This window comes from Pararobbsia alpina, from assembly GCF_902859895.1.
Classification (GTDB): domain Bacteria; phylum Pseudomonadota; class Gammaproteobacteria; order Burkholderiales; family Burkholderiaceae; genus Pararobbsia; species Pararobbsia alpina.
Genome location: NZ_CADIKM010000008.1, coordinates 1 through 57,671 on the forward strand (window position 1 = coordinate 1; position 57,671 = coordinate 57,671).

Below are 57,671 nucleotides of genomic sequence, written 5' to 3' on the forward strand. Positions count from 1 at the left end.
CACGAGGCCTGAATACAATGATGCGTTCGAAGGACCCCCGACGGCGCGTGCTTCTGATGCCGAGACTTCGACATAACGGACGCGCTTCGGACGATGCATCAGTCTCGTCCCCGACGCATAGCCTTCGCCTTCCCTGAATTCGGTGGCCCGCTCGGTGGGCGACATCATCTCGCCATCATCATCATTCGACTGAAGACGATTCAGTTCACTGTCAGGCGTTGCGTCGACCTGCATGCCGACGCTCGTCCGTTCGTGAAAGCCCGGACTATCGATGATGGGCATGGCTGGACGGCCAGGCACGAGGCGCGGGTCCGACGTGCGTGCGAACCGCGTAGATTCGTTGCCGAACTGGCTGCGGATGCCCTGAGGTCTGTCGAAACCGGGAGTCACCAGGAGCGGTATGCCGGCCCACAGCACGCCCGACCCTGATGTGCCGGGCTCATGCATGTGAGCGGTCTCGAGCACCAGCAGCACGCCGCGTCCATAGCCGTCGATATCGTGCTTGGGCCGCTGCACGATCACGATCGCCATGCTCCCGGTCTGCACGAGCATGACGACCGCCAGCGACGTCAGTGCGAGACGAATGAACAGTGTATCGAACCGGCGCTTCATGCTACTTCGGGCACGGCGTCGAGCTCCGAGAATTCGCGTGCGTCCGGCACGAAAATATAGCCTTTGTTTCGCACGGTCTGCACATAGCGGGGGTTGGACGGATCGCTCTCGATCACGCGGCGCAGACGCCAGGCGGACACATCGAGCGACCGGTCACGGAACGCGTAGTCGTCGCCATGCAGCAAGTCGTGCAGGCGCGCACGCGACAGCACGGTCAGCGGGTGAGCGCTGAAGATCTTGAGCAATGCATATTCACCCTCGCGGAGTTCCATGCGCGTGCCGTTCCGCACGAGCGTGCGCGTCGTGAAGTCCAGCACGAAGGGGCCGAAACTGAAGGTCTCGCGCTGCTCCGGCGCCGCGCTCGGCACGCGACCGCGGCGTCGCAGGACCGCGTGGATGCGGGCGAGGAGCTCGCGTGAGTCGCAGGGTTTGGTCAGGTAGTCGTCGGCGCCGTATTCGAGTCCGGCGACGCGGTCCGTTACGCCGACGCGGCCCGACAGGAAGATGACGGGTAGGTCGTCGCCGGCGTCGCGCAGGGACTTGAGGGCCTGCAGACCGTCGCAATTCGGCATCATGATGTCGAGCAGGATCAGCGAAGGCCGCTCGAGTGTCAGGCGCCGGCGCAGGCCGGAGCCGTCGTGCAGTACCGAGACATCCATCCCGTGAGTTTGCAGGAGGCGGCGCAACAGATCACGCACCACGGGATCGTCGTCGACGACAAGAACGTGAGGTTTCATGCGGGCATTCTAAAACTGCTGCCCGTCAGTCAGGCCTGCAAATCCGGCCCGAACGCCTGTTTTTGCCTTACCGAGTCTTACCGCCTGGTTGATTTGCGGATCCGGCCCAGTCAGTTCAAGGTGCCGGGAGGCCGCGGAACGCCTGGATCACACGTCACGGTGTCACAGTGTTCGACTTTACGACGTCCCGGCCGAGCACTGACAGCATTTGTGGACCACGAATGCGATCGAGTCGACGTTCGCGACCGTGCGAGTCCTCTGGTGGCGCACGGTCGCGGACGGCTACGCGATCCAGCGTGAATGGGCAAGCAGCAAACTCGCGGACGGACGCAAGGCGACCGTACACAAGATGGGATTAGATCTGTGCGAGCCGCGCCTCATCGTGGTCGAGCAAATCAAGGCGAAGCGGGTCGGGATAATCGACGATCGCACGGCGTTCGGGCAGGGTCTTGCCGACGCCTTCGAGAAAGGCGTAAAGGAAGCAAATGGCAACATCGTCGACCGTGAGTTCACGAACGACAAAGCCGTGGATTTTCGCTCGATCTTGACCACATTAAAGAGCAAGAACGTTGACGTGATCTTCTTTGGCGGTCTGGATGAGCAAGGTGCGATGCTCGTCAAACAGATGCGCTCGCTCGCTATGCGGACGCAGCTCTTTGGCGCGGGGGCACTCAAGAGCAACACGTTCCTGCAGATCGCCGGACCCGCCGGCGAAGGCACGCAGGACCTGGAGCCGGGTCCGGCGCTCGACAAGTTGCCAGCGGCTCAGAATTTCGGCAAGCGGTACAAGGCCGGGGCAGGGCGTAAGCATCGTGGCGATCGAGAAAACGCGACCTCCGGGCCGAAGATCGTCTGAAGCGCGCTATATCTCGCGAGCGCGTTCGTTGCCGGGTAGGGGGCTTTGGGCTCGCGTTGACCGAATCCGGTTACATAACGGTTACACGGAACCCAGAAAACAAAAAGCCCGACCTTGTGAGTCGGGCTAAGTGCTTGATTCTGTTTGGTGCCGGAAAGAGGAATCGAACCCCCGACCTTCGCATTACGAATGCGCTGCTCTACCGTCTGAGCTATTCCGGCACGGCGAAGAAGCGAGATTATAGCCAGGCCTTTTCGAGAATGGAAGCCCCCTCGCGCGTTCGTTTTTGCATTTTCTACGGTTGTCCTGAAGCAGGGGCCTGTGAGGCAAAGCCTGAGCGAGGATCGGAATAGTCGCTCGGAGGCATGCCCTCCCGTACCTGGAGTTCCTGTTCCGCCTGCTGTATCCAGTAAACGCTGCCCGAACGGGTCTCGCGGCATGGCCGCCCTATTGCGGCCATGCTCCTTGCCTTGCCGCCGGGTGCTCCCGGCGGCCTCTTCATCTCCATGATCGAGATCAAAAAATCGAGACAAAAACAATGACACTGTTTGCAAGAAAAACCATTGCTGCACTGCAGGCGGAAGCCGAAGCAGACCACAAGCAGGGGAGTGCTGAGACGCTGCGCACGCTGAAGCGTTCTCTGTCCGGCATGGATCTCACTCTCCTCGGAATAGGTTGCATCATCGGGGCGGGGATTTTTGTTCTCACAGGCCATGCGGCGGCAGCGAATGCCGGCCCCGCAGTCGTTCTTTCGTTCGTGCTGGGCGCGATCGTCTGTGCATTCGCGGGGCTCTGCTATGCGGAAATGGCTTCGACCGTCCCTGTGTCCGGTAGCGCCTATACCTACGCCTACGCGACCATGGGCGAATTCATCGCCTGGCTGATCGGCTGGGACCTGATCCTCGAGTATTGCCTGGGGGCGACCTCCGTGGCGATCGGGTGGTCGGGCTATGTGGTGAGCTTTCTGCATGGCTTCGGCATCGAAGTGCCGAACGCTCTGTCGACGGCGCCGTTCGCCTTCGACACCGTCTCGCGCTGGACTCAGACGGGCGCGATCCTCAATATCCCGGCGATGCTGATCGTCGCGGTCATCACGATCCTGCTCGTGATCGGCATCCGGGAGTCGGCTCGCGTGAACAGCGTCATGGTGGTCATCAAGGTCGTGATCGTTATCGCGTTCGTCGCCGCGGGCTTCTCCTACGTCGACGGGGCAAACTGGGTGACGAGCGGCAATCCGCAAGGGGCCTTTGTCCCGCCGTCTCAAGGCGAGGACGGGGTGTTCGGCTGGAGCGGTGTGGTGCGCGGTGCGGCAGTCGTGTTCTTCGCCTATGTCGGTTTCGATTCGGTCTCGACCGTCGCGCAGGAAACCGTCAACCCGAAGCGCAATGTGCCGATCGGCCTGTTGGGTTCGCTCATCATCTGCACGGTGCTTTATGTGCTGGTTTCGTATGTCCTGACCGGTATCGTTCCCTACGACAAGTTGAATGTTTCGGATCCGATCGCGGTCGGTGTCGATATGATCGGCATGCCGTGGCTGTCGTCGATCGTCAAGCTCGGCGCGATTTTCGGGCTGACTTCCGTGATCCTCGTGTTGTTGCTGAGCCAGCCGCGAATTTTCTACACGATGTCGAAGGACGGCCTGCTGCCGCCATTCGCCGCAAAGATCCATCCGCGTTTTCGCACGCCGTACATCACGACGATCGTCACCGGCACGATTGTCATGCTGCTTGCCGGTTTGCTGCCGATTGGTCTGGTCGGCGAACTGGTCAGCATCGGGACGCTGTTTGCCTTCGCGGTCGTCAGCGTGGGTGTCGTCGTATTGCGAATTACCCAGCCCGGTCTGCATCGTCCGTTCAGGACTCCCGCAGTCTTTGTCGTCGGACCGCTCGGGGCGCTGGCCGCGATTTTTCTGATGGCAGGTCTGCCTGCCGACACATGGATCCGGCTGGGGGTCTGGATGGTGATCGGTGTGGTGATCTACTTTGCCTACGGGATCCGGCACAGCAAGTTGCTACGCGACCGCGCGAAGCAAAACTTCTGACAGGGCCCGCCTGATTTTGATCTGATCCGACGGCAATGCCGAATACGATGCTCGGCGCCCGATGTATGCGCGGCAGAAAATCGCCGCGCTATACTTTCCACAATGAAAACGTTGCGGACATTCCTCGTCTTGTTGCTGTGTGCGATGCTGCCCCTGAGCGGGTTGGCAGCCAGCGGCGTGACGGGACAATGTCCGATGCATGCGACGGTGATGGACGACGTCGTCTCTGCATCGACTGACATGGCTGGCTGCGAGTCCATGACGTCCCTGCCGAACTCGGAAGGCAAGTCGAAGATATCGCTGTGCAAGGTCACCGCCCAGTGTCAGATGGGCAGCCTCTACCACCCCGTATCGACGCCGTCGGTCGCCCGCCCCGCCGGATCGTTCTCCCCCATCCGCTTCCACTACGCAGAGTCGCTCTCCATCCGCGCGCCGGATGGACTCTGGCGACCCCCGCGCACTCTCTAACACCGTTGTTGATCCGGTTCGCCGCGTCCGCGCGGCGATGTCGTCCTGTTTCAGGACGCGAGTCCGTATGACCTTCGCACGTCCATACAGGACTCGACCACTCGGGGTTAGATTATGCTTTCCATCATTGCCACGCCGGTGCTCCGGTGTGGCCGGGTACGCTCTCGTGTCCTTTTCGTCGCGCTCGTGTTGGCCCACGGCGCGGCGCACGCACAGCAAATTGTTGTCACGCTGGATGGCGCGCTGCAGTCGGCGGCGGACCACAACACGGCGATCCAGGCCGCCCAGGCATCCGTAAGCGCCCGTTCCGAAGCCGCCATCCGGGCCGGGCAACTCCCCAACCCGACGCTCGCCGCAGGCATCGACAACCTGCCCATCAACGGACCCCAGAGTTTCACGATCGGCCAGAACATCCTCACGATGCGCCGCGTCGGCATCGGGCAGGAATGGGTCTCGTCCGACAAGCGCCAGCTTCGCTCGGATCTGGCCAATCAAAGGGTCGATCGCGAACGCTCGAGCTATCTCGAAGAAGTCGCCAACGTCCGGCAACAGACCGCGATGGCATGGCTGAACGCGGCCTATGCCAAGCAGGCGGTGTCGTTGCAGGTGTCGCTGGTGGACCACATGAGGCATGAGCTGACGGCGACGCAGGCGTCCTATCGCGGTGCCCGGGCGACGGCATCCGACGTTGCCCAGGCGCAGCTCATGCTCGCGCAAACGCAGGACGACCTGCTGAAGGCCCGTCAGGTCTTCCAGACCGCACTCATCGGCCTCTCGCGCTGGACGGCCAGCACCGCGACCGACGTCGCGGGCGATCCTCCCACACCGGAATCCGTCGTCGCCTCGCTTGCGCCCGACCAGCTCCGCATGGTCCAGCCGGTACTCGTCGCCGCCTCGGCCGACGTCCGCGTCGCGGATGCCGACACCGCGGTCGCAAGCAGCGACCGCAGCTCGAACTGGAGCTGGAACCTCTCGTATCTGCAAGGCGGCAACCATTCGAGCTTCGTGTCGGTCGGGGTCAGCATTCCGCTGCCGATCAACCGGAAGAATCTCGAAGACCGCGATGTTTCGGAGAAGGCCGAACTCGCCACCAAGGCGCGCCTGATTTACGAAGACACGCAACGGCAGGTCGAGGCCGATATCGAGGCATTGTCGGCCACGCTCGCGAGCGGGCGTGAGCGCATCGCCAACCTGCAACAGACGTTGCTCCCCGCGGCGGACCAGCGTGTAGGTCTCGCGACCGCTGCCTACCAGGCAGCAACCGGTTCTCTGGCCGACACCTTTGCAGCCAAGCGTGCCCAACTCGACGCCGAGCTCAAGGTACTCAGTCTTCAACGAGACGTATCGCTGACCTGGGCGCAACTGGAATACCAGGTTGTACCGCCCACGCTGTCTGCCAGTCGGTAAGGAGAGAAACATGAACCAGAAACTGCTCGTGCGCGCCGTTGCCGCGGTGTTTGCCGCTGCCGTGCTGCTCGGCGCCACCTATATGGCCGGCACCCGTCATCCCATGGCCGACGCTCCCGAGGCGAGTGGGGCGGACGCTTCCGAGACGACGGCCACGGCCGCGTCTGAAAACCGGGTCGACGCGAAGACCGGCCGCAAGGTCCTCTATTGGCACGATCCGATGGTGCCGAACCAACACTTTGACAAGCCCGGCAAGTCGCCTTTCATGGATATGCAGCTCGAGCCCGTCTTCGCCGACGAAGGCGGCGCGAGTGGCATCAAGGTCGACTCCAGCCTCCAACAAAATCTTGGCATCCGATATGCGACGGTGCGCAGGCAAGACACGGCCGAAGGTTTCGACGCCATTGGCACCACGCAATTCGACGAGTCGATGGCCGATGTCGTCCAGTCGCGGGTGACCGGCTACATCGATCGTCTCTACGCGAATGCGCCGATGCAACGCATCGCCCGGGGTGCCCCGATCGCCTCGCTGTTCGTACCGGACTGGCTTGCACCCCAGGAGGAATATCTGGCGCTCAAGCGGGGTGGCATGGATGACGGCCTGCTCGCCGCATCGCGCGTACGCATGCGGGCCCTGTCGATTCCCGATGGACTGATCGCGAGTCTCGACCGGACCGGTAAGGTGCAGACGCACTTGACGCTGTTCGCCCGGGAGGCCGGGGTCGTGACGGAACTCAACGTGCGCGATGGCGCGATGGTGTCGCCGGGGCAGACGCTTGCGAAGGTCGGGGGCCTCTCGAAGCTCTGGCTGATCGTGGAAATCCCAGAGTCGCTCGCGTTGCAGGTGCGGCCCGGCATGACAGTCGACGCGACCTTCGCAGGCGATGCGTCGCAGCACTTCAGTGGACACATTCGCGAAATCCTGCCGGGCATCAGTACGGGTACCCGCACGCTGCAGGCCCGCCTCGAAATCGACAATTCCGCGTTGAAGCTCACGCCGGGGATGCTGATGCGTGTGCGTGTCAGTGGGTCCAAGCCGGTGTCGCGCCTGCTGGTGCCGTCCGAAGCCGTCATCACGACCGGCAAGCGCTCGATCGTCATCGTCAGGAATAGCGACGGTGGACTGCAGCCGGTCCAGATCACCGTCGCCAACGACAGGGGGGACGACACTGAAGTGGTGAGCGGCCTGACCGAAGGACAGCAGGTCGTTGCATCGGGCCAGTTCCTGATCGACTCCGAAGCAAGCTTGAAATCCGTGTTACCGAAACTCGAAGGAAGCGCGAAATGATTGCCCGCCTCATTAGATGGTCGATCCACAACCGGTTCCTCGTGCTGCTGGCGACCGTGCTCATCGCCGCGTGGGGCTTTCATTCGCTGATCCAGACGCCACTCGACGCGCTGCCGGACCTGTCGGACACGCAGGTCATCATCAAGGCCTCGTATCCCGGCAAGGCACCGCAAGTCGTCGAAGACCAGGTGACGTACCCGCTCACGACGACCTTGCTCGGCGTTCCGGGTGCAACGACGATTCGCGCGTATTCGTCGTTCGGGGATGCGTTCGTCTACGTTCTCTTCGATGACAGGACAGACCCGTACTGGGCTCGATCGCGCGTGCTCGAATACCTGAACCAGGTGCAAAGTCGTCTGCCCGCCGGCGCGACTGTCTCGCTCGGCCCCGACGCGACGGGTGTCGGCTGGGTCTACGAATACGCACTGGTCGATCGCACAGGCAAACACGACCTCGGGCAGCTCCGGGCCCTGAACGACTGGTTTCTGAAGTTCGAGCTCAAAGCAGTACCGGACGTTTCGGAAGTCGCCGGTATCGGCGGCATGGTGCAGCAGTATCAGGTCGTACTCGACCCGGACAAACTGCGGGCTTACGGCATCACGCAGGCTACCGTCGCCGACGCCATCGGCAAGGCCAATCAGGAATCGGGCGGTTCAGTCGTCGAACTCGCCGAGTCCGAGTACATGGTCAGATCGTCGGGGTATCTGCATTCGCTCGACGATTTCCGCAACATCGTACTGCGCACGAACGACACCGGGACCCCCGTGTTGCTCGGCGACGTCGCGCGTATCCAGATCGGCCCGGAAATGCGGCGTGGCATCGCCGAGTTGAACGGCGAGGGTGAAGTGGCGGGGGGCGTCGTCGTCATGCGTTCAGGAAAGAATGCGCTGACCACCATCGACGCTGTCAAGGCGAAGCTAGCCGAGCTGAAGAAGTCGCTCCCGCCGGGGGTCGAAGTCGTGACGACCTACGATCGCTCGCAGCTCATCGAGCGTGCAGTCGACAACCTCAAGGACAAGCTCCTTGAAGAGTTCATCATCGTCGGCCTCGTCTGTGCGCTGTTCCTGTTCCATCTGCGTAGCGCGTTCGTCGCCATCCTGTCGCTGCCACTCGGCGTGCTGGCTGCGTTCATCGTGATGCGCTATCAGGGCGTCAACGCGAACCTGATGTCGTTGGGTGGTATCGCGATCGCCATCGGCGCGATGATCGACGCAGCTATCGTGATGATCGAGAACGCTCACAAGCACCTCGAAGCGTACGACCACAAGCACCCCGATAGTCCAATCACGAATGCCCAGCGATGGGAACTGGTTGCACAGTCCGCGGCCGAGGTCGGGCCAGCCCTGTTTTTTTCGCTCCTGATCATCACGTTGTCGTTCATTCCCGTGTTCTCGCTCGAAGGCCAGGAAGGGAAGCTGTTTGCCCCACTGGCATTCACGAAGACCTACACGATTGCTGCGGCCGCGGGTCTGTCGGTGACACTCGTGCCGGTGTTGATGGGTTATCTGATCCGGGGCCGGATTCCACATGAGCATGCCAATCCGCTCAATCGCGTGCTGATCCGCTTGTACCGTCCTTTGCTCGAAGCGACGTTACGCCAGCCGTGGGTGGCAATCGGACTGGCTGTCGTCGCGCTTGCCCTCACGCTGGTTCCCGTGTCACGGCTCGGGGGGGAATTCATGCCGCCGCTCGACGAAGGAGATCTGCTCTATATGCCGACCGCGCTACCCGGCATCTCGGCAGACAAGGCCGCCGAGCTGTTGCAGCAGACGGATCGTCTCATCAGGACTGTTCCGGAGGTGCAAACCGTGTTCGGCAAATCGGGCCGTGCCGACACCGCGACCGACCCCGCACCGTTCGAGATGTTCGAGACCACCATTCAGTTCAAGCCTCGCAGTGAATGGCGCCCGGGGATGACGCCCGAGAAGCTGATCGAAGAGCTCGACGCGCGAGTCAAAATCCCCGGCTTGTCGAATGTCTGGGTGCCACCGATTCGCAATCGGCTCGATATGCTGTCGACCGGCATCAAGACGCCCGTGGGTGTGAAGATATCCGGCGCCAACCTCGGGCAGATCGACAAGCTCGCCACGCAGGTCGAGTCCGTGTTGAAGAACGTTCCAGGCGTCACGTCGGCACTCGCCGAACGCCTGAACGGCGGTCACTACATCGACGTCGATATCGACCGGTTGGCCGCGGCCCGTTACGGTCTGTCCGTGACCGACATCCAGTCGGTTGTCTCATCAGCGGTCGGTGGCGACAAGGTGGGCGAGGTGATCGCGGGTCGTGAGCGTTTCCCCATCAATATCCGCTATCCGCGGGAGACCCGAGACTCGGTCGAGAAGCTGCGCCAGTTGCCTATCGTCACCGACCGGGGCGCGCAGATCACCCTGGGCGACGTCGCCTCGCTCAAGATCTCCGATGGTCCACCCATGATCCGTAGTGAGAACGCGCGATTGTCGGGCTATGTCTATGTCGACATTCGCGACACGGATCTGCAATCGGCCGTGAAGGCGATGCAGGCGGCGGTTGCACGGGAGGTCGTGCTGCCGTCCGGTTATTCGATCGCGTGGTCGGGCCAGTTCGAGTATCTCGAGCGCGCGGCCGCCAAGCTGCGGATGGTGATTCCGGTGACGCTCGTCGTGATCTTCGTTCTGCTCTTCCTGACGTTCAACTCCGCAGCCGATGCGCTGCTGCTGATGACGACAGTGCCCTTCGCGCTGGTCGGCGGCTTCTGGCTGATCTGGATACTCGGACACGCGGTATCCGTCGCGACTGCGGTGGGCTTCATCGCATTGTCGGGTGTGGCAGCCGAATTTGGCGTCGTGATGCTGCTCTATCTGAAGGATGCGCTCAAGCGTCGGCTCGAGGAAGGTGAGCCATTGACCGAGGCGATGCTCGTGGACGCCATCCGCGAAGGCGCTGTCCTGCGCGTCAGACCCAAGACAATGACGGTCGCGGTCGTGCTCGCGGGCCTCATCCCCATCATGCTGGGTCACGGCGCCGGTTCCGAAGTCATGCAGCGCATCGCCGCGCCGATGGTCGGCGGCATGGTGACGGCACCGCTGTTGTCGATGTTCGTGATTCCGGCGGCATGGCTGCTGCTGCAGCGCAGGCACATTGCTCGCGGCCGGCGTGTGCGCGATGACGATGGCCTGCAAGACCAAAGGCGCGTGGGTGATCAAGCAGCTGAGGGAAGGCGAGAAGTGCAAAGCCCGCGTTGAAAACTCGATGGGACGCTAACGTTGTGCGGCGGATCAAACAATCGTCACCTATCGGGATGGTGTGTTCGTCCCATCCGTCGCACTACCTTGGCCTTCGTAGCGCAGCTTCCTGCACAAACGACACGCCTTCCCGGATATTTCCGAAAATCGCCCCGGCAAGCCCGCTTGAATGCCCCGGTCGAATGGTATAGAACTGACGATGCGGTCATCCAAAAGCTCAACATGACTCGTCGCACGCGGGAGTGCTGCCAATCGCGCATCGAGGCTGACCCAGTGGGGTTTGCGCGTGAAGCCCGAATTTCAGTCTTCCGATGAACCGCGAGGAGATCGAGTGGATCACGCGCAACCTCTTCGTGGGCAACAAGCTTTGCTTCGGTGACATGAAGGACCTTGCGGGCAAGGGCTTCGAGCTGCGCAACATCAAGTCGCCGATCGTCCTGTTCGCCTCGATGGGCGACAACATCACGCGCCCCAGCAAGCGTTGCCCGGCAAGGCGACACGCGATCAGCACACTGAGGCGCTCGCGCGCTGATCGCGGTTGCTGTCACGCCGTGTCACCGATCCGAGGAACACCGCCGTGGAACGTGAACACGCGAAGTACCAGAAGCTCATCGAGTTTTGCAGGTCGCTCGATCCCGTGCCTACCGCGATCGTGCATCCGTGCGACCAAAGCTCGCTCGAGGGCGCGATCCAGGCAGCGCAGAATGGACTGATCGCGCCGATCCTCGTCGGGCCACGCGCGCGCATCGAAGCGGTGGCGGCTCAGTACGCAATCGACCTCGCGGATTATCCGATCGTCGATACACCCTATAGCCAGGCGGCGGCAGCCGCTGCCGTCCAGCTTGTCCGGGAGGGCAAGGCGGAGGCGCTGATGAAAGGCAGTCTGCATACCGACGAGCTGATGGGCGCAGTCGTGCGTCGCGAATCAGGGCTGCGCACGGCGAGGCGCGTCAGCCACTGCTTCGTGATGGACGTCCCAGGATACGAGAGTGCCCTCATCATCACCGATGCCGCCGTCAACATCGCGCCGACGCTCGAGGAGAAAGCCGACATCCTGCAGAACGCGATCGATCTCGGACACGCGCTGAACTTCCCGGAGGTGCGCGTCGCGATTCTCTCGGCGATGGAGACGGTCAATCCGAAGGTGCCCTCCACCGTGGAAGCCGCCGCGCTCTGCAAGATGGTGGACCGTCGTCAGGTGACCGGCGCGCTGGTCGACGGGCCGCTTGCGCTCGACAACGCCATCGATCTCGAAGCGGCGAGGATCAAGCAAATCGATTCGCCGGTCGCGGGACGTGCAAACGTGCTGCTCGTGCCCGACCTGGAAGCCGGGAACATGCTGGCGAAGAGCCTGTCGTTCCTCGCCGGCGCGGATGCCGCCGGCATCGTCCTGGGCGCGCGCGTGCCGATCATCCTGACGAGCCGCGCCGACTCGCTGATGACGCGGCTCGCGTCCTGCGCCGTGGCGGCGCTCGTCGCGAAGGCGCGCCGTGAGAGCGGCAAGGCGCTGGGGTGAAGCCATGGCAGACGTCATTCTGGTACTCAACGCGGGATCGTCGAGCATCAAGTTCCGCGTGTTCGCGGCGAAGGGCGCCGCGCCCGAGCTCGTCATGCGAGGGCAGGCGGAGGGACTGCACACTGCCCCCGCGTTCGCCGCGTTCGACGGCACTGGCGAGTGCATCGGCGAGCGGACCTGGGAGAAGGGAAATGCGATCGGGCATGAAGGCGCGATCGAATGCATCGGGGATTTTTTGCGCGGTCATCACGAAGGCTATGAGCTGGTTGCCGTCGGGCATCGAGTCGTTCATGGCGGCGAGGCGTTCACCGGGCCTGTGCTCGCGACGTCCGGGGTGCTCGCGAAGCTCGACGAACTCGTTCCGCTCGCGCCCTTGCATCAGCCGCACAATCTGGCGCCCGTGCGCATCGTCGCCAGGCGCCGTCCGGAGTTGCCGCAGATCATGTGCTTCGATACGGCGTTTCACCGGGCGCAGCCGGAAGTGGCGCAAGCCTTCGCGCTGCCGGAGAAGATCACCTCGCACGGCGTGCGGCGCTACGGCTTTCATGGCTTGTCCTACGAATATATCGCGAGCGTGCTGCCCCGCTTCGCGCCCGGCGTCGCACAGGGGCGGGCGGTCGTTGCGCATCTCGGCAACGGCGCGAGCATGTGCGCGATCGAGGCGGGCAAGAGCGTCGCGAGCACGATGGGGTTCACCGCGGTCGACGGCCTGCCGATGGGCACGCGCTGCGGCAGCCTCGATCCCGGCGTGATTCTCTATCTGATGGATCAGCTGGGTATGGATGCGCGCGCGATCGAGAATCTGCTCTACAAGGAGTCGGGCCTGCTCGGCGTATCGGCCCTGTCGAGCGACATGCGCGAGTTGCTCGCGAGCGCCGATCCGCGCGCCCGCTTCGCGGTGGAGCTTTTCGTCTACCGGATCGGACGGGAGCTTGGCTCGCTCGCGGCGGGGCTCGGCGGCATCGATGCGCTCGTGTTCACCGCCGGCATCGGCGAGCACGCACCGGCGATTCGCGAACGCGTGTGCAAAGGCGCGGCGTGGCTCGGCATCGAGCTGGATACGGAAGCGAACCTGCGGGACGGGCCGTGCATCAGCACGGCATCGAGCAAGGTATCGGCCTGGGTGATCCCGACCGACGAAGAACTCATGATCGCGCGCCACACGCGGGCGACGATCGTCTGAATCGAAAGCGCGTCGAAGCTGTGTTGATCACGGCCTAGCGTCAACGTGGTGTCGCCGCACGAAGAGTGAACGGCGGCAGGAGAGCGACATGGGCATCCTGAGCTGGCTTGCGCGAGGCAAGCACGTGAGGGCCGCCCGTAACCGTTGGGCAACGCTGACGATAGGCGAGCCCATGATTTTGAACAAGGAGTTGCCATGAATGTAATCAGGAAGCGTACGATTTGCGCCCTCGTGCTGATGGCGCTGGCGCTCGACTCGCTCGCGCAAGGCAAGCCCATCGCCTATCCGGCCAAAGGCCAAAGCGCGCAGCAACAGCAAAGGGACGATGGGGAGTGCTACAGCTGGGCGAAAAGCAGCACGGGCATTGACCCCGCCGCCGTGGCTTCGGCGGCTCCGCCCCCTTCCACAGGGCCGGCGGTGGGCGGCGGAGAACGGGTGGGAGGCGCCGCGCGGGGAGCCGCGGGCGGTGCCGTGATCGGAGCAATCGCCGGGGACGCCGGCAAGGGCGCAGCCATTGGCGCGGTCACGGGCACGATGGTCGGCGGCCACCGCGCCCGGCAGAACCGGCGCGCGCAGGACGCCAACGCACAGGCTCAGACTCAGGGCGCCATCGACACGTACTACCGAGCCTACGGGGCATGCATGGAAGGGCGCGGTTATACGATCCGGTAGCTGCTTCGAGGCGCACCGGGCAATGGCGCGAAGCCGGGCGTGTCAGGGGCAGGCACACGGCATCTGGTGAACAGCTGTAACAAGAGGAAGTGGTGGTCGAAGAGAACGGACGTGCGTTGAATGCGACGAGTCCCGTCGCACGATTGCGGGAGAGACGTGATGCACAGCCGTTTCGCATGCGAGCCCGGCGTGGATCAGTCCGCGCTCACCGCTGTTGCGTCCATTCCTGCTCATCGAGAGGTACTGTCATGGATGCAGTGAGGACGTTGCTCGAAACCCAGCCGCTGCTCACGCTCTTTGTGACGGTCGCCCTGGGCTATGTCGTCGGCGAGATGAGCATCAAGGGGGTGTCCCTCGGCTCGGGCGCGGTGCTCTTCGTCGGACTGGCGATCGGCGGCTTCGCGCCCAAGTCCGCGCCGCCGGCCCTGCTCGGCACGCTAGGGCTGCTCCTCTTTCTCTACAACATCGGCATCCAGTACGGCGACCAGTTCTTCAAGGGCCTGACGAGCGCCAACGGCCTCAAGGCCAACATTGCCGCCGCGTTCGGAGTCATTGTCGCCGGCTTTGTGTCGGTCGCGCTCGTGCCGCTCTTCGGCGTCAAGCTCGACGAATCGCTCGGCATGTTCGCCGGGTCCGGCACCAGCACGGCAAGCCTGCAGGCCGCGATGGCCGCCATGAAAGGCGACGGCGCCACGGTGGGCTACAGCGTCGCCTATCCGTTCGGCGTGGCCGGGCCGATCCTTTTCCTGTATGTCCTTAGCGTGGTGCTGAAACCGCACATCGAGCGGCCACCGCCCAAGCTCATCGAAACGGCCGAGATCGCGTTGAGAAACCCGGCGTTCATCGGCGCGCGATTCTCCGACCTGGTGGCGCGCATGCCGGCCGGGCTCGCGATTGCCGCCGTGCGCCGCGAGCACCACAACCGCACGCTTACGGACGATCTGATCCTGCAGGCCGACGACGTCCTGCTCGCGACCGCCACGGACCCGGCCGTGTTGCGCGAAGCCACGTCGCTTTTCGGAGAGTTGCAGCCGGGCCGCATCACGAGTCACCGCGAGGATCTCGACTATGCTCGGGTGTTCGCTTCGAGCCGGCTCGTGGTCGGGCACATGCTGCGCGACATCCGCTTCCCGGAGGGCGTCGCCTGTACGATCGCGCATGTGCGCCGGGGCGACGCCGACCTGATGCCGAAACAGGACCTCATCCTCGAATTCGGCGACCGCGTCGGCTTGCTCGCGAACCGCGCCAACATGAAGTCGCTACGCGCGCTTTTCGGCGACTCCATCAAGGGAACTGCCGAACTGAGTTTCATCTCGATCGGTGTCGGCGCGGCCCTCGGGCTTCTGGCCGGCGCGGTTCCGCTGCCCATTCCCGGCGTCGGCAAGCTCACCCTCGGGCTAGCCGCGCTGCTGCTCGTCGCCCTCGTCCTCGGCCGGGTGCGCCGCGTCGGACCGTTCGCCTGGACGATGCCGCTTACAGCGAATCTGGTCCTGCGCAATTTCGGCTTGACCATCTTCCTCGCCCAGGTGGGCATTGCCTCGGGGCCGAAGTTCTTCGCCACCATCGGCGTGGCGGGCGTGTCTTTCCTGGTCTACGGCGTGGCGATTGCGCTCGCGCTGCTCCTCGTCACGACGATCTTGTGCCTGTGGGTCTTCAGGCTGCCATTCGACATGACGGTGGGCGTGATCAGCGGAGCGACGGGCAATCCGGCAATCCTGGCCTTTGCCAATCGCGTCGCACCGACCGATCTCCCGGATCTCGGCTATGCAATGATCTTCCCTTCGATGACCGTCGTGAAGATCCTGTTCGTGCAGATCGCCGCCGTCTTGGCCAGCGGATAGCACGGCACGCATACATCGGATTCCTGAACCCCGGCCTGCTTCGGAGGCACACGATGGAAATCGCCGTCTTCAGCGCGAAGCCCTACGATCGCGACTATCTCGATGCCGCGAATGCGGCCCACGGCCATCGCCTCAAGTACTTCGAGGTCCCGCTCGATGGCGAAACCGTCGGCCTTGCGGCGGGCCACGGCGCCGTGTGCATCTTCGTCAACGACAATGCGGATGCGGCGGTTCTCGAAGCGCTCGGGCACGGCGGCACGAAGCTTGTCGCGCTGCGCTGCACGGGGTTCAACAACGTGGACCTGAATGCTGCGCGCGATCTCGGCATCAAGGTGGTACGGGTGGTCGACTACTCGCCCAATTCGGTCGCCGAGCATGCGGTCGCTTTGCTGATGGCAATCAACCGCAAGATCCACCGGGCCTACAACCGCACGCGGGACTTCAATTTTTCGCTCGACGGCCTGATGGGCTTCGACCTGTGCGGAAAGACGGTTGCCGTGATCGGCACGGGCAAGATCGGACGGGTCTTTGGCAAGATCATGCTGGGATTCGGCTGCGACGTGATCGGCTACGACACGTTTCCTTCGCCGCAATTCGAAGCGATGGGCGCGCGCTATGCGATGCCGGGAGAGATCAGCGTGAGCGCCGACGTCATCTCGCTGCATTGTCCGCTCACGCCCGACACCTATCACATCATCGATGCCGACGCGCTATCGCGCGCCAAGCGGGGGGCGTTGCTGATCAACACGAGCCGCGGCGGGCTCATCGACACGGAAGCGGTCATCAACGCGCTCAGGAGCGGCCAGTTGGGCGGCCTCGCGATCGACGTGTATGAGCAGGAGGCGGGCGTATTCTTCCGTGACCTGTCCGGCACCATCATCACCGACGATATGCTGCAGCGGCTCGTCACGTTCCCAAACGTGATCCTGACCGGGCACCAGGCATTTCTCACACGCGAGGCCGTGACCACCATCTGCGAGACGACTCTGCAAAGCGTGACGGACTTCGAATCGGGCAAGCCGCTTGCGAACGAAATCAACGCTGGTTGAGGGCGTGGAGGGCCCGGCGAAAAAAAAGCACCGGCGATTGCTCGCAAGTGCTTGATCTTTCTTCCCATGCGGGAAGATGTGTCTTGGGTAGGCCGTGCCGGACTCGAACCCTGCGATCAACGGATTGAAAGTCCGGGTGAATCGAGGTTAACCGCCCCGTCGAAGCGCATCGTCATCCGGCCCGGCGTGAAAAGCCCCGATGGCAGTCAGCCGTGGACCCGGACGACGAGTCGCCTCCCGGGGCGCAACATTACGAGTCAATGTGCACGGACACGCCAGTGGGCATATAGGCAGGCGTCGCTTTGTGGCCATCGACCGTGATCGTCGTGAACTGCTTCATCACGCCGTTGCCGTCGATGAGGTCGATGGTGTCGCCGACCTTGGGAGCGTAGCCGTTTACGAATTTCACATGCAGCGTGCCGCCGGCAATGGTCAGCTGGTCACCCACGCGCAGCTGGCCAGCGCCGGTACCGTCGATGTCGAGTTCAAGCGTCGTACCGGCGAGTTGCGTGTACTTGCCGACGATGGTCACGGGCGACGACGCGGCAATGATGACCCCGCCTGCCCCCACATACACATCGCCTGCGCCGAACGCCTTCGGGGAATCCGCTTCAAGCACGCCGCCGCTCACTTGAGCGCCACCCGACCAGGTATTGTTTCCGGCGAGCTTCAAGGTGCCGCTGCCCTGCAGCGTCAACTTGCCCGTGCCGGAAATGTCGTTGCGCCACAAATCCGAGGCGCTGAAGCTGCCCTGGGACGCATCCATCGAAACGGTGACCTTGCCGTAGAACGCGCCGTATCCGTCTGCAGCCGCAAACATGTTCAGGCGACCCCACCCTTCCGCATCGTCCATCACCGGATATCCGGAAGGAAGCTCGGTGGTCTTCAGGACAACGCGGCGCTGATTAGCATTCAGATACGGGAAGCGCGTCTCCAGCAATACCTCCGCGCCCTTCGGCACGACGGGAGGCGCATCGGTTGACTCGATCGGGGCAAAGCCGAACGTCATGCGGCGAATGAAGTCCGCCTTGTTCGTCGCGTAGTCGGCGAAGCGGTCCGTTGCCGCCGTGCCTGAGTGGGCGAAAGCGGCGAACGTCGCCGGAGTCGTGTTCGTCAGTTGCATCAGGCCCGCGTGCGCCTGGGCAAATGCCGCGCTCTTGAGCGTGGCATTGTTCGGGTCGGAGAGATTCGCGGCAGCCGCTGCAAGCGCGAACATCCGACCGCTAATGACATCGAGCGGGGAGTGCATACCGGCAAAAATGCGGTTCTCGCCGAGTTCGAGTCCGCGGCTTGCCATCTCCTGGTACCGCTCCGGCAGCACGTAGGCCATCGTCATGGAATCGCGCATGGCTTCGGCCTCGTGACCACTGATATAGCCACCATCGGTCGCGGGCGCCGTGCTCTCTGCTGGCACGAGCGTCGGATCGACCACGACACTGGTGCTCCAGCGATACGGGCGCGCGTATTTGTAGAAGCGCTTGGCCGGTTCGGTGGACGCGTTGTTGCCCATCGCAGTCAGCAGGTCAACCACCTGGCCAAAACTGGTGTTGCCGCTGCTCGTGCCGACACCGACATTGTTGCCCGTGTCGTTGTACAGGATGGTCGTCGCGTCGGCCGGAATTGACGTGATAGTCGTGGTCTGCTGTGATGCGGTGCGCCATGCACTGGTAAGCGGCCCCATGCCGTCTGCCACGCTATAGCCCTTGCCGCGCCGGTCGTCGTAATAGGCTGCATCGGCCTGTGCCTGCGTGCGGGTCGTCGTCTCATTGACCACGAACTGGATGTTGGCCGTGTGCACGGCACTGTTCAGAACCGCTCCGCCCGGTGTGCCGTCGTTCGGCAGGCCCGTCCACGTCGACTGCACGACAGCCGGAAAGGAGCCGTTGGCCGGGGCGGGGGCGCCCGCGTCGACAATCTCGGTCAGCGGTTGCCAGATGTCGAGGAATCTCGACACGACACGCACCCCCGCATTCGTGCTCAGCGTCGCAAATCGTGCATCCCCTCTCTGGTTGCTTGCAATGTTGTCGACGAATGCAGGCACGTCAGGGATCGCCGCGGCATCGACGAAGGCGGGGTCGGTGGGGGGGCGGAGGAATCGACGACGTCGCCGTGGAGGGATCATTGCTGCCGCCGCATGCGGCTAGCGCTGCAACGCTCGAAAGTACGGCAACGCGAACTGGAAAAGGGATGCGAAAACCGGCCATAACACGTCTCTTTTATGAGATTGAAAGCGACGGATTATGAATATGAAAAATGACAGTAATGTTGATGCCTCAACCACCGACGCTTCGCTATGCGAGAAACGTGACAGAGGGCAACGGCGCCACCAGAAACGAAAAAGGGCTTAGCCGAAGCTAAGCCCTTGAATCCTTTGGTAGGCCGTGCGGGACTCGAACCTGCGACCAACGGATTAAAAGTCCGCTGCTCTACCAACTGAGCTAACGACCCAAAAGAGTCGAGTATTATAAAAACTGCTTGGGGTTACGTCAACCCAGGATCGCAGCCCTCACAAAACTCGCCACATCCCGAAAACGAGGACCACACGGTGGCCCTCATCCACGGTCGCACAAATCGCTAACCTTCACACGCGAAGAACACCGCAAGGTTCAACGAACCTGACTCAGCTTGCCCTGGGCAGTCTGAGCCGCTTCAGTGTTCGCATACTGCGCGATGATCTGCTGCAACGTCTTGCGTGCCGCGGCTTTCTGGCCCTGTTCAATCTGGTTCTGGGCAATCGCGAGCAACGCCTCCGGAGCCCGGGGATGGGTCGGATAGTTGTTCACGACGCCTTGCAGCACCGTAGTCGAGGCCTTGTAGTCGCGTTGCGCATACAGGCAGTTACCGAGCCAGTACTGTGCGGTCGGTTGATACGGACTCTGCGGAAACTTCTGCACAAAGTCACGGAACGACGACGTCGCGTTCTTGAAGTCACCATTCTTGAACTGCTGAAGCGCGGCGTTGAACGCGTCCGATTCGCCCGGCTGCACCGTCCCTTGCAAGCCATCCACCGTCGCCTGCTGCGGTTCGAGTTTCTGCAAGCGCGAGTTCAGATCGGTGTAGTAATCCTTCTGCGCCTTCTGCAGCGTGGCGACCTGGTTGGCGAGGTCCTCGTTCTGCCCGCGCAGCGTGGCAACCTGTTGCTGCAACGTTGCCAACTGATTGGACTGGTCGAGGATCGTGCGCTGCGCCGCCGAGATCTGACCGGTTTGCTGATCAGTCTTGGCGCGCAGGTCGAGAATCGCCTGGCGGGCTTCGTTATCGTCGAATACACCTGCATGGACCGGCACTGCCGCCAGGGTCAGGCCAGCCGCGCAGGCGGCTGCGGATGCCCGCAGCCAGCTCATACGAAACAGCATTGGGCATCCTTCCGTTTATTGGTAAACCAGATCGGCGCGGCGGTTCTGCGCCCATGCGGCTTCATCATGACCGTCGGCCTGCGGCTTTTCCTTGCCGAGGCTCACAGCTTCCATTTGCGAATCGGGAACGCCGAGCAGCGACAGTGCCTTGCGAACCGCTTCAGCACGCTTCTGACCCAGCGCCAGATTGTATTCGCTCGTGCCACGTTCGTCGGTATTGCCCTGGATCAGCACGTGACGCTGCGGATGCGACTTCAGGTACTGGGCATGTTGACCCAGCAGTTGCTGATAGTCGTCCTTGACCGAATAGCTGTCGAAATCGAAATAGATGCTGCGCTTGGCGAGCGGGCTGTTCGGATCGTTGAGCGGATCGACGTTCACTTGCTGAACGTCGCTCGGGCTCGGTTGGGTGCTGACCGCGCCGGTCTTGGCATTGGCGTTTTCGTCGAGCTTGACGCCCTGGTGGCAAGCCGCGAGCAGGCCGACGAGGGCCGTGACGAGGATCAGACGAAGTTTGGAAATCATTTTGGAACTCTCCTTGTGTTATTGCGTAAAGCCGTACGACATATACGACATTGCGTGCGGGGCTACATTCCTGCTGCCCCCGTGCTGCGAAAAAAGCTTTCAGGCCGCTGTCGGCGCGGGTGCGCCGACATCGGGCCTACTGCATAAACGGTCCCCACGACGGATGGCTGACATCGCCACCACGAACCGACAAAATTTGATGTGTCGTACCGTCCACCGAAACGGCGGCAAGCACCGCGCGGCCGCCCGATTGCGTCGCATAAAGAATGTACTGGCCATTCGCGGCAAAGCTCGGAGATTCGTCGTGCGTCGTATCCGTCAGTGCAGTCGCATCTCCGCTCGAGAGGTCCTGGACGTAAAGTTTGAAGCCGCCCCCGACGCGCGAGATATAGGCGAGATACTTGCCGTCCTGACTGATTTGCGGGCTTGTATTGTAAGAGCCATGGAAGGTTACGCGCTGAGCCCCCCCGGCCGACTCGCCCTGTGCAGACATCTTGTAGATCTGCGGCTGGCCGCCCCGGTCGCTCGTGAAATAGATCGACTGGCCGTCCGGCGAGAAGTCGGGCTCGGTATCGATGCCGCCCGTCTGCGTGAGGCGGCGCAGACCCGAACCGTCGGAGTTGACGACGTAGATCTGCGTGTTGCCGGTCAAGGTCAGGGCGACGGCCAGGTGGCGGCCGTCCGGCGACCATGCCGGCGCGCTGTTGTTGCCCTTCTGGTCGGAGATCATCACGCGCTTGCCGGTCGGCAGGTCATGCACGTAGACGATCGGCTTTTTCTTCTCGAATGAGACGTAGGCGACCTTGGTGCCGTCCGGTGACCACGACGGCGAAATGATCGGCTCGGGGCTCGACAGCGCGATGTGCTCGTTCTGGCCGTCCGAGTCGGAAATCTTCAGTTGGTAGCGATTGCCCACGCGCTGGACGTACGACAGGCGCGTCGCGAACGCGCCGCGCACGCCTAGCAGCTTCTGATAGATATAGTCGGAGATCTTGTGCGCGGTCATCCGCAGATTGTTCTGCGAACTGGTCAAAGCAAGGCCACCAAGGCTTTCCTGCTTGACCGTGTCGTAGAGGCGGAAGCGCACGTCGTAGTCGCCATTGGCGAGTTTCGTGACGCTGCCACCGACAAACGCTTGGGCGCCCTTGGCTTTCCAGCCGGCGAGATCGACCGAATCGGTCTCGCTGACCGGATTCGAGCCCGCATCAATGCTGGAGAAGCGCCCGCTGTTCTGAAGGTCGGCGCGCACGATGGCGCTAATTTGCTGAGGTGCCGTGCCTTCATTCGTGAAAGGCGCGATCGCAATCGGATACAGATTGGAGCCGACACCGGTGATGTCGACTGTCAGGTCCGCCTGGGCGGACCCCGATGCGGCTGCAAAAGCCGCAAAACTTGTCAGGAGGATGGCCCGTAAGCCCAGAAATTTAATCACTCGTTTGAATACACTCATGCTCTTTTCGTAAAAGGCGAGAAAAAAAGGGGGCGCGCCTGACGCTTCAGAGCTAGACAGAACTACCGGCTTAACGTTCCACCGATGATATCTGACAAGCCTGGCGCGCCATTCCGACTGATCCGGCGAACCACCCGGTCGACCTGACATTCAGCGGCCCGTTGTATAAGAAAGAACCATGCCAGTTTTGCTCCGATGCCCCCTTTGTTGCTGACGCTTGTCGCGACGGGCCACCCTCTCGCGGAGGGCAGTCGTCGTGACGTGCGATTCTTCTCATCAACCCGCCATTCCGATATCCTTCGGCCGGAAGCGGATCTGGAAGCTGCGCGGCGCCTTGCCATCGACATCGCGCGGCATCGGGTCGGAAGCCTGCACGGCGCGCAGCACAGCATCGTCCCACGCTTGATTGCCGCTCGACGAGCTGAGCCGTGCTGACAAGATCGTGCCGTCCGGCGCGCACGAAACCGACACCACCGCCGCCGGATTGCCATCAACCGCGCCCGAGAAGGTGATGTTCGGCTTCACGCGCTGGCGAACCTTGTCTGCATAGCCCGGCGAGCCGTTGCCACCGCCGCCCGTCGCGCTGCCCGTCGTACCCGCGCCCGTACCGGTCGTCTCGCCCGAGCCCGCCGCCCCTTGCAGTGCGGCCAGCCGTGCGTGACGAGCCTGATCGGCCGCGGCCTTCGCCTTGGCGTCGGCTTCCTGCTTGGCCTTGGCGGCTTTCTGCTGATCCGTTTTCGCCTGATCGGCCTTTTGCTGGTCAGCTCTCTGCTGCGCGGCAAGCTGTTGCTGTTGCTGCTGCTCGAGCTGCTGCTTGCGCTTGTCGGCTTCGAGCTGTGCCTGCTTCAACGCTGCGGCTTGCGCGGCCTTGTCGGCCGCGTCGCGTGCCGCCTTTTGTTTGGCGAGCGCGGCTTGCTGGTCGGCGAGTTCCTTCTGGCGTGCAACCTCCTGCTGCTGCAGTTTCAGTTGGGCCTGTCTCTGTTGTTCGGCGAGGAGCGCGGCTTCCTTCTGCTGCTGTTCGATCTGCTTGCGTTTGGCCTGCTGCAGGGCGATGTCGGCATCCTCCGGCGGCGGTGGCGGCGGCGCGGGTTGCACCGGCGCTGGCGCGACCGGCACGGGCGGGGTCGGGGCAAGGACGCTCGTGTCGGTCCACAACTCGGCTTCCGAACCGGTCGGCGAGCTGTTCTTCCAATGGATGCCGAAGAACAGGAAAGCCGCGAGCAGCGCATGCATCACGACGGCCAGAGCAAGCGCACGCCACGTGCCGCGCTCGCGCGGTGGCCGGGCCGGGTAGGTAGCGCGCTTCATCATTTCGCCTTGACGAGCAGGCCCACGCGCTTGACCCCAAGCGACTTGAGATCAGACATCACGTTCATCACGGTGTCGTACTGGACTGTCTTGTCGGCCGCGATGACCACCGGTTGGTCGGGGTTGCTCTGGGTGCGCAGGCCGACGAAGTTCTTGAGATCGGCCTCCGTCATCTGCTGTTCGTGCGAACCGTTATCGTCCTTGTAGCGCACCGAGACCACGCCGCCTGCCTTGATGTTGACGACCAGCGGCGGCGTTTGCTGCTCCTGCGCGCTGCCGCCGACGCTCGGCAGGTTGATCACCGACGGCGCGACCAGCGGTGCCGTGACCATGAAGATCACGAGCAGCACGAGCATCACGTCGATATAGGGCACCACGTTGATGTCGGACATCGCGCGGCGGCGACGACTGCTGCGCATGCCCGAATGAGTACCTCCAGCCATCGAACGCTCCTAGTGAGATTGGCGTTGCAGAATGTTCGTGAACTCTTCGACGAAGGTCTCGAAGCGGCTCGCCAGACGGTCGATATCGTGTGAATACCGGTTGTAGGCGACCACGGCCGGGATCGCGGCGAACAGGCCGATCGCGGTGGCGGTTAGGGCTTCCGCGATGCCCGGTGCGACGCTCGCGAGCGTGGCCTGCTGGACATTGGAGAGGCCCGTAAACGCATTCATGATCCCCCAGACCGTGCCGAACAGGCCGATGTACGGGCTGACCGAACCGACCGAAGCGAGGAAGGCCAGATTGCTTTCGAGCACGTCGAGCTCGCGCTGGAACGCGGCGCGCATCGCCCGGCGTGCGCCGTCGAGGACCAGGCCGGGATCGCTCAGGCGTTTTTCCTTGGCCTTCAGGAACTCGCGCATGCCGGACTCGAAGATGCGTTCGAGCGCCCCGATCGAGTGACGGCTGTTCGCGGCGCTCTGATACAGGGTCTGCAGGTCGCCGCCCGACCAGAAGTCGCGTTCGAAACGCTCGGTCTGCGAGGTTGCGCGCCGGATTGCAAACCACTTACGGAAAATATACGTCCATGAAAGGAGCGACAGCAGCAGCAGGAGCGCCATGACCGCCTGTGCAAGCAGGCTGGCGTTCAGCACGAGGGAAATGATCGACAGGTCTTGTGCGTTGTTCATAAAGGTTTGCAGGGTTTCGCCCGCATGAGCCGGGAGCCGGCCGAGCGTCAAGTGAATGTCGATACCACGGCCCGCAGTACATGTCGGGCCGGGTGGCAGCTATCTATCTAACAGGGTTTCGGTCGTCAGGGTCAAAAAAACCGAAATTGGCACGAGTCACGCGGAGCCGGAATCCAGGCGGTGGTGGGTCCTTGCGAAAAAGGACAAGTCTTAGTATCGCTGCTGCGCAATGAGTTCATCGTCCTGACTTCATGGGTCATCTTTGATCGTCATCATCCATTGCTAATCCTGACGAGCCGCGACCAACGGGCCGCGACTCGGCTCCCCGTCCGGGGGATCGTCATCCGGCGGACCCATACTCGGCCCCACATTCAACGCCGCAAACGTATCAGATGGAATCGCGGCGGGCTTCATTGTCGTGCGATCGACACAGCCTACCCGGATCGTCCCGCCCGCGAGCAGCTTTCCTTCACACCATGCCTGCTGCTCGAAATCGACCGAGGCGCGACCGATGCGGCCCACGCGGGTCGTAATCTCGAGCCAGTCGTCGAGCCGTGCCGGGGCGTGATAGTCGAGCGCGGTTCCCCGCACGACGAACATCGTGCCGCTCGCCTCGGTGAGCGCACGCTGGCTCACGCCGCACGCGCGCAGCCATTCCGTGCGTGCTCGCTCAAAGTATTTGAGGTAGTTCGCATAGAAGACGATGCCGCCCATGTCGGTGTCTTCGAAATAAACGCGGATCCTCCAGACGAAAGCGTCCGGCCGCGCGGCGGATTGGGCAATCGAGTTCATCCGTGCATTTTACCGAAAACATCGACCGGTTCGTGCCGGATGGCCATCCGGCCATGTTCCAAACGGTTGGCGGCCCCTGCGCAAGGGGGCTGCGGGCGCCCGAGATTGCCTATTGACGCGTCATCCAATACACTACCGCCGAAACCCTGTGTGACTGGCGATAGCGACTTTTTTCAAGTCCGAGGTGGGCCACCACCGTGAAGCGCAGGGGTGTTTTCAGCCGTTCGCCTGGGCAGCCATGACTCGATGCGTGTGCGAAACTTTGCATTCCGCGCCGGTTCGCTCGGTTGTCCGCAGGCTATCCCGCCTTCGTACTGCCTTTCCGAGCCGTTCGCGACACCCACGCGAGCCAGGCCGAACCCCCATTGTCAACGGAATTGCCATGTTTGATAACGCCAAGCACACGATCGCCAACGTCGACCCCGAACTGTGGGCCGTGATCCAGCAGGAAGATCAGCGTCAGGAAGACCACATCGAACTGATTGCTTCGGAAAACTATACGAGCCCGGCCGTGATGGCCGCGCAGGGTTCGCAACTCACCAACAAATACGCCGAGGGCTACCCGGGCAAGCGCTATTACGGCGGCTGCGAGTATGTCGACGTCGTCGAACAACTGGCGATCGACCGGGTCAAGGCACTGTTCGGCGCGGAAGCCGCGAATGTCCAGCCGAACTCGGGTTCGCAGGCGAACCAGGGTGTGTTCTTCGCCATGCTCAAGCCAGGCGACACGATCATGGGGATGAGCCTCGCGCACGGTGGCCACCTGACACACGGCTCGCCGGTCAACATGTCGGGCAAGTGGTTCAATGTCGTCAGCTATGGCCTCGACGAGAACGAGGACATCGACTACGCGGCGGCGGAGAAGCTCGCGCAGGAAACCAAGCCGAAGCTGATCATCGCGGGCGCGTCGGCATTCTCGCTCAAGATCGATTTCGAGCGGATGTCGAATATTGCGAAATCGGTCGGTGCGTATTTCATGGTCGACATGGCGCACTACGCCGGGCTGATCGCCGCGGGCGTCTATCCGAACCCGGTGCCGTTCGCGGACTTCGTCACGACGACGACTCACAAGAGCTTGCGTGGCCCGCGCGGCGGCGTGATCCTGATGAAGGCCGAGCACGAGAAGGCGATCAATTCGGCGATCTTCCCGGGCATCCAGGGCGGCCCGCTGATGCATGTGATCGCGGGCAAGGCCGTGGCCTTCAAGGAAGCGCTCGCGCCTGAGTTCAAGATCTACCAGCAGCAGGTCGCCGACAATGCGCGCGTGCTGGCCGAGACGCTCGTCAAGCGCGGCTTGCGCATCGTGTCGGGCAGGACCGAAAGCCATGTGATGCTGGTCGACCTCCGTTCGAAGAAGATCACCGGCAAGGCGGCCGAGGCCGCATTGGGCGCAGCGCACATTACGGTCAACAAGAACGCGATTCCGAATGATCCGGAAAAGCCGTTCGTCACGAGCGGCATTCGTGTCGGCTCGCCGGCGATGACCACCCGTGGGTTTGGCGTGGCCGAGGCGGAGCAGGTCGGCAACCTGATTGCCGATGTGCTCGACAATCCGGAAGATGCGGCGACGATTGAACGGGTGAAAGTTCGGGTTGCCGAGCTCACGCGCCGTTTCCCCGTCTACGGCTGATCCGCGCAATGCGCTGCCCGTTCTGCCGGCACGAAGACACTCAGGTGGTGGATTCGCGCGTGTCGGAGGACGGCGCGGCGATCCGCCGGCGTCGCCGTTGCCCCGAGTGCGACAAGCGCTTCACGACCTATGAACGGGTCGAGCTGGGTTTGCCGGCTGTCGTCAAGAAGGACGGCAGCCGTGTCGAATTCGATCGGAACAAGCTCGCGGCGAGTCTCCAGCTTGCGCTGCGCAAGCGGCCCGTCAGTGCGGAATCGGTGGCCGACGCCGTCGCGCGGATCGAATACCAGCTTCTCGGCACGGGCGAGCGCGAGATCCGCAGCGAGCAGTTGGGTGAGCTCGTGATGAATGAATTGCGGCGGCTCGACAAGATCGCTTACGTGCGCTTTGCATCGGTCTATCGGCGTTTCGAGGATGTCTCCGAATTCCAGGACCTGCTTCAGGAAATCCGCAATCCGGGACCTCAGAAGCCTGGACGCAAGCGTTAGCGTGTTGTTTACCCCTGCGTGTAGGGGACCGACGGCAGATCGATAAACCGGCTTTTCAAGCCGGTTTTTTTTCGTCCTCGCACTCTTGTGCCCTGTGCGATGTTGGCCATCCGGCCGAATGTCGGGGCGCCGCGAACCTCCGTAAAGTGACCTCGACTGAACAGAACTAACGGAGCGCTCTGATGAGCCGGATGGAAAAGTTGGGAGTGAATCCTCGCAAGCCGGGAGCCGCAGGCTTCGGGCTTCTCGAGTCGATGGTGGTACTGGCGATTCTCGCGGCCGGCACCGCGTGCGCGGCCCCGGCGCTCGCAAGCTGGCGCGCGCGCGATCGAGTTGAGGCGACCTCGCGCGGTTGGCTTGGCCTTTTGCAGCACGGCCGTGACCAAGCCGTGCGCACCGGCTTGCAGGTCACCCTGTGCCAGGGGTGGTTACACAGCGGCAAGGACGGGCAGGACGGGGAGTGCGTCGCCGTGGGGCCCCAATGTGATGGGGGGCGGACGACCGGGGCGGGAGATTGGTCTTGTGTGCAGATCGTGAGTACTGACTCGGAGGGCCGTGCGGTCTCGGCGCTGACGCAGTCTTCCTTCGATGCGAACGTCATGGTGATCGGCGATACGAAGCCGGTTCGTTTCATGCCACCGACGGGGCGTATCGCGGGCGGCCCCCGTCATTTTGAAGTCGGACTGCGGGGAACGGCAGGCCAACGTCGCTGCGTCCTCATCGCCGCGAGTGGCCGCGTGCGAATGGTGCAAGGCGGGTGCGGGCGTGCGTGAGGCGATCCTCGAAAGGCTGTTCGGGGTCGTCGCTGCTCGAGGTTCTGATTGCGTTGTCGCTCTCCGCGGTGATCGCGCTCGGCGCATTGTCGGCGCAGACGCAGGCCTTGAGACTGATGCGGACCGCGCTCGAATACCGGCACGCCGCCTGGCTCGCCGATGCCGCGGCCGAAGCATTGCGCAGTGGCATGCCGCGCGAGGTCGTTCGACGCGAATGGGACCGACGTGTCCGGCTTGCACTGCCCAATGGGCGTTTCGACATCGAAAGGTATGCGGAGGAAGTCGATGTGCTCGAGGTGACCTGGCTGGTCGACCGCTCGCCGAAAGTCACCTCATGTCGTGGGGGGCTTGCATGCATCCGGATTGCGGTCGCACGCCAGGCGGAGGTGCGCCGCCCAATCGGCCGGCACCGCTCAGCGCAAGCAGAGGGCATACGATGATCGAACTCATGGTGGCCACCGCGACCGCATCCCTGATCGTGACGGCGATGTTGACGTTCTACGCACGTCAACGCGTGATGTTCAAGAGCGCGGCCGAGACGCTGGGGGCGTTTTCGAATGCAAGCGATGCCTTGTCGCTGGTGGCGGAGGCCGCTCGGCGTGCGGCTCCGTCGCTCGCGCCCCCAAGTCGGCTTCGAGATCGGCCATATCAGGCAGTTTTTGCATGCGATGGGGCGCAGGTGACCGGCCCATGGGATCAACCGACTTGCGGGCCGGCGCGGGCACGATTGGGCGATGGGGTGCAATTCGCACACTCGGCAGGTTCGACTTGCCGCTTGTCCGATGCCGGTTCCGACACCGATGTCGGTATCGACGGCATGGACATCGAATTCGATGCGAGCCGATGGTTCGTGCGTGAATTTCCCGCGACGCGCTTGCCAGAGTTGTACTGCCTGGGACGCGGTGATCGAGCCTCACAGCCGATGGTGTCGGGGATAGATACACTTCGAATCCGGCACGGCATCCGGTCGGACGGGGTGTCGCGCAGCGCATCGGCCACTACGTCGCCTGAGGGGCCGATGCTCGAAGGGCTCGACCTCTGTGTAACGGCCCGCGGCCGTGCCGATGAGCGGGCCATGTCGTACGTGGACTGCGAGGGGCAGCGTATTGCGCTGGCCGATCGGACCGCCCGTACCGTGCTCGGCGGATGGGTCGCGATTCGTTCAGGCAGTGCGCCATGGCGTTGATGCTCGTACTGAACCTTGTCTTCATGGTCGCCGCATTGGCGGGTGCCATGCTGCAATTCGGCTCGCTTGCAGCAGGTGGCGCGCGGGCGGCGGTGGAGCATGTTCGAGCGTTTCATGCGGCCGATGCGGTCATGGCGCTGTGCGAACGACGCGTACTCGCGGCGCGCTCACGGGGACACGAAATTCCGGAAGGTCCATTGTCCGTGTTTGGCCGCGGTGCCCGGTGGCCCGGCTCGATCAAGGTTCCAGAGTGCGCGATCGAACGGATCGCCGGCAGCCGGACGCGCACGAGCGGCCGCTATCGGATCACGGTGAGAGGATTCGGTTCGACCGGGGACGCACAGTCCTGGGCTCAGTTGGACCTGGAGTTCACGCCCGGCATGTTGCATCGCAATTGGCGGCCGCTCGTCAGAAGGCCCTCGCCGGGTTCCTGGCGAGGCGCTGGCCGAACCCTCCGTACTCGTCATTTCGCGCGGTCGGGTCGGCCCGTGTCGCGCAGGACGCGTGCGGCCTCCGGCCTATCCCTGATCGAGGCGATGATTGCTTTGGCCGTCGCGGCGGCCATCGCCGGCTACGCGGTGCCAACCTACCGCCAACTTTTTGCGCGCGCTCACCGGCTCAATGCGGCGCTGGCGGTCCGGCAGGCCGCTCAATACATCGAAGGCCGCCGGTTGTTCGATCATGCGGGCGGCACCGCGCACGGCGCCGGGCCACGTACGCAGGGATCATACGACGATCAATGGCTTCGTTTGCCCGCGCATCTGGCGCGCGCACCGGCGGACGGAGCGATGGTCTATCGCCTTAGTGTGGAGGCGGGCAAGGCGCCAGGTTCGCCGCTTGCCGGCGTACAGGCCAGGGTGATTTTTGGCAGGCAGTCGCCCCTTCCCCTGGAGCTCAAAGCCACTACCGCGAGAGATATCGTGAGGGAGGTGACGCCCGGAGCATCGATACAAAGAACCGCAAGCTCCAGCACGACTGCCTACTGGATCGTCGCAGTGCCTGTCGAATCCGGTCCGATGGCCGGCGACGCATGCGGCAGCTTCATCCTCGACGCATCAGGCAGGCGTTCAAACACCGGCACGGCAAGCGCTGATCAATGCTGGTCAGGTGCCTAGCTCAAGGTGTCACGGCGAACCATCGCCACCCGTGGCCGCCTTCCACAGCTTGACGGCCTGCCATGCCGCGAATGCGACCGCACCGAATTTCAACATGGGCTTGAGCCGCTTCAGCGACTTCATTTTGGGCCCATGAGTGAGGGCGAGCGAAGCCAACGAACTGACGAGCGGGTAGTCCTTCAGCATATGGCTGAACCCCGCCAGGCCGCCACGTGCGCCGAACCGGGGCACGAGCATCTTGAGCCAACCAAAGTGCGCGAAGCGGCTGCGTAACTCGGCACTCGCCTCGGCGATCTCCCTGCGTTCGAGTTCGCTTCGCAGCAGAAGGATCTCCTTGCGGATTGCCCGCGATTCGCGGTCGGTGCCGCCGCGACGGCGGCTGCTCAGGGCCAGCGCTTCGCGCGGGTCGTTCGGCCGGTTCATGGTGTTGTCCTTGTCGTTGTTCTATGGCCGAAACATCTCACGGTCTTTCTCGAGCTCGCCCAGCGTTGCCTGGAACATGGGCGGCGATGACCGGAACCGATGCCGTGCAAGCAATGCACATAAGACTGCAAGCAGCAGGTAGACAAGACTCAGCACGGTAAGCGACTGCCACCGGTAAGTGTCCCAGAACATCGCGGCAATGAGGAAGGTAAACGCGATCAAAGCCATCATGCCGAACAGCATGGCAGCGAGGCCGATGAACATCGCAGTCAGCAGGCGATCCTTTTCCTCGGACAGCTCGATGCCGAGCAGTTCGAGACGGGTATGCGCAATCCCCAGTACGGCGCCGACGATACGGCGCAGCGGACTTTGTGCCGCTTCGGATGCATGCGAATCGTTTGTCATTGAAGGCGAGCGGCCGGCATGCACCGCAGTAGGTTAGCCTTGGAGGCAAGTTTTGGCACGGCCACCCTGAAGCGGCGCAAGCCGCAGCGGATAAGCGGCAGTCAGCCGGCACACCGCACGCGCCGTCATCGTCTCGACGCGCTTATCCGCGTATGCGTACTGGCCTGCCGCCGCCTCGCATCTTAACGGCGATTGATCAGCAAGCCGACGAGCACGCCCACGCCCGCCGCGATGCCGATGGCCTGCCACGGATGTTCATGCACGTAGTCGTCGGTCGCGCGTACCGCCTTCTTGCCTTTCTCGACTACCACGACCTGCACGTCCGCAGCCTTTTCCTTGGCCTGCTTGAGGCGCGAGACCGCTTTCTCGCGTAGTTCGGTTGCACGCTCGCCGGTGGTGCTGGCAGCTTGCTTCAGCAGTTCCTCGGCGTCCGACAGCACGGTTTTGATATCCGTCATCAGTTTCTCCTTATTGATTTCCGACATACGCACTCCACTCGATGGCGTCCACGCCATTAATGCTAGCCAAAGATGGACCTGATAGCGAGCATCCCGCGTACCTGACTCCAGGATAGCCATCGATCCTTCGCACCGCACAAAAGTTTGGCGCATCGGGCTAAAAATTACAAAAACTTATGTGCAAAGAAGTGAAAGTTGGTTCGTCACGAGGGAGCGCCTGACGTATTCTTCTACACTTCCCAGTGCTGCAAGCAGTCGGCGTGGCCTGGGTTTTCCTCACCCTCAATAGCGGAGAAATCACCATGAGTTTGCGCCTCGGGGACATCGCACCCGACTTCGAGCAGGATTCCAGCACGGGTCGCATCAAGTTCCACGAATGGCTGGGCGACAGCTGGGGCGTGCTCTTCTCGCATCCGGCCGACTTCACGCCGGTGTGCACGACCGAACTGGGCCTGACTGCAAAGCTGGCGAATGAGTTTGCCAAGCGTAACGTCAAGACCATCGCCTTGTCGGTCGACACGAAGGAAAACCATTCTGACTGGATCAAGGACATCAACGAGACGCAGGCCGCCAACGTCGGCTTTCCGATCCTCGCCGATGGCGATCGCAAGGTCTCCGAGCTCTATGACATGATTCATCCGAACGCGAGCGAAACCGTCACGGTGCGTTCGCTATTCGTGATCGACCCCAAGAAAAAGGTGCGCCTGTTCATTACCTATCCCGCGAGCACCGGCCGCAACTTCGACGAAGTGCTGCGCGTGATCGACTCGCTCCAGCTGACCGACAATTATTCCGTCGCGACGCCGGGCAACTGGAAAGATGGGGACGACGTCGTGATCGTCCCATCGCTCAAGGATGAAGAAGTCCTCAAGCAGAAGTTTCCGAAGGGCTATAAGGCAGTGCGTCCGTATTTGCGTATGACGCCGCAGCCGAACAAGTAAGCCTCTCGCCACGCGATATAAAAGGCCTGCCGGACATCAGTCCGGCAGGCCTTTTTCATGCTGCAACGAACATTCTGTGGTGTCGGCGCAAGTGCATCGCCGGTAGCAGGCATCCCGATGCCGATCCTTCTCGCTGCGGCGGGGAAAGTCAGGGGCACGCGATCAGAAGAACGCCTGGATTCCGGTCTGAGCGCGCCCGAGGATCAGGGCATGGATATCGTGAGTGCCCTCGTAAGTGTTGACGACTTCAAGGTTGACCAAATGCCGCGCAATGCCGAACTCGTCCGAGATGCCGTTGCCGCCGAGCATATCGCGCGCGAGCCGCGCGATATCGAGTGCCTTGCCGCACGAGTTGCGTTTCATCATCGACGTCAGATCGACCGCCGCGGTGCCTTCGTCTTTCATGCGGCCGAGCCGGAGCACACCTTGCAGTCCCAGGGTGATCTCGGTCTGCATGTCCGCGAGCTTCTTTTGGATCAACTGGTTGGCCGCAAGAGGCCGGCCGAATTGCTTGCGGTCGATCACATACTGACGCGCCGTATGCCAGCATGATTCGGCCGCGCCGAGCGCACCCCAGGCGATGCCGTAGCGTGCCGAGTTCAGACAGGTGAACGGCCCCTTGAGGCCGCGTACCTCCGGGAAGATCGCGGTGTCGGGCACGAACGCATCGCTCAACACAATCTCGCCGGTCACGGACGCGCGCAAGCCGATCTTGCCGTGAATCGTCGGCGTACTCAGGCCCTGCGTTCCCTTTTCGAGCACGAAGCCGCGGATCTCGTCCTCGCCGGCCTCGTTGGGCAGTTTGGCCCACACCACGAACACATCCGCGATCGGCGAATTGGTGATCCACATCTTGCTGCCATTGAGCACAAAACCGCCATCGACTTTCTTCGCACGCGTCTTCATGCCGCCCGGATCGGAGCCGTGATCGGGTTCGGTCAGGCCGAAGCAGCCGATCCACTCGCCAGTGGCGAGCTTCGGCAGATACCGGCGTTTCTGTTCTTCCGTGCCGAACGCGTGAATCGGCACCATCACCAGCGACGACTGGACCGACATCATCGACCGGTAGCCCGAGTCGACCCGTTCGACTTCGCGTGCGATCAGACCGTAGCTCACGTAGTTGAGACCCGCCCCCCCGTATTCGGGGGGAATCGTCGCGCCGAGCAGGCCGAGTTGGCCCATCTCGCGAAAGATCGACGGATCCGTCCGCTCGTGGCGAAACGCCTCGAGCACGCGCGGCGACAGTTTGTCCTGCGCGTACGCGTGCGCGGCATCGCGCACCATCCGTTCATCATCGTTCAACTGCTGTTCGAGCAGCAGCGGGTCGTCCCACTGGAAACGGGCGGAGGTCGTCATGGCGGATGTCCCTTCCTTGCTTCACTCGAGCGGATGGATGGTATGGAAGCGGCCGTCCTGGAACACGAGCGGTGCGACGCTGCCATCGTCGGGCGGCAGGCCGCAACGGACGACCTCGCCGACGAAGATCACGTGGTCGCCTTCTTCGTAGCGGCTGCGGTTATGGCATTCGAACCAGGCGAGCGAGCCTTCGAGAATCGGCAGGCCCGCGGTCTCGCTCGCCTGATGGTTGACGCCCTCGAAACGGTCGCCCTTGACTGTCGCGAAGCGCCGGCACAGGTCGAGTTGGGACGCCGAGAGCACGTTGACGACGTAGTGGCTGTTGGTGCGGAAAATCGGCATCGAGGCGGAAGTCGTCGCAAGACTCCAGAGAATCAGCGGCGGCGTCAGTGATACCGAATTGAACGAGCTCGCAGTAATCCCGACGAGCGCGCCCGACTCGGCGCGGGTGGTGATCACGGTCACCCCGGTCGCGAAGCGACCAAGCACGCGGCGAAATGCCACGGCGTCGAAATTGGGCTGGGCAATGGCAGGCGTCATAGGTGGAGGTTCCTGCATGCACGGCTACGAACGCTTCGAACGATGGCAATCGATGACTTTGGCGATCGTGCGACGCATGTTGAGTAAGTGTTGGCCTGACGGCCTCGCAGCGATTCTATCGGAAAGTGGTTAAGCTGAAGCCTGTGTAAGGGTTCCGGGTTGGATTCGACCAGTACGGATGAGTCCGACAGCGTGCTGTCGGGGAGTGCGGGCGACTCGATCCATGCAATCTACGAAGAGGAAATCATGACTGAACTCCATCAAACCGATACCACGGCCGGCCAGGGTACCGAGGCTCGAGCCGGCAGCGGCCGGTCCGTCGAAGTGGCCACACTCGGCGGCGGCTGCTTCTGGTGCACCGAGGCGGTGTTTCTCGACGTCGAAGGCGTGACCCGCGTCGAGTCGGGCTATGCGGGCGGCGCACTCAAGAACCCAAGCTATGAGCGCATTTGCGACGGCGACACGGGCCACGCGGAAGTCGTCCGGCTCGAGTTCGATCCGGCGAAGATCAGTTTTCGGGACATCCTGAACATCTTTTTCGCGATCCACGATCCGACCCAACTCAACCGCCAGGGTAACGATGTCGGCACGCAATACCGATCGGTGGTCTTTACGCATGACGATACGCAGCGCGAAACGGCGCTCTCGGTGATCGACGAGATTGCCAAAGCCGGGCTCTATGACGGCAAGATCGTGACCGAAGTATCGCCGCTGAACGGCAACTACTGGCCTGCGGAGCCGTATCACCAGAACTATTTTGCCCAGCATCCGACCCAGGGCTATTGTTCGTTCGTCGTTGCACCCAAAGTCGCGAAGTTCCGGCAGAAGTTTGCGAGCCGCCTGAAGTCGCGGCAAGCTTAGACACGCGGCGCTACTCCGGCTCGGCGAGGTTCGCGAGCGTGGCCAGTATCGCCTGCGCGAGCTTGACGCAACTCAGCGGGGCCGAGCCCTCGGCCTTGTTGTTGACGGTGATGAACACGGGCTGGCCCGCGATCGCATAGCGCGCAGCCAGCTCGGCCAGGGCTTCACGCGTGTTGGCGTCCTCGTCGACCAGCCGGTCGAACGGCGCGTACTGGGCCTTCGCGGTCTCGTATTCGAAGCCTGCGTGGAGGCTCCAGCGAACCACCAGCGGGCCGACTGTCTCGTCGTCGAGCAGGGCGAGGGCCGCCGCTTGCCGCAGCGGATCGGGCATCCGCGCATGGATGCCCACGCAGTAGCGGACTCCCGCCTCGCGGAGCATCCGGATAAAACGCGGCGTCAGCAGCGATGCATCGCGAATCTCGAGCGCATAGACTGGTTGGCCCGGATAGGCATCGAGCGCTGGCAGTAGACGGAAGAAATCGCCAAGCCGTTCGATCAGGCCGGCGGGGTCGGCGAGCATTGGCGGGGTCATCGGCGAGAGCTGGAAGACCAGCGCGCCAGCTTTTCGGCCAAGCCCCTCGAGGCAGGGAACCACGAATTCGTCGCGTGCGAGCGCCGGGTCGAGGAAGGTGGGGTTCGGCGCAAGCGTACCGCCGCGCGGACCGCGTAGGGCCGCGTCGCAAACCGATGCGGGGGCCTTGACGACGAAGCGGAAGGCGTCGGGCACCTGTGCCGCATGGCGGGCGTATTGGGCCACCGTCAGCGGCGCATAGAACGATCGATCGATCCCGACGCAGCCGAGCACCGGATGCTGTCCGTAAGCGTGAAGACCTTCGCGCGAGAGCTTGGTAGGGGAGACGTCGTCGCGGTAGACGAGTCCACGCCAGCCTGGAAACGACCACGTCGAGGTGCCGAGATGGATCTCGCCGGGCAAGGCCTCACCGAGCGCGACCAGCGTTTCGTCGAAATCGGGCGCCACGACGGGTGCGCCCCGTCTTGGGCCCGTGGGCTGCGGTGTGCCGCGTTTCCTGCGAGGAGAGGGGGCGCTGTCAGCCGGAGCCGCCGCCGCCGGCACGGCCGGCACAGCGGCCTCGCCGGTCCCGCCGAACAGGTCGAACTGTCCGGGGGGCCGGTGAGGTCCGGCGAATCAGCCATCGTTACAGCGGCTTGTCGTAGATATAGCGGCGCGACCACGGCAGCGTATCGGCCGGGCGTCCCGCTTTACGGCAGACAATCTGGAAGATCGACACGTCGTCGTTGGTGAACGCATAGGCACACCCTGCGAGGTACACGCGCCAGATCCGGAACTTCTCGTCGTCGACTTGCAGGCGTGCCTCGTCGGCGCGCTTCTCGAAGTTCTCGGCCCAGATGTTGAGCGTACGCGCATAGTGACGGCGCAGGTTCTCGACGTCGATCGCCTCGAGTCCGCCACGCTGCATTGATTCGAGCGCCAGGCCGATATGCGGGAGTTCGCCGTCGGGAAACACATACTTGTCGATGAATTCGCCACCGCCGAGCGAGGTTTCGCCGCTTGCCGCATCGCTCGAGGTGATGCCGTGGTTCATCGCGACGCCGTCGTCCTTGAGCAGGTCCTTCACGCGCGAGAAGTAGTCGGGCAGGTTCTTGCGTCCAACGTGCTCGAACATCCCGACGCTCGTGATCCGGTCGAACTGGCCTTGGACGTCACGGTAGTCCTGCAGGCGGATCTCGATCTGGCCTTCGAGTCCGGCGGCCTTGACGCGCGCGGTCGCAAGATCGAACTGGTTCTGCGAGAGCGTGACACCCACGCATCGGGCATTGAACTTCTGGGCCGCGCGAATCACGAGCGCACCCCAGCCGCAACCGATGTCGAGCAGGGTCTGGCCTGGCTGGATCTGGATCTTCGTCAGGATATGGTCGATCTTCTTCAGCTGCGCCGTCGCGAGATCCTCGTCGCCGTTCTCGAAATAGGCGCACGAATACACCATATTGGGGTCGAGCCACAGCTGGTAGAACTCATTCGAGACGTCGTAGTGATACTGGATCGCTTTCTTGTCGGAGGAGCGCGTGTGGGTGAAATAGCGCAACACCCGGTCGAGCTTGCGGCCCGAGGTGATCGTCGAGCGCGCAAGCGCATAGCCGATATCGATCACATCGCTGAGCTTGCCTTCGATATCGATCTTGCCTTTTACATAGGCTTCACCGAGATTATCGAGGCTAGGTGAAAGCAGGTATGGCATGGCCGATGCGCCTTTCACATGCATCGTCACCTGCGGTTCCGAAAAATTGCCAAAGTCATACTGGTGGCCATCCCACAACACCAACCGAGCCGGCAAATTAGCGGTTGCGCGCATATCGGCGACCCACTGCGCGAGTTTCTTCTCCCAGAACATGTATCTTCTCCGTGCTCAACGATACGATTCAGTGCCTGAAATGCGTAAAACGCGAGTCGCATCCCTCCCCGTGAGGGGGATGACCTGGAAACAGACTCGCTACCGCATCCCGGCAGCCTACCTATTCAAAAATGCGAAAACGACTGAAGCGGCCGCACTGTCAGGGCGATAGCCTGACGATTTGCCAATTGCCGCCGATACTGCGTGAAAACTTGATGCGATCGTGCAGGCGCGACGGACGCCCCTGCCAGAATTCGATCGCGTCCGGCACCAGCCGATAGCCGCCCCATTGGGGCGGACGTGGCGGGTGGTCGCCGTATTGTGCAGCAAATCGGACTTCGCGCGCTTCGAGCGCCGCGCGGTCCGTCACGCTGCTCTGGATCGATGCCCATGCGCCGATGCGCGATCCGAGCGGTCTCGAATGAAAATACCGGTCGCTTTCGTCGGCGGAGGTTTTCTCGACGCGTCCTTCAATGCGGATCTGGCGTTCGAGCTCCGTCCAGAAAAAAAGCAGGCTTGCATTGGGATTCTGCGCGAGATCGCGGCCCTTTGCGCTTTCATAACTCGTGAAGAAGACAAAGCCCCGCGCATCGACACCCTTGATCAGGACGATCCGGTTTGACGGGCGGCCCTGCGCGTTGACCGTGGCCAAACTCATTGCATTCGGTTCGGGCACGTTGGCGGCCTGGGCCTCGGCAAACCACTTCTCGAACTGCTGAATGGGATCGGGGTCGACATCCGTTTCCGACAGCGAGTCGCGTGCATATGTCTGGCGAAGGTCGGCAAGGGAAGTCACGATTGTTGCGCGTGCGCTTAAAGTCTTGAAAGTATAGCCAATGGATATCGAGTTGGCAGGCTAGGGCTTCCTCAGGAAAGCTCGCACAATACGCGGTGGGCGCAACAGGGCGATTTGTACAATTTCCGGCACAATATCGTCAGGAGCGGCGCGACCGCCTTGAGCGCATGGTCCAACGCCTGCTTTGTATCTGTTTTTGCAGACCTGCTTTTTTGAGTTCCCATGTCCGACTCGACAACAATCGCGAATTCTACTACCGCGTTGCCCAGCCTTGCAGGCGACCTCGCGCCTGCGCCGGACTTCGACCTGCCCGACCGTGCGCGGCGGTTTGGCGGCGTCGCGCGTCTCTACGGACCGGAGGCGCTCGAGCGTTTCGAGCACGCGCATGTCGCGGTGATCGGGATCGGCGGTGTCGGATCCTGGGTCGTCGAGGCACTCGCACGCAGCGCGATCGGGCATCTGACACTCATCGACCTCGATAACGTAGCGGAGAGCAATACCAATCGTCAGATTCACGCGCTCGACGGCAATTACGGCAAAGCGAAGGTCACGGCGATGGCCGAGCGGATCACGCAGATCGATCCGGCTTGCCGTGTCACCCAGGTCGAGGACTTCATCGAGCCCGACAATATGGACCGGCTGCTCGGCGGGGGTTTTGACTTCATCGTCGATGCGATCGATAGCGTGCGAACCAAAGTGGCCTTGATCGCTTGGTGTGTTGCGCACAAACAACCGCTGATCACGGTCGGTGGCGCGGGCGGGCAGCTCGATCCGACACGCTTGCGCATCGACGACCTTGCCTTGACGATCCAGGATCCGCTGCTCGCAAAGGTTCGTGCACAACTGCGCAAGGAGCACGGTTTCGCACGCGGACCTAAGGCGCGCTTCAAAGTGCCTGCGGTCTATTCGGACGAGCCCTTGATCTACCCGGCGGTGGCAACGGCCGCCGGCAATGAGCAAGGCGGGGAGGGGCAGACAGATGCCCCGGCGCGCGGGCCGGTCGGACTCAATTGCGCGGGGTTTGGCTCAAGCGTTTGCGTGACGGCGCCCTTTGGTTTTGCCGCCGCCGCGCATGTCTTGCGGGCGCTTGCCAGGCAGTAGCTGGCGCGGCGCCATGCCGGGCGCTCTGGCCTGCGGACGGCGTCTCGGATCCGCAGCCCGGCTTCTTCGAAATCCGCCGCTGGGCGGCCAGTCCTCCAGCCGTCCAGCCTTCCATCCGTGAGACCGCCGGCCTAGTTCAGCGCCGCACTCAGCTTGCGCCGCCATGCCGCGACGAGTTCCGGCCGGCCGGATGCGAGATCGAACACCGACAACATCGTCTTGCGGCCCACATCATCCTTGAAGGTACGGTCGCGCACCACGATCTCCAACAGTTGCTCGAGCGCCGCCTCGTAGCGCTTCTCCGCGATCAGCCAGTTGGCGAGGTCGAACCGTGCATCAAGATCGGCGGGGTTGCGCTCGATCTTGCTCGACAACTCTTCGGGCGGCGGCAGTTCGGCGACCACCTCGACCGCGTCGAGCTGCGTCTTGATCGCGTTGTAGCGTGAATCGATTCCCTGCGCGATTTTCGGCGACACGCGTTCGAGTTCGGCCCGCGCGTCGTCAATCCGGTTGTCCTCGATCAGCATCTCGATGCGGTCGAGCCGCACGTCGTCGAAGCCCGGGTCGTAGGCGAGCGCGGCCTGCAGATGACCATAGGCGTCGTCGCGACGTCCTTCTTCGAGTGCAATGATTGCCGCGCGGCGTTCCGACTCGGTCGGGTTCGGCAGCAGGTTGTCGATGAACGCGCGCAATTGCGATTCGGGCAGCACACCGACGAACTGGTCGACTGGCTGGCCGTCGACGAAAGCGACGACGAACGGGATGCTGCGGATATTGAAATGCTGAGCGAGCTCGGGATTCTCATCCGAATTGATCTTGACGAGGCGGAAGGCGCCGTTGTAGTCGGCTTCGAGTTTCTCGAGCATGGGCCCGAGGGTCTTGCACGGTCCGCACCAGGGCGCCCAGAAGTCAACGAGCACGGGAGTCTGCTGCGACGCGGCGATCACATCGTTCTCGAACGTGGCCAGGGTGGTATCCATCATGTGTTCTCTCGATTCTTCAATTTGGTCTAGTTGGGGGCGCGGGTGTGCCGTTCAAGATGCGCGGTCAGTCCGGCAAGGGAATCCATTCGGTCTCGCCAGGGACCTTGGGAAAGTCTTGTGCGCGCCAGGCAAGCTTGGCTGAGTCGATCAGGTCGTGACGGCTCGACACGAAATTCCAGTCGATATAGCGTGGGCCATCGAGCGGATCGCCGCCGAACAGCATGAGGCGGGCGCCTTGCGGGCCGGCGCGCAATTCGACTGCCGCATCGCGCACGAGCAATGCGACATGGTGAGTGCCAAGCGATGTCCCGTCGATCGCGAGCTCGCCGTCGATCAGGTAGATGCCGCGCTCGACATGCTCGGCCGGGACCGTCAGCGATGCGTCCGCACCCAGACAGACCGCGACGTAGAGCGTGCGCGACGCCGTCTCGACAGGAGAGCGCACGCCGAACGCATCGCCGGCGATCACGTGAAGCGTCGCGCCATCGCGCGTCAGCAAGGGGATGTCGGCGGCCGGGTAGTGGCGGAACCAGGGTTCGGTCTGCTCGTCTTCGGCCGGCAGCGCAATCCAGGTCTGGATGCCGTGGACTTTCCCGCCCGACTGGCGCAGGTCGTCGGGCGAACGCTCCGAGTGGGTGATGCCCTTGCCCGCGCTCATCCAGTTCACATCACCAGGCTCGATTCGCTGGACGGTACCGAGACTGTCACGATGCATGAAGGCGCCGTCGAACAGATAGGTGACTGTCGCCAGGCCGATATGCGGATGCGGCCGCACGTCGAGGCCACGGCCCGGCTCGATTTCGACCGGGCCCATATGATCGAAAAACACGAAGGGCCCGCAGGCCCGATGTCCGCGTTGCGGGAGCAGCCGGCGCACCGGCACGCCGATATCCTGATTGCGGGGCTCGAGCACGACTTCGATCGAAGCGGCCATCGTCTGTCTCCGGCAATTGAGAGGGAAGCTTCATTCTAGCTTGCGGCGCGTGAACCCTGGGCGGTGGCTCGCGCAGCGTGTCGACGAAAAAAAACCGCGCTGGGTCGCGCGGTTTCATGCACGGCCAGTGCCTTACCGTCCCCAGCTGTCCTTCAGGCTGACGATGCGGTTGAATACAGGCTTGCCCGGTTGCGAATCGATCTTGTCCGCGACGAAGTAGCCGTGCCGTTCGAATTGCAGGTGGTCTTCGGCGTTCATAACGGCGGCGCCCGGTTCGAGGAAAGCCTTGACGACGCGCTTCGAGTTCGGGTTCAGCACCGTCAGGTAGTCGCGCCCGCCCGCATCGGGCTGGGGTTCGGCGAACAGCCGGTCGTAGAGCCGCACCTCGGCCTCATACGCATGCGTCGCGCTGACCCAGTGGATATTGCCCTTCACCTTGTAGTTGTTCGACCCTTCGGTGCCCGATTTGCTGTCCGGGAAGTAGTTGCAATGCACCGCAACCACGTTGCCGTTCTCGTCCTTGTCGCAGCCCGTGCACTCGATGACGAAGCCATAACGCAGCCGTACCTTGTTGCCCGGGAACAGCCGGAAATAGCCCTTGGGCGGATGCTCGTCGAAGTCCTCGCGTTCAATCCACAGTTCGCGCGAGAACGGGAAGGTCCGCGAGCCGCGCTCCGGATGGTGCGGATGCACCGGTGCGCTGCACGTCTCCTCGCTGCCGGCCGGGTAGTTGTCGACGATCAGCTTGAGTGGGTCGAGCACCGCTGTCGCGCGGGGCGCGACGTTATCGAGGTCGTCTCGGAGCGATTGCTCGAGCACCCCCATGTCGATCCACGAATCCGCCTTCGACACGCCGATCCGCTCACAGAAGAGCTGGATGCTGCCCGGCGTGAAGCCGCGCCGCCGCAGTCCGACGAGCGTCGGCATACGCGGGTCGTCCCAGCCGTCCACGTGGTTCTCGGTCACGAGCTGCAACAGTTTGCGCTTGCTGGTGATCGCGTAGGTCACGTTGAGCCGCGCAAACTCGATTTGCTGCGGCAGCGGGCGCTTGAATTCGCCTGCCTGGGCGAGCTCGTCGAGCACCCAGTCATACAGGGGGCGATGATCTTCGAATTCGAGCGTGCAGAGCGAATGCGTGATGCCTTCGATCGCGTCCGAGATGCAGTGCGTGTAGTCGTACATCGGATACACGCACCACGTATCGCCCGTGCGGTAGTGATGCGCGAAGCGGATCCGGTAGATCACCGGGTCGCGCATATTGATGTTCGGCGACGACATGTCGATCTTCGCGCGAAGCACATGCTCGCCTTCGGCGAACTCACCCGCGCGCATGCGGCGGAACAGGTCGAGATTCTCGGCGGGTGTGCGGCTGCGAAACGGCGACGCACGGCCGGATTCGGTCAGCGAGCCGCGATTGACGCGCATTTCCTCGGCGCTCTGACTGTCGACATAGGCCTTGCCGCGCTCGATCAGGATTTCGGCGAATTGATAGAGCTTCTCGTAGTAATCGCTGGCGAAGTACAGATGGTTCTTATCGCCTTGCTGCCAGGTATAGCCGAGCCAGCGGACCGCCTCGACGATCGAGTCGACATACTCCATGCTCTCTTTTTCGGGGTTCGTGTCGTCGAGGCGCAGGTGGCAGACGCCGCCATAGTCGCGGGCGACGCCGAAGTTCAGGCAGATCGACTTGGCATGGCCGATATGGAGGTAGCCATTCGGCTCCGGCGGGAAGCGTGTCTCGACGCGGCCCGCCCACTTGCGGTTCCGGTTGTCTTCATCGATCACGTTGCGGATGAAGTTCGATGCTGTCGGGGCATCAGGGCGTTCGGTACGTTCGTTGCTCATGCGCGAAGAGGCTGCTCGGCGGATCGGGCGGCGAAATTATTCGCCGCGATGAAAATTCTGGATACGAAAGCGCTGCGCGCCTCCGCAAGGATAGGTCATTTTACCGCACGTGCCCCGCGCAACGGCACGAGATAATGGGCGAGGCAGCTTTGGGGCAGGCACCGGCGCCAGCTGGCATGAACTCGATCGTAACGGGGTGCCGCCCTTGCTGGATTTACCGCATTGACGGCATTTGCCGCGTTTACGTTAAGCACTTGTATTGCGCAACATCAACGATTCAAGGGAGGTAGACGATGACCGGATGGAATCACGGACTTGCCATGCGCCGACGTGCGCTCATGAAACGCGCGCTCTGGCTCGGGGCGGCGTCGCTCGCGGGTTTTGCCAACGTCTCGGGGATGGCTGGCGTTGCCGGCCTCGGCTTGACGCCGGCCGCGGCGTTCGCCAAGACACCTCATTCCGTGCTGCGCGCAAACGCGGTTGCCGTGCCGGACCACTATGCGGCAGACACGGCCCAGCAGATCTTCGCGGCCGGCGGCAATGCGGTTGACGCGGGTGTCGCGATTGCCTTCTCGCTCGCCGTGACCTATCCGGACGCGGGCAACCTCGGCGGCGGCGGCTTCATGACGCTCGTCGTCGACGGCAAACCGTACTTCCTCGACTATCGCGAGACCGCGCCCGCGACGGCCACGCGCGATATGTACCTCGACGCGAATGGGAATGTGATCGACAAGTTGAGCCTGATCGGCGCGCGTTCGGCCGGTGTGCCGGGCACGGTCGCCGGCATGTGGGAGGCGCAGCGCCGCTTCGGCAAGCTCAAGTGGAAGCAGGTCCTTGCCCCGGCGATCGGCTATGCGGAAAAGGGCTTCGTGGTCGACAAGCGGCTGGCCAGCGAGCGGAGCAGGGCAGCCGCGGAATTCAAGGGGCGCACCAATTTCGACGCCTATTTCTCGAGCCTGAGCGAGGGCGCGACATTCCGGCAGCCGGAGCTCGCCGAAACACTCGGGCGGATCGCCGACAAGGGCGCGAGCGAGTTTTACACGGGTAAGACGGCCGACATGATCGCGCGGGGCATGCGCGGCCACGGCCTGATCTCGAAGGAAGACCTTGCCGGCTACAAGGCGGTCTGGCGCGAGCCGCTGACCGGCAACTGGCGCGGCTACCAGGTCGTGACCGCGCCGCCGCCGAGCTCGGGCGGCATCATTTTGCTGCAGATGCTCAAGATGCGCGAAGACCTGATGGCGAAGTTCGCGAATGTCGAGCCGAACTCGGCGCAGTACATTCATCTGGTCGCCGAGATGGAAAAGCGCGTGTTCGCCGACCGGGCGAGTTATCTGGGCGACCCCGACTTCATCAAGAATCCGACCGCCCAGCTGGTCGACGACACCTATCTTGCCAAGCGGGCGATGCAGATCAATCCCGATGCCATCTCCAATACGCAGTCGGTCAAGCCCGGGCTGGAAGCGGATGGCGCGCCGGGCACGGCCAGCGTTTCGGGTGCTTCCTCGGCCTCGGGCGTTCCGGCAAGCATGAGTGGGCAGGAGGCTTCCACCGCGTCGGCGGTCTCGAGTGCGGACCAGGAGACGACGCCATCCTCCGAGAGCGGCGAAAAGCCGCAGACCACGCAGTTCTCGGTCGTCGACAAATGGGGTAACGCGGTCTCGAATACCTACACCCTGAACGGGCCGTTCGGTTCGGGTGTGGTCGTCGACAAGGGCGGCTTTCTGCTGAACGACGAAATGGACGATTTCTCTTCAAAGCCCAATGCGCCGAACCAGTTCGGCGTGGTCGGCTCGGACGCGAACGCGATCGCGCCGCGCAAGCGTCCGTTGTCGTCGATGTCGCCGACGATCCTGCTCGACTCGCAGGATAAGGTTGCAATGGTGCTCGGCACACCGGGCGGCTCGCGGATTCCGACGACGGTCTACCAGGTGCTCAGCAACGTCTACGACTACCAGCTCAGCTTGCCCTCGGCAGTCGGCGCATTTCGTTTCCACCACCAATTGCTGCCGGTGGATACGATCTACGTCGAGGAATCCAAGCCGGTTCCGGACGCCCAGCGGAAGCTCCTGACCGAGCGTGGCTACGCGTTCAAGACACAGGGCTTCAATGGCGACGTGCAGGCGATCCGCGTGATCGACGGCCAGCCTGAGGCCGTCGCCGACCCGCGCGGCTCGGGCGTCGGGCGCCCGATCCCCTGAGGACAGGGCGCGGCGGCCTTTGGGGGCGGGCCGTCGCGCAGGGCATTTCCCGTATAATTAGGCGATTGCGAAAAGCCGCGTCCGGTCTTCGTCGCGGCCCTTCGGCCGTGGTCGCCGGGAACGCTCCACAGACAACGCCAAAATAGCTCCACAGGTCCGCATCCGCAAGCCATGAAAGCCGCAGATATCCGCGAGAAATTCCTGAAGTTCTTTGAATCGAAGGGACACACGATCGTCCGTTCGTCGAGCCTCGTACCGGGCAATGACCCGACCTTGATGTTCACGAATTCGGGCATGGTCCAGTTCAAGGACGTGTTCATCGGTACCGAAACGCGGCCGTATTCGCGTGCGACCACCGCGCAGCGCAGCGTGCGCGCAGGTGGCAAGCACAACGACCTCGAAAACGTCGGCTATACCGCGCGGCATCACACGTTCTTCGAGATGCTGGGCAACTTCTCGTTCGGCGACTATTTCAAGCGCGACGCGATCAGCTACGCGTGGGAGCTGCTGACCACGGTCTACAAGCTGCCCAAGGACAAGCTCTGGGTCACCGTCTATCACGAAGACGACGAAGCCTACGATATCTGGGCGAAGGAAGTCGGCATTCCGCCCGAGCGAATCATCCGGATCGGCGACAACAAGGGTGCCCGCTACGCCTCGGACAATTTCTGGCAGATGGCCGATACCGGCCCCTGCGGTCCGTGCTCGGAAATCTTCTACGATCACGGCCCCGACGTCTGGGGTGGCCCGCCGGGGTCCCCCGAAGAAGATGGCGATCGCTATATCGAGATCTGGAATCTCGTGTTCATGCAGTTCAATCGCGATGCGCAGGGCAATATGGCGCGTCTGCCCAAGCCCTGTGTCGATACGGGGATGGGTCTCGAGCGTCTCGCCGCCGTGCTCCAGCACGTGCACAGCAATTACGAAATCGACCTGTTCCAGAAGCTGATCGCCGCGGCGGCGCGCGAGACCGGCATACCCGATCTGGGCAACAATTCGCTGAAGGTGATCGCCGATCACATCCGTGCGTGCGCGTTCCTGATCGTCGACGGCGTGATTCCCGGCAATGAAGGCCGCGGTTATGTGCTGCGCCGGATCATTCGTCGCGCGATCCGCCATGGCTACAAGCTTGGCCACACGACGCCGTTCTTTCACAAGCTCGTGGCCGATCTCGTTGCCGAGATGGGCGCTGCCTACCCCGAGATCGCCGACGCGCAGCAACGCGTGACCGATGTGCTGCGCCAGGAAGAGGAACGCTTCTTCGAGACGATTGCGCACGGGATGGAGATCCTCGAGGCGGCGATCCGCGAGATCGACGCGGCGACGGGCAAGCCGCGCGTGCTGGCCGGCGATGTTGCGTTCAAGCTCCACGATACCTATGGCTTCCCGCTCGACCTGACGGCCGACGTGTGCCGCGAGCGCGAGATCGCGGTGGACGAGCTGGCGTTCGACGAGGCGATGACGCGCCAGCGCGAACAGGCCCGCTCCGCTGGCAAGTTCAAGATGTCCGCCGCGCTTGAGTACAGCGGCGCGAAAACGTCCTTCCACGGTTACGAAAAGTTGATCGTCGACGATGCGAAGGTCATCGCGCTCTATGTCGACGGCACCGCCGTCGAGTCGGTCAGCGCGGGCACCCACGCGATCGTCGTGCTCGACCACACGCCGTTCTATGCGGAATCGGGCGGCCAGGTGGGCGACCAGGGCGTGCTCGGCGACGACCGCGCGCGCTTCGCGGTCATCGATACGCTGAAGGTCCAGGCGGATGTGGTCGGTCACCATGGCGAAGTCCAGCAGGGCAGCCTGAAGATCGGCGACGTCGTGAAGGCCGAGGTCGATATCGAACGCCGCTCGCGCACGATCCGCAATCACTCGGCAACCCATCTGATGCACAAGGCGTTGCGCGAAGTGCTCGGCGCGCACGTTCAGCAAAAGGGTTCGCTTGTCGATCCGGACAAGACGCGGTTCGACTTCGCGCATCACTCACCGATGAGCGATGACGAAATCCGTCGTGTCGAGGCGATCGTCAATGCGGAAGTCCTGCGCAATGCACCGGCGGTCTCGAAGGTGCTGCCCTTCGATGAGGCGGTGAAGAGCGGCGCGATGGCGCTGTTCGGTGAGAAGTACGGCGATGAGGTCCGCGTGCTCGATATCGGCTTTTCGCGCGAGCTGTGCGGCGGCACGCATGTGAGCCGCACGGGCGACATAGGCTTGTTCAAGATCGTGTTCGAAGGCGGCGTGGCCGCGGGGATCCGCCGTGTCGAGGCGATCACCGGCGACAACGCGCTTCGCTATGTGCAGGACGTTGCGGCGCGTCTTGCCGATGCGGCCGCGACGCTCAAGGTGCAGCCGACCGAACTCACGCCACGCATCGTCCAGGTCCAGGAGCAGGTGCGCGCGCTCGAGAAAGAACTCGCCCAACTCAAGTCGAAAGTCGCCTCGAGCCAGGGTGACGAACTGGTTCAGCAGGCGAGCGACGTCGGCGGTATCCAGGTGCTGGCTGCGATGCTCGAAGGCGCGGACGTCAAGACCTTGCGCGAGACGGTCGACAAGCTCAAGGACAAGCTCAAGCACGCGGCAATCGTGCTCGCGGCGGTCGAGAACGGCAAGGTCAGCCTGATCGCTGGCGTCACGGCCGATGCGAGCAAGAAGGTCAAGGCCGGTGATCTGGTGAATTTTGTCGCGCAGCAGATCGGCGGCAAAGGCGGCGGCCGTGCCGATATGGCTCAGGCCGGCGGCACCGATGCGGCGGCATTGCCGGCTGCACTCGGCGGCGTAAAGGGTTGGGTGGAAAGTCGGTTGTAAGTGTGCGGCTATGATCGGGTGGCTGGGCGCGGACATGCGTCGCGCCACCCACGACGGGCTGCGAAGACATCGCGCGGGACAGGCCGCACTATCAGGCGGCTGCCCGTGCGTTCAGACGCGCGGCGGCCTGTTCCGCGATCTGCGTCCTGAGCGCGTTCAGCGCGCTCGAAAAATGGCCCTCACGCCAGACGAGCAAGGTTTCGACGCGGCCGAGCGTGCCGAGCGAATGTACCGACACCTCCTCGAGATGGCGTACCGTCTCGAGTGTCGAACGCGGCACGAAACCGAACCCTGATCCCGCCGCGATCCACGCGAGCATGGCGTGGTAGGCCTCCACCTCGACAATGCGCTCGGGCTGTATCCCCGCATTCGCAAACCATTTCTCCCCAACTCGACGATAGCTGCAGCCACGGTCGAAGGCGACCATGGTGTCGAGTTTCAGATCGACCGGACCTAGCACCGGCGGATGGCCGTGCGGTGTGACGAGCAGCAACTCTTCGAAATACACCGATTCGCACTCGAACAGGATGAGGTCGGACACGTCGATCGGGCCGGCCACGAACATGGCGTCGAGCTTGAAGTCGCGGAGTTGTTGGATCAAGGCCTCGCTCGTATCGACGACGAGTTCGATCGACACGTCGCGCCATGTCCGGCGATAGTTCGCGAGCATCGTGGGCAGGCGGCTCGCGGCGGTGCTTTCCATCGCACCCAGACGGAAGCGTCCGCGTGGAAGCACATCACAGACCGAGCGCCGCGCTTCGCCCGCGAGCGATAACAAACGTTCAGCAAAGGGCAGCAGCTCACGTCCGGCTGGCGTTAGCGCCATGCGGCGCCCTTCGCGGGTGAACAGCCTGACCCCGAGATCTTCCTCGAGTTGCTTGATGCGGGTCGTCACATTCGACTGAACCCGGTTGAGCCGCGCGGCTGCTCGCGTTACACCGTTCTCACGAACGACTGCCCGAAATATATCCAGCGTGATGAGGTCCAGCAACTCGTTTTGAGGGCGATCCACGTGATTTGTCTTTACGTCAGGAAGCATGATCCGCAATATGAGCTTCCTTCAGATATCAGACTTGTCTGTTTCGATCGCAATCGCGTATCTAAAATGTCGTACCCCGGCGAGCGCCGCGAACATGAGCGTCTGAAAATCGGGAAGTCGGCAGGTAGGGCACGGCTCGCACTACAATAACGGTCTTTGATCCTGCGGCGGGAGCGTTATGCAGCACTTCGCATCGGATAACTATGCCGGCATTTGCCCGGAGGCGCTCAATTACCTGATTGAGTGCAACAATTCCGGCCACGAGTCCGGATATGGTGAAGACACATGGACCCAGAAGGTCTGCGATCGGATCCGCAATCTGTTCGAAACAGACTGTGAAGTGTTCTTCGTGTTCAACGGCACCGCGGCCAACTCACTTGCGCTCGCCTCACTGTGCCAGTCGTACCAGTCGGTGATCTGCCACGAGCTTGCGCATATCGAGACGGACGAGTGCGGCGGACCGGAGTTCTTTTCGAACGGTTCGAAGCTGCTCGTCGCGAAGGGTCAGAACGGGAAGCTCACCCCCGATGCGATCGAAGCGATCGTCACGCGGCGCTCGGACATTCACTTCCCGAAGCCAAGGGTCGTTTCGCTGACCCAGGCGACCGAGGTCGGTACGATCTATTCGGTCGAGGAAGTCCGCGCGATCGCCGCGATTGCCAAGCGCCGGCATCTGAAGGTCCATATGGACGGTGCGCGTTTTGCGAACGCGGTCGCGGCGCTCGGCGTGCATCCATCGGAAATCACGTGGCGCGCCGGTGTCGACGTGCTGTGCTTCGGCGGCACGAAGAACGGCTTGCCTGTCGGCGAAGCCGTCGTGTTCTTCGACCGCGCGCTGGCCGAGGATTTCGCGTATCGCGTCAAGCAGGCCGGCCAGCTGGCCTCGAAGATGCGCTTCATCTCCTCGCCGTGGCTCGGGCTGCTCGAGAACGACGTCTGGCTGCGCAACGCGCGCCATGCCAATTCGATGGCCAAGCTGCTGCGTGAGCGCGTGGCCGATATCCCCGGCGTCACGCTGATGTTCGAACCGCAGGCCAACGCGGTATTCGCCAACCTGCCGATCGTAGCGGCCAACGCATTGCGTGCGCGCGGCTGGAAGTTCTACGATTTCATCGGGGAGGGTGGTTGCCGCCTCATGTGCGCCTGGGACACGGCGCCGGAGACGGTCGAGAAATTCGCGGCCGAGCTGCGTGAATTGTGTATGGCAACCGCCTGAGACGGGACCAGAACGGAATCATGATGGAATTCGATAAAGAAGTGGACGCACGCGGGCTCAACTGCCCGCTACCTATCCTGCGGGCCAAGAAGGCCCTGGCCGATATGCAGTCCGGCCAGATTCTCAAGGTGCTGGCGACCGATCCGGGCTCGCAGCGCGACTTTGCCGCGTTTGCCAAGCAAACCGGCAATCAGCTCATCGATACCCATACCGAGGAGAAGACCTTCGTCTTCATGATGAAGCGGCGCTGACACGGTCCCGGAGAACAGCGAGCGCGTCCGATACCATGAAAAAAGCCGCCTGACGCGAGTCCGGCGGCTTTTTTCGTTGCACAAGGGCGCGGCCCGCGCCGGTCGGCGCGTACCGGCAGGGCTTGCGCAATCGTTCTTAGCTTTCCATCACAGGCGAGCGCGTGCGCAGGTATTCCTCGAACTCGTCCTTGACTTCCGGATGGCGCAGCGCGAATTCGACCGTCGCCTTCAGGTAGCCGATCTTGCTGCCGCAGTCGAAACGTGTGCCGTGGTACTTGTACGCGATGACCTGTTCGTCCTGCATCAGCGACTGGATCGCGTCCGTCAGCTGGAGCTCGCCGCCCGCGCCTGGCTTGATGGTCCGGAGATGATCGAAAATTCGCGGCTTCAGGATGTAGCGGCCGACCACGCCGAGGTTCGACGGCGCATCTTCTGGCGCGGGCTTCTCCACGATGCCCGACAGCTTGATGATGTTGCTCTCCCATTCCTTGCCTTCGACGACGCCATACGAGCGCGACTCTTCGGGCGGGATCTCTTCAACGCCGATCACCGAGCTGTGATAGTGATCGAAGGTCTCGACCATCTGGCTCAGCACCGGCGGCTCACCGTACAGCAAGTCGTCGGCGAGCACGACGGCGAACGGGTTGTCGCCGACGAGCTTCGCGGCGCAGAGCACCGCATGGCCGAGGCCGAGCGCCTCGGGCTGACGCACATAAAAACAGTCGACATGCGATGGCTTGATGCCGCGCACGAGGTCGAGCAGCTTCTGCTTGCCGCGTGCCTCGAGTTCGGCCTCGATTTCATAAGACTTATCGAAATGGTCTTCGATCGCGCGCTTGCTGCGCCCCGTCACGAAGATCATCTCGGTGATGCCGGCGGCAATCGCTTCTTCGACCGCGTACTGGATCAGCGGTTTGTCGACGACCGGCAACATCTCCTTCGGGCTAGCCTTGGTGGCCGGCAAAAAGCGTGTGCCCAGGCCCGCAACCGGGAATACCGCCTTGGTGACTTTCAGCATCTTTCAAATCCTCGCCGTAATGGTCGAACTTCAAGAATTCATGCAGGCAGGCGCGCCAACTGTGCGTGCAGCTTGGCAAGCGTCGTTTCAAAATCCGCGAGGCGCTTGCGCTCCTGCTCGACGACAGCTTCCGGCGCACGGGCAACGAAACTCTCGTTGCCCAGCTTGGCCTGAGCCTTCGTGACTTCGCCCGAAAGCCGTGTCACTTCCTTTGACAACCTTTCGCGCTCGGCCGCGACATCGATCTCGACCTTGAGAGCCAGCTTATCCGAACCCACTAGAGCAACCGGCGTGCCTGCCGCTGCCGCGTCAAGCGCGGCCTCGTCCTGCATCACCGTCACTTCCGACAGGCGGCCCAATGCACGCACGTATGGCGCGAAAGACTGGAGCTGCTCGGCATTGCCGCTTGCGAGCAGCGGCACCCGCACAGCGGGTGACAGGTTCATCTCGCCGCGCAGGTTGCGGCAGGCGTCGACCACGGCCTTGAGCTGGCCGACCCAGGCCTCGGCCGCTTCGTCGATCTTGCCCGGTTCGGCGCGTGGATAAGGCTGCACCATGATCGAAGCCGGGGCTGCACTGCTTGCGTGCGCGCTGGCGCCTGTACCGGCGTCGTCCGCTCGTGCAGTCACCTGCGGATATTTGCCGGCAAGCGGGGCGACCTTCTGCCAGAGCGCCTCGGTAATGAACGGAATCACCGGATGGGCGAGTCGTAGCGTGGTCTCGAGCACACGCAGAAGGGTCCGGCGCGTCGCGCGTTGCTGGGCCGGCGTGCCGTTTTGCAATTGAACCTTCGCGAGTTCCACGTACCAGTCGCAGTACTCGTCCCACACGAATTTGTAGATCGTGCTGGCAACCATATCCAGCCGGTAGTCGGCGAAGCCCTTCGCGACATCCGCTTCGACACGCTGCAGCAGTGAGACGATCCAGCGGTCGGCACGAGAGAAATCGAGCGTGCCGTCCGGCCCGCAATCGCCCTTGCATTCTTCCACGCCGCAGTCGTGCCCTTCGCAGTTCATCAGCACGAAGCGCGTCGCGTTCCAGAGCTTGTTGCAGAAGTTGCGATAGCCCTCGCAGCGCGCCAGGTCGAAATTGATATTGCGGCCGAGGGTCGCGAGCGAGGCCATCGTGAAGCGCAGCGCATCGGTGCCGAACGACGGGATACCGTCTGGGAAGTCCTTGCGTGTCTTCTTCTCGATCTGCTGCGCTTGCTTCGGATTCATCAGCCCGAAAGTGCGTTTCTCGACCAGCGTTTCGAGATCGATGCCGTCGACGAGGTCGATCGGGTCGAGCGTATTGCCCTTCGATTTCGACATCTTCTGGCCTTCCGCATCGCGCACGAGGCCATGGATATAGACTTTGTCGAATGGCACCTGACCGGTGAAATGCGTCGTCATCATCACCATCCGGGCCACCCAGAAGAAGATGATGTCGAAGCCGGTCACGAGCACCGACGAGGGCAGGAAGTGCTTGAGCTCGGGGGTCTGCGCGGGCCAGCCGAGCGCCGAGAAGGGCACGAGCGCCGACGAGAACCACGTGTCGAGCACATCGTCGTCGCGTCGCAGCGCGCCGGTGTACCCCGCTGCGCGGGCCTTTTCCTGTGCTTCGCCATCATCGCGCGCAACGAAGATCTCGCCGTTCTCGCCATACCAGGCGGGGATCTGATGGCCCCACCAGAGCTGGCGCGAAATACACCAGTCCTGGATGTTCTCGAGCCATTGGTAGTACGTGGTCGCCCAGTTCTCGGGCACGAACTGGATCTGACCGTTGCGGACCACTTCCAGCGAAACCTCGGTAATCGACTTGCCCGCGTGCAGCGTGCCTTCGGGCGCGGGCTTGCTCATCGCGACGAACCACTGGTCGGTCAGCATCGGCTCGAGCACGACATGGGTCCGGTCGCCGCGCGGCACCTGGAGCTTGTGCTTTTTCGTCTCGGCGAGCAGGCCGAGCGCATCGAGATCGGCGACGATCTGCTTGCGCGCGTCGAACCGGTCGAGGCCGCGGTATTGCGCGGGGGCGTTGTCGTTGATCTTCGCTTCGAGCGTGAGGATCTCGATCAGCGGCAGCTTGTGGCGCTGGCCGATCTGGTAGTCGTTGAAATCGTGCGCGGGCGTGACCTTGACGACGCCGGTGCCGAATTCGCGATCGACATAATCGTCAGCGATGATCGGAATGTCGCGGTCGCTGAGCGGCAGCCTGACGGTCTTGCCGACGAAGGCCGCATAACGTTCGTCTTCGGGATGGACGATCACCGCGACGTCGCCGAGCATCGTTTCAGGACGCGTGGTCGCAACGACGAGATGACCCGAGCCGTCCGACAGCGGGTAGCGGATATGCCAGAGCGAACCGTCTTCTTCCTCGCTCGAGACTTCGAGGTCGGACACGGCCGTCATCAGCTTCGGGTCCCAGTTGACGAGACGCTTGCCGCGATAGATCAGCCCTTGCTCGTAGAGCCGCACGAACACTTCGCGCACGGCGGTCGACATGCGCTCGTCCATCGTGAAGTATTCGCGGCTCCAGTCGATCGACGCGCCGAGCCGGCGAACCTGGCTCGTGATCGTCGAACCCGACTGCTGTTTCCATTCCCAGACGCGTTCGACGAACTTCTCGCGGCCGAGGTCGTGGCGCGAGATCTTCTGCGCATCGAGCTGGCGCTCGACGACGATCTGCGTCGCGATGCCCGCATGGTCGGTGCCCGGTACCCAGAGGGTGTTCTCGCCGAGCATCCGGTGGTAGCGCGTGAGGCTGTCCATGATCGTCTGGTTGAACGCATGGCCCATATGCAGGGTGCCCGTGACGTTCGGCGGCGGCAGCTGGATCGAGAAATCCTGACGCCCCTCGACGAAAGTCGCCCTCGCATAACCGCGCTTTTCCCACTCGGGGCCCCAGTGAGCCTCGATGGTATGGGGCTCGAAGCTTTTTGCGAGACTCGCCGGAGTCGTGTCGAGGCCCGTGGCTGACGTGTCGCTCCGGTCGCCCTGGGTCGCGCTGATGCTGTCGCTCATTGAATTCTGCGTAAGTTGGCGTGAAAGCTTGAATTATAAGGGTTATGCCGGGGGGGAACCTGTTCCGGACGACAGATGGCCGAGGCGGCAAGGGAAATGGCCTTGTTCGACAGACCCCATCGCCCCCATCGGCCCAGGCTCGCCGCGGGCACACCGGTGCGGGAATCAGGCGCCGCGCCGTCATCGGCCGCGACTTATAATGTGCAGCCGCCCTGTGACCGTTCCACGAAAAGTCCCTCCATGCCCGATCTGCTTGCCAATTTGAATCCCGAACAGCACGCCGCGGTGACGCTGCCCGACGAGCCCGCGCTGATCCTCGCGGGGGCGGGCAGCGGCAAGACACGCGTGCTGACCACGCGGATCGCCTGGCTGATCCAGACCGGGCAGGTCAGCCCGAACGGCATCCTCGCGGTGACGTTTACGAACAAGGCGGCCAAGGAAATGGTCGCGCGGCTGCAGGCGATGATGCCGATCAACACGCGCGGCATGTGGATCGGCACTTTCCACGGGCTGTGCAACCGGATGTTGCGCGCGCACTACCGGGACGCGGCGCTGCCGCAGACCTTCCAGATTCTCGACATGGCCGACCAGCTTTCGGCGGTCAAGCGCCTGATGAAGGCGCTCAATGTCGACGATGAGAAATATCCGCCGAAGAGCGTCGTCAATTTCATCAACAACGCCAAGGAGCAGGGGCTGCGGCCGCAGCAGGTCGAGGCGACCGACAGTTTCAACCGCAAGCTCGTCGAGCTCTATGAGGCTTACGACGCCCAGTGCCAGCGCGAGGGCGTCGTCGATTTCGCGGAACTTCTGCTGCGCTGCTACGAGCTCCTGTCGATGTCCGCGCCGCTGCGCGCGCATTACCAGGCGCGCTTTCGTCACATTCTGGTGGACGAGTTCCAGGATACGAACCGGCTCCAGTATGCCTGGCTCAAGATGCTTGCGGGTACGCAGGCCGCGGTCTTCGCGGTCGGCGACGATGACCAGAGCATCTATGCATTCCGTGGCGCGAACGTCGGCAATATGGCCGATTTCGAACGCGAATTCCGGGTTCAGCATCTGATCAAGCTCGAGCAGAATTACCGCTCGCATGGCCATATTCTCGATTCCGCGAACACCCTGATCGCGAACAACGCGCGTCGCCTCGGCAAGAACCTCAGGACCGATGCCGGGCATGGTGAGCCCGTACGCGTCTACGAGGCGGCGACTGATACGCAGGAAGCCAACTTCATCGTCGAGGAAATCCGCGCGCTGATCAACCAGGGCCATGCGCGCAGCGAAATGGCGGTTCTCTACCGGAGCAACGCGCAGTCGCGCGTGATCGAACACACGCTGGTCGGTGCGGGCCTGCCTTATCGCGTTTATGGCGGCCTGCGCTTTTTCGAGCGGCAGGAGGTCAAGCATGCGCTCGCCTACCTGAGGCTGATCGACAATCCGAACGACGATACAGCCTTCGTGCGCGTGGTCAATTTCCCCACGCGGGGCATCGGCGCGCGTTCGCTCGAACAGCTTGCCGACGTGGCCCGGTTGCACAACTGCTCGATGGCGGCGGCCGTGCCGTACACGACCGGCAAGGCGGGCTCGAGCCTCGGCGCGTTCAGCCGGTTGATCGACAGGATGCGCGCCGAGACGCTGCCCCTGAGCCTGCCCGAGACGGTCGACTACGTGATCCGCGAAAGCGGCCTGGTCGCGCACTATGAGACCGAGCGCGAAGGCGAAGACCGGCTCGAGAACCTGCAGGAATTGATCAATGCCGCTGCCGCTTTCGTCGGCGAGGAAGGGTATGGGCTCAATGCGCCTGCGCGTGTGATCGCCATGGCGCCCAACGCGAGCCGAGCGTTGGAGATCGATGCCGACGGCCTTCAGGTCGTCGATGCCGACGCACCCGTGGCCGACAGCATGACCCCGCTCGCGGGCTTCCTGTCACACGCCTCGCTCGAGGCGGGCGACAACCAGGCGCAGGCGGGGCAGGATGCGGTGCAGTTGATGACGATCCACGCGGCCAAGGGGCTCGAATTCACCGCGGTGTTCATCACCGGTCTTGAAGAGGGCCTGTTCCCGCATGAGAATTCGGCCCTCGAGCAGGATGGCCTCGAGGAAGAGCGGCGCCTGATGTATGTCGCGATCACGCGGGCGAAGGAACGTCTGTATCTGTCGTTCACACAGAGCCGGATGCTGCATGGCCAGACGCGCTACAACGTCCGCTCGCGGTTCTTCGACGAGCTGCCGCCCGAATCGCTCAAGTGGCTGACGCCGAAGACCGAACCCGGGGCGCGCTGGGGCGGGCGATCGGACAATGCAGGCTGGGGGCGGGACTGGTTCGGCCGCTCGGGCGGCGAGCGCAGCGACGACGGCGGTCGCGGTGAAAGCGGGCGCCGTGGCGCCGATGAGGCCTACACCGGCAACACGCCGCTGCCGGCCTATGCCGACAAGCAGCGCGCGGCCGATACGGGCTTCAAGGTGGGGCAGGCCGTCTTCCATACGAA

Annotated in this window: 44 protein-coding genes, 2 tRNA genes, 6 pseudogenes and 1 riboswitch (1 of these 53 running past the window's edge); of the genes and pseudogenes, 26 read left to right on the plus strand and 26 right to left on the minus strand. The window is 63.0% G+C overall.

Going from position 1 to position 57,671, the window contains the following annotated elements; genetic code table 11:
* Window positions 1-612, minus strand: a pseudogene (locus tag HV670_RS10905) (hypothetical protein); the annotation flags it as partial.
* Complete coding sequence (locus HV670_RS10910) at window positions 609-1,349, minus strand: response regulator (protein ID WP_175104809.1); 741 nt, start codon at window positions 1,347-1,349, stop codon at window positions 609-611. The gene HV670_RS10910 and the pseudogene HV670_RS10905, both read right to left, overlap by 4 nt.
* A gap of 382 nt (window positions 1,350-1,731) precedes the next feature.
* Between HV670_RS10910 and HV670_RS10915 the strand changes: the two are divergent.
* Window positions 1,732-2,205 (plus strand): annotated as a pseudogene (locus HV670_RS10915) (branched-chain amino acid ABC transporter substrate-binding protein); the annotation flags it as partial.
* A 145-nt stretch (window positions 2,206-2,350) separates the two neighbouring features.
* Here HV670_RS10915 and HV670_RS10920 read toward each other — a convergent pair.
* Window positions 2,351-2,426 (minus strand) — tRNA-Thr (locus tag HV670_RS10920).
* Window positions 2,427-2,743: 317 nt separating this feature from the next.
* Here HV670_RS10920 and HV670_RS10925 point away from each other — a divergent pair.
* The 11 genes and pseudogenes from HV670_RS10925 (at window position 2,744) to HV670_RS10975 (ending at window position 16,891) form a co-directional block, all read left to right on the plus strand.
* The gene (locus HV670_RS10925) at window positions 2,744-4,246 is read left to right on the plus strand and encodes an amino acid permease (protein ID WP_175104810.1); all 1,503 of its coding nucleotides are present in this window, start codon (window positions 2,744-2,746) and stop codon (window positions 4,244-4,246) included.
* A 102-nt stretch (window positions 4,247-4,348) separates the two neighbouring features.
* A complete protein-coding gene (locus HV670_RS10930; RefSeq protein ID WP_175104811.1) occupies window positions 4,349-4,714 on the plus strand; it encodes a hypothetical protein in 366 nt (121 codons plus the stop codon).
* Window positions 4,715-4,828: 114 nt separating this feature from the next.
* Entirely contained in the window at window positions 4,829-6,121 is a 1,293-nt protein-coding gene (locus HV670_RS10935; protein WP_175104812.1) for a TolC family protein, read from the plus strand.
* Window positions 6,122-6,131: 10 nt separating this feature from the next.
* Window positions 6,132-7,400: pseudogene (locus HV670_RS10940) on the plus strand (efflux RND transporter periplasmic adaptor subunit); the annotation flags it as partial.
* Window positions 7,401-7,405: 5 nt separating this feature from the next.
* Complete coding sequence (locus tag HV670_RS10945) at window positions 7,406-10,630, plus strand: efflux RND transporter permease subunit (protein ID WP_246257215.1); 3,225 nt, start codon at window positions 7,406-7,408, stop codon at window positions 10,628-10,630.
* Between the two features lie 311 nt (window positions 10,631-10,941).
* Window positions 10,942-11,109 (plus strand): annotated as a pseudogene (locus HV670_RS10950) (DUF3141 domain-containing protein); the annotation flags it as partial.
* A gap of 62 nt (window positions 11,110-11,171) precedes the next feature.
* Window positions 11,172-12,146, plus strand: coding sequence for a phosphate acetyltransferase (locus tag HV670_RS10955; RefSeq protein WP_343054400.1), 975 nt, complete (start codon window positions 11,172-11,174; stop codon window positions 12,144-12,146).
* Window positions 12,147-12,150: 4 nt separating this feature from the next.
* Window positions 12,151-13,329: an acetate/propionate family kinase gene (locus HV670_RS10960; protein WP_175104814.1), complete on the plus strand. Its 1,179-nt coding sequence runs from the start codon at window positions 12,151-12,153 to the stop codon at window positions 13,327-13,329.
* 237 nt (window positions 13,330-13,566) lie between these two features.
* Window positions 13,567-14,001, plus strand: a complete 435-nt coding sequence (locus tag HV670_RS10965) for a glycine zipper family protein (protein WP_425511415.1) — start codon at window positions 13,567-13,569, stop codon at window positions 13,999-14,001.
* 248 nt (window positions 14,002-14,249) lie between these two features.
* A complete protein-coding gene (locus tag HV670_RS10970) occupies window positions 14,250-15,842 on the plus strand; it encodes an aspartate:alanine exchanger family transporter (RefSeq protein ID WP_175104816.1) in 1,593 nt (530 codons plus the stop codon).
* 53 nt (window positions 15,843-15,895) lie between these two features.
* Window positions 15,896-16,891 carry a 2-hydroxyacid dehydrogenase gene (locus tag HV670_RS10975; RefSeq protein ID WP_175104817.1) on the plus strand — a complete coding sequence of 332 codons (996 nt, stop codon included), beginning with the start codon at window positions 15,896-15,898 and terminating at the stop codon, window positions 16,889-16,891.
* Between the two features lie 250 nt (window positions 16,892-17,141).
* On the opposite strand, the pseudogene HV670_RS10980 reads toward HV670_RS10975, so the two are convergent.
* The 9 genes and pseudogenes from HV670_RS10980 to ybgC form a co-directional block, all read right to left on the minus strand.
* Window positions 17,142-19,095, minus strand: a pseudogene (locus HV670_RS10980) (phosphatase PAP2 family protein).
* Window positions 19,096-19,263: 168 nt separating this feature from the next.
* Window positions 19,264-19,339 (minus strand) — tRNA-Lys (locus HV670_RS10985).
* 158 nt (window positions 19,340-19,497) lie between these two features.
* On the minus strand, window positions 19,498-20,247 hold the full coding sequence (gene ybgF, locus HV670_RS10990) for a tol-pal system protein YbgF (RefSeq protein ID WP_175104818.1): 750 nt from the start codon (window positions 20,245-20,247) through the stop codon (window positions 19,498-19,500).
* A 15-nt stretch (window positions 20,248-20,262) separates the two neighbouring features.
* A complete protein-coding gene (gene pal / locus HV670_RS10995) occupies window positions 20,263-20,772 on the minus strand; it encodes a peptidoglycan-associated lipoprotein Pal (protein WP_175104819.1) in 510 nt (169 codons plus the stop codon).
* A gap of 136 nt (window positions 20,773-20,908) precedes the next feature.
* A complete protein-coding gene (gene tolB, locus HV670_RS11000; RefSeq protein WP_175104820.1) occupies window positions 20,909-22,222 on the minus strand; it encodes a Tol-Pal system beta propeller repeat protein TolB in 1,314 nt (437 codons plus the stop codon).
* A gap of 276 nt (window positions 22,223-22,498) precedes the next feature.
* The gene (gene tolA / locus HV670_RS11005; RefSeq protein WP_175104821.1) at window positions 22,499-23,533 is read right to left on the minus strand and encodes a cell envelope integrity protein TolA; all 1,035 of its coding nucleotides are present in this window, start codon (window positions 23,531-23,533) and stop codon (window positions 22,499-22,501) included.
* Window positions 23,530-23,973, minus strand: coding sequence for a protein TolR (gene tolR / locus HV670_RS11010; protein WP_246257217.1), 444 nt, complete (start codon window positions 23,971-23,973; stop codon window positions 23,530-23,532). The genes tolA and tolR overlap by 4 nt, the downstream gene beginning before the upstream one ends.
* Before the next feature lie 9 nt (window positions 23,974-23,982).
* Window positions 23,983-24,660 carry a protein TolQ gene (tolQ, locus tag HV670_RS11015; protein ID WP_175104822.1) on the minus strand — a complete coding sequence of 226 codons (678 nt, stop codon included), beginning with the start codon at window positions 24,658-24,660 and terminating at the stop codon, window positions 23,983-23,985.
* Between the two features lie 282 nt (window positions 24,661-24,942).
* Window positions 24,943-25,452: a tol-pal system-associated acyl-CoA thioesterase gene (gene ybgC / locus HV670_RS11020; protein ID WP_175104823.1), complete on the minus strand. Its 510-nt coding sequence runs from the start codon at window positions 25,450-25,452 to the stop codon at window positions 24,943-24,945.
* Window positions 25,453-25,592: 140 nt separating this feature from the next.
* Window positions 25,593-25,693: riboswitch (ZMP/ZTP riboswitch) on the plus strand.
* 141 nt (window positions 25,694-25,834) lie between these two features.
* Here ybgC and glyA point away from each other — a divergent pair.
* The 6 genes from glyA to HV670_RS11050 all read left to right on the plus strand — a co-directional run bounded on the left by glyA (window position 25,835) and on the right by HV670_RS11050 (window position 30,644).
* Window positions 25,835-27,082, plus strand: a complete 1,248-nt coding sequence (glyA, locus tag HV670_RS11025; protein ID WP_175104824.1) for a serine hydroxymethyltransferase — start codon at window positions 25,835-25,837, stop codon at window positions 27,080-27,082.
* An 8-nt stretch (window positions 27,083-27,090) separates the two neighbouring features.
* Window positions 27,091-27,570, plus strand: a complete 480-nt coding sequence (gene nrdR, locus HV670_RS11030) for a transcriptional regulator NrdR (RefSeq protein ID WP_175104825.1) — start codon at window positions 27,091-27,093, stop codon at window positions 27,568-27,570.
* A 182-nt stretch (window positions 27,571-27,752) separates the two neighbouring features.
* Window positions 27,753-28,343 (plus strand): pilus assembly FimT family protein, encoded by a 591-nt coding sequence (locus HV670_RS11035; protein WP_175104826.1) that lies wholly within the window; start codon window positions 27,753-27,755, stop codon window positions 28,341-28,343.
* Window positions 28,340-28,783 (plus strand): type IV pilus modification PilV family protein, encoded by a 444-nt coding sequence (locus HV670_RS11040; RefSeq protein ID WP_175104827.1) that lies wholly within the window; start codon window positions 28,340-28,342, stop codon window positions 28,781-28,783. Before HV670_RS11035 ends, HV670_RS11040 begins: the two co-directional genes overlap by 4 nt.
* Window positions 28,780-29,529, plus strand: coding sequence for a hypothetical protein (locus tag HV670_RS11045; protein ID WP_175104828.1), 750 nt, complete (start codon window positions 28,780-28,782; stop codon window positions 29,527-29,529). Before HV670_RS11040 ends, HV670_RS11045 begins: the two co-directional genes overlap by 4 nt.
* A complete protein-coding gene (locus HV670_RS11050) occupies window positions 29,520-30,644 on the plus strand; it encodes a hypothetical protein (protein WP_175104829.1) in 1,125 nt (374 codons plus the stop codon). The genes HV670_RS11045 and HV670_RS11050 overlap by 10 nt, the downstream gene beginning before the upstream one ends.
* Window positions 30,645-30,653: 9 nt before the next feature.
* Here HV670_RS11050 and HV670_RS11055 read toward each other — a convergent pair whose 3' ends face one another.
* The 3 genes from HV670_RS11055 to HV670_RS11065 all read right to left on the minus strand — a co-directional run bounded on the left by HV670_RS11055 (window position 30,654) and on the right by HV670_RS11065 (window position 31,957).
* Window positions 30,654-31,067 (minus strand): DUF3318 domain-containing protein, encoded by a 414-nt coding sequence (locus HV670_RS11055; protein ID WP_175104830.1) that lies wholly within the window; start codon window positions 31,065-31,067, stop codon window positions 30,654-30,656.
* Between the two features lie 21 nt (window positions 31,068-31,088).
* Complete coding sequence (locus tag HV670_RS11060) at window positions 31,089-31,472, minus strand: phage holin family protein (protein WP_175104831.1); 384 nt, start codon at window positions 31,470-31,472, stop codon at window positions 31,089-31,091.
* A 182-nt stretch (window positions 31,473-31,654) separates the two neighbouring features.
* Window positions 31,655-31,957, minus strand: a complete 303-nt coding sequence (locus HV670_RS11065) for an ElaB/YgaM/YqjD family protein (RefSeq protein ID WP_175104832.1) — start codon at window positions 31,955-31,957, stop codon at window positions 31,655-31,657.
* Window positions 31,958-32,232: 275 nt separating this feature from the next.
* On the opposite strand from HV670_RS11065, the gene HV670_RS11070 reads away from it, so the two are divergent.
* Window positions 32,233-32,871, plus strand: coding sequence for a peroxiredoxin (locus tag HV670_RS11070; protein WP_175104833.1), 639 nt, complete (start codon window positions 32,233-32,235; stop codon window positions 32,869-32,871).
* Window positions 32,872-33,033: 162 nt separating this feature from the next.
* On the opposite strand, the gene HV670_RS11075 is transcribed toward HV670_RS11070, so the two are convergent.
* On the minus strand, window positions 33,034-34,227 hold the full coding sequence (locus HV670_RS11075) for an acyl-CoA dehydrogenase (RefSeq protein WP_175104834.1): 1,194 nt from the start codon (window positions 34,225-34,227) through the stop codon (window positions 33,034-33,036).
* 21 nt (window positions 34,228-34,248) lie between these two features.
* A complete protein-coding gene (locus HV670_RS11080; protein WP_175104835.1) occupies window positions 34,249-34,767 on the minus strand; it encodes a flavin reductase family protein in 519 nt (172 codons plus the stop codon).
* Window positions 34,768-35,091: 324 nt separating this feature from the next.
* On the opposite strand from HV670_RS11080, the gene msrA reads away from it, so the two are divergent.
* Window positions 35,092-35,628: a peptide-methionine (S)-S-oxide reductase MsrA gene (gene msrA, locus HV670_RS11085; protein WP_246257243.1), complete on the plus strand. Its 537-nt coding sequence runs from the start codon at window positions 35,092-35,094 to the stop codon at window positions 35,626-35,628.
* Between the two features lie 10 nt (window positions 35,629-35,638).
* On the opposite strand, the pseudogene HV670_RS11090 reads toward msrA, so the two are convergent.
* The 3 genes and pseudogenes from HV670_RS11090 to pdxH all read right to left on the minus strand — a co-directional run.
* A pseudogene (locus tag HV670_RS11090) lies at window positions 35,639-36,718 on the minus strand (DUF72 domain-containing protein); the annotation flags it as partial.
* A gap of 67 nt (window positions 36,719-36,785) precedes the next feature.
* Window positions 36,786-38,000 (minus strand): SAM-dependent methyltransferase, encoded by a 1,215-nt coding sequence (locus HV670_RS11095; RefSeq protein WP_175104836.1) that lies wholly within the window; start codon window positions 37,998-38,000, stop codon window positions 36,786-36,788.
* 160 nt (window positions 38,001-38,160) lie between these two features.
* Entirely contained in the window at window positions 38,161-38,796 is a 636-nt protein-coding gene (pdxH, locus tag HV670_RS11100) for a pyridoxamine 5'-phosphate oxidase (RefSeq protein ID WP_175104837.1), read from the minus strand.
* 222 nt (window positions 38,797-39,018) lie between these two features.
* On the opposite strand from pdxH, the gene tcdA reads away from it, so the two are divergent.
* Window positions 39,019-39,897, plus strand: coding sequence for a tRNA cyclic N6-threonylcarbamoyladenosine(37) synthase TcdA (gene tcdA, locus HV670_RS11105; RefSeq protein ID WP_175104838.1), 879 nt, complete (start codon window positions 39,019-39,021; stop codon window positions 39,895-39,897).
* Window positions 39,898-40,028: 131 nt separating this feature from the next.
* Here the strand turns inward: tcdA and trxA are convergent, their stop codons facing one another.
* The 3 genes from trxA to HV670_RS11120 all read right to left on the minus strand — a co-directional run bounded on the left by trxA (window position 40,029) and on the right by HV670_RS11120 (window position 43,659).
* Window positions 40,029-40,877 (minus strand): thioredoxin, encoded by an 849-nt coding sequence (gene trxA, locus HV670_RS11110; RefSeq protein WP_175104973.1) that lies wholly within the window; start codon window positions 40,875-40,877, stop codon window positions 40,029-40,031.
* A 67-nt stretch (window positions 40,878-40,944) separates the two neighbouring features.
* The gene (locus HV670_RS11115; protein ID WP_175104839.1) at window positions 40,945-41,814 is read right to left on the minus strand and encodes a pirin family protein; all 870 of its coding nucleotides are present in this window, start codon (window positions 41,812-41,814) and stop codon (window positions 40,945-40,947) included.
* Window positions 41,815-41,946: 132 nt separating this feature from the next.
* Window positions 41,947-43,659 (minus strand): glutamine--tRNA ligase/YqeY domain fusion protein, encoded by a 1,713-nt coding sequence (locus HV670_RS11120; RefSeq protein ID WP_175104840.1) that lies wholly within the window; start codon window positions 43,657-43,659, stop codon window positions 41,947-41,949.
* 398 nt (window positions 43,660-44,057) lie between these two features.
* Here HV670_RS11120 and ggt point away from each other — a divergent pair, with 398 nt between their 5' ends.
* Window positions 44,058-45,860 (plus strand): gamma-glutamyltransferase, encoded by a 1,803-nt coding sequence (gene ggt, locus HV670_RS11125; RefSeq protein WP_246257244.1) that lies wholly within the window; start codon window positions 44,058-44,060, stop codon window positions 45,858-45,860.
* Window positions 45,861-46,031: 171 nt separating this feature from the next.
* Complete coding sequence (gene alaS, locus HV670_RS11130; RefSeq protein WP_175104842.1) at window positions 46,032-48,662, plus strand: alanine--tRNA ligase; 2,631 nt, start codon at window positions 46,032-46,034, stop codon at window positions 48,660-48,662.
* 91 nt (window positions 48,663-48,753) lie between these two features.
* On the opposite strand, the gene HV670_RS11135 is transcribed toward alaS, so the two are convergent.
* Entirely contained in the window at window positions 48,754-49,674 is a 921-nt protein-coding gene (locus HV670_RS11135; RefSeq protein ID WP_246257219.1) for a LysR family transcriptional regulator, read from the minus strand.
* A 205-nt stretch (window positions 49,675-49,879) separates the two neighbouring features.
* Between HV670_RS11135 and HV670_RS11140 the strand changes: the two genes are divergently transcribed.
* Both HV670_RS11140 and HV670_RS11145 read left to right on the plus strand, forming a co-directional pair.
* On the plus strand, window positions 49,880-50,917 hold the full coding sequence (locus tag HV670_RS11140) for a threonine aldolase family protein (RefSeq protein ID WP_175104843.1): 1,038 nt from the start codon (window positions 49,880-49,882) through the stop codon (window positions 50,915-50,917).
* Between the two features lie 23 nt (window positions 50,918-50,940).
* A complete protein-coding gene (locus HV670_RS11145; RefSeq protein ID WP_175104975.1) occupies window positions 50,941-51,168 on the plus strand; it encodes a sulfurtransferase TusA family protein in 228 nt (75 codons plus the stop codon).
* 136 nt (window positions 51,169-51,304) lie between these two features.
* Here the strand turns inward: HV670_RS11145 and galU are convergent, their stop codons facing one another.
* Together galU and HV670_RS11155 are read right to left on the minus strand one after the other, a co-directional pair.
* Window positions 51,305-52,186 (minus strand): UTP--glucose-1-phosphate uridylyltransferase GalU, encoded by an 882-nt coding sequence (gene galU / locus HV670_RS11150; RefSeq protein WP_175104844.1) that lies wholly within the window; start codon window positions 52,184-52,186, stop codon window positions 51,305-51,307.
* A gap of 38 nt (window positions 52,187-52,224) precedes the next feature.
* Window positions 52,225-55,188: a valine--tRNA ligase gene (locus tag HV670_RS11155; RefSeq protein WP_175104845.1), complete on the minus strand. Its 2,964-nt coding sequence runs from the start codon at window positions 55,186-55,188 to the stop codon at window positions 52,225-52,227.
* A gap of 240 nt (window positions 55,189-55,428) precedes the next feature.
* Between HV670_RS11155 and HV670_RS11160 the strand changes: the two genes are divergently transcribed.
* Window positions 55,429-57,671, plus strand: partial view of a UvrD-helicase domain-containing protein gene (locus HV670_RS11160; RefSeq protein ID WP_175104846.1) — the 5' portion only. Its footprint extends 130 nt past the window's final position; 2,243 of the gene's 2,373 nt are visible here — the first part of the coding sequence; it begins with the start codon at window positions 55,429-55,431; its stop codon lies beyond the right edge, outside the window.

Excerpts from the sequence above, each read along its gene's own strand:
- HV670_RS11055 (WP_175104830.1), bottom strand. The coding sequence starts at position 31,067 with ATGAACCGGCCGAACGACCCGCGCGAAGCGCTGGCCCTGAGCAGCCGC.
- HV670_RS10935 (WP_175104812.1), top strand. The coding sequence starts at position 4,829 with ATGCTTTCCATCATTGCCACGCCGGTGCTCCGGTGTGGCCGGGTACGC.
- HV670_RS10945 (WP_246257215.1), top strand. The coding sequence starts at position 7,406 with ATGATTGCCCGCCTCATTAGATGGTCGATCCACAACCGGTTCCTCGTG.
- HV670_RS11095 (WP_175104836.1), bottom strand. The coding sequence starts at position 38,000 with ATGTTCTGGGAGAAGAAACTCGCGCAGTGGGTCGCCGATATGCGCGCA.
- HV670_RS11060 (WP_175104831.1), bottom strand. The coding sequence starts at position 31,472 with ATGACAAACGATTCGCATGCATCCGAAGCGGCACAAAGTCCGCTGCGC.
- HV670_RS11035 (WP_175104826.1), top strand. The coding sequence starts at position 27,753 with ATGAGCCGGATGGAAAAGTTGGGAGTGAATCCTCGCAAGCCGGGAGCC.
- galU (WP_175104844.1), bottom strand. The coding sequence starts at position 52,186 with ATGCTGAAAGTCACCAAGGCGGTATTCCCGGTTGCGGGCCTGGGCACA.
- ggt (WP_246257244.1), top strand. The coding sequence starts at position 44,058 with ATGGCTGGCGTTGCCGGCCTCGGCTTGACGCCGGCCGCGGCGTTCGCC.
- tcdA (WP_175104838.1), top strand. The coding sequence starts at position 39,019 with ATGTCCGACTCGACAACAATCGCGAATTCTACTACCGCGTTGCCCAGC.
- HV670_RS11080 (WP_175104835.1), bottom strand. The coding sequence starts at position 34,767 with ATGACGCCTGCCATTGCCCAGCCCAATTTCGACGCCGTGGCATTTCGC.
- HV670_RS11065 (WP_175104832.1), bottom strand. The coding sequence starts at position 31,957 with ATGTCGGAAATCAATAAGGAGAAACTGATGACGGATATCAAAACCGTG.
- HV670_RS11140 (WP_175104843.1), top strand. The coding sequence starts at position 49,880 with ATGCAGCACTTCGCATCGGATAACTATGCCGGCATTTGCCCGGAGGCG.
- HV670_RS11070 (WP_175104833.1), top strand. The coding sequence starts at position 32,233 with ATGAGTTTGCGCCTCGGGGACATCGCACCCGACTTCGAGCAGGATTCC.
- HV670_RS11045 (WP_175104828.1), top strand. The coding sequence starts at position 28,780 with ATGATCGAACTCATGGTGGCCACCGCGACCGCATCCCTGATCGTGACG.
- HV670_RS11075 (WP_175104834.1), bottom strand. The coding sequence starts at position 34,227 with ATGACGACCTCCGCCCGTTTCCAGTGGGACGACCCGCTGCTGCTCGAA.
- HV670_RS10930 (WP_175104811.1), top strand. The coding sequence starts at position 4,349 with ATGAAAACGTTGCGGACATTCCTCGTCTTGTTGCTGTGTGCGATGCTG.
- HV670_RS10975 (WP_175104817.1), top strand. The coding sequence starts at position 15,896 with ATGGAAATCGCCGTCTTCAGCGCGAAGCCCTACGATCGCGACTATCTC.
- HV670_RS10970 (WP_175104816.1), top strand. The coding sequence starts at position 14,250 with ATGGATGCAGTGAGGACGTTGCTCGAAACCCAGCCGCTGCTCACGCTC.
- HV670_RS10960 (WP_175104814.1), top strand. The coding sequence starts at position 12,151 with ATGGCAGACGTCATTCTGGTACTCAACGCGGGATCGTCGAGCATCAAG.
- HV670_RS11115 (WP_175104839.1), bottom strand. The coding sequence starts at position 41,814 with ATGGCCGCTTCGATCGAAGTCGTGCTCGAGCCCCGCAATCAGGATATC.
- HV670_RS10925 (WP_175104810.1), top strand. The coding sequence starts at position 2,744 with ATGACACTGTTTGCAAGAAAAACCATTGCTGCACTGCAGGCGGAAGCC.
- ybgC (WP_175104823.1), bottom strand. The coding sequence starts at position 25,452 with ATGAACTCGATTGCCCAATCCGCCGCGCGGCCGGACGCTTTCGTCTGG.
- HV670_RS10910 (WP_175104809.1), bottom strand. The coding sequence starts at position 1,349 with ATGAAACCTCACGTTCTTGTCGTCGACGACGATCCCGTGGTGCGTGAT.
- trxA (WP_175104973.1), bottom strand. The coding sequence starts at position 40,877 with ATGGATACCACCCTGGCCACGTTCGAGAACGATGTGATCGCCGCGTCG.
- glyA (WP_175104824.1), top strand. The coding sequence starts at position 25,835 with ATGTTTGATAACGCCAAGCACACGATCGCCAACGTCGACCCCGAACTG.
- HV670_RS11155 (WP_175104845.1), bottom strand. The coding sequence starts at position 55,188 with ATGAGCGACAGCATCAGCGCGACCCAGGGCGACCGGAGCGACACGTCA.
- alaS (WP_175104842.1), top strand. The coding sequence starts at position 46,032 with ATGAAAGCCGCAGATATCCGCGAGAAATTCCTGAAGTTCTTTGAATCG.
- nrdR (WP_175104825.1), top strand. The coding sequence starts at position 27,091 with ATGCGCTGCCCGTTCTGCCGGCACGAAGACACTCAGGTGGTGGATTCG.
- tolQ (WP_175104822.1), bottom strand. The coding sequence starts at position 24,660 with ATGAACAACGCACAAGACCTGTCGATCATTTCCCTCGTGCTGAACGCC.
- HV670_RS10965 (WP_425511415.1), top strand. The coding sequence starts at position 13,567 with ATGGCGCTGGCGCTCGACTCGCTCGCGCAAGGCAAGCCCATCGCCTAT.
- tolA (WP_175104821.1), bottom strand. The coding sequence starts at position 23,533 with ATGATGAAGCGCGCTACCTACCCGGCCCGGCCACCGCGCGAGCGCGGC.
- ybgF (WP_175104818.1), bottom strand. The coding sequence starts at position 20,247 with ATGCTGTTTCGTATGAGCTGGCTGCGGGCATCCGCAGCCGCCTGCGCG.
- HV670_RS11120 (WP_175104840.1), bottom strand. The coding sequence starts at position 43,659 with ATGAGCAACGAACGTACCGAACGCCCTGATGCCCCGACAGCATCGAAC.
- tolB (WP_175104820.1), bottom strand. The coding sequence starts at position 22,222 with ATGAGTGTATTCAAACGAGTGATTAAATTTCTGGGCTTACGGGCCATC.
- pal (WP_175104819.1), bottom strand. The coding sequence starts at position 20,772 with ATGATTTCCAAACTTCGTCTGATCCTCGTCACGGCCCTCGTCGGCCTG.
- tolR (WP_246257217.1), bottom strand. The coding sequence starts at position 23,973 with ATGGCTGGAGGTACTCATTCGGGCATGCGCAGCAGTCGTCGCCGCCGC.
- HV670_RS11145 (WP_175104975.1), top strand. The coding sequence starts at position 50,941 with ATGGAATTCGATAAAGAAGTGGACGCACGCGGGCTCAACTGCCCGCTA.
- HV670_RS11050 (WP_175104829.1), top strand. The coding sequence starts at position 29,520 with ATGGCGTTGATGCTCGTACTGAACCTTGTCTTCATGGTCGCCGCATTG.